This window comes from Pseudomonas sp. K8 (genome assembly GCF_014889455.1).
In the GTDB taxonomy this organism is placed as follows: Bacteria; Pseudomonadota; Gammaproteobacteria; order Pseudomonadales; family Pseudomonadaceae; genus Aquipseudomonas; species Aquipseudomonas veronii.
The window spans coordinates 55,918-112,323 of sequence record NZ_VJWO01000008.1 but is presented as its reverse complement, the minus strand read 5'-3'; the positions used below and the strand labels follow the sequence as shown (position 1 = coordinate 112,323).

The window sequence follows — 56,406 nt, the reverse complement described above, 5'->3', positions numbered from 1 at the left end:
TTTCATCATGCTGTATCTGCTGTTTTTCCTGCTGCGTGACGGCCCGGAGCTGGTGCGAAAAGTCCGCACGGCGGTGCCGCTGGCCGAGCCGCAAAAGCGCCGCCTGCAACTCAAGTTCAACCGCGTGGTGCGCGCCACGGTCAAGGGCAACGTGTTGGTTGCCGTGACCCAAGGGGCGTTGGGCGGTTTGATCTTCTGGTTTCTGGACATTCCCAGCGCGTTGCTCTGGGCGGTGCTGATGGCGTTTTTGTCGCTGCTGCCGGCGGTGGGCGCGGGGATCGTGTGGGGGCCGGTGGCGGCGTACTTCCTGTTGAGCGGGGCGATCTGGCAAGGCGTGGTGCTGAGCCTGTTCGGTGTGTTCGTCATCGGCCTGGTGGATAACGTGCTGCGCCCGATTCTGGTGGGCAAGGACACCAAGATGCCGGACTACCTGATTCTGATCTCGACCCTGGGCGGCTTGTCGGTGTTCGGCCTCAACGGCTTTGTGATCGGGCCGCTGGTGGCGGCGTTGTTCATGTCCAGCTGGGCGTTGTTTGTCGAAAGCAAGCCGCGGCTCAAGTTGCCGTTGCCCTAGGCATCAGGCGCGCAGCCTGAAGGTTGCCGCTTGTTGCTCGGCAGCCGATAACGAGGTGAGCGGGCCGCTGACGGGTTCGCCATCGTGCATCAGGTACCAGCAGGCGAGTACACCCAGCTTGCGCAGGGGGGCAGGAACGGCGCTGCCGATGACGGACATGATCTGAATAGTGGGCATATGGACCTCCAATCGCTATGAGGGTCACCTTACGGGGTGCCAGCGTCGAGGAAAAATCACCCGGCTTGATAGTCGACATCAACGCCAGGCGTCACTCCACCACTTGATCGAGCATGTGTACCACTTCTTGCTCATTGAGCAGGCCTTTGCGCACCAGGCTTTCGGTCAGCAGCGCGAGGAATTTTGCGCTGCGGTGGCCTTCCAGGTGCTTGAGTTCGGTCAGTGCGCTGTAGACCTTGCTGGACGTACAGAGTCCGGCTACGTGGTGTGGGTTTTGCGTGGGCATGGTCAGCCGTCCTTGTTGTTATCGGGTTCAGAGGTGGGATAGTGAAAGTGAGTCGTGACACAAACATGACAGCGCGAGACCCGGTCGGGCAAGTAGACTTTCGGCTTCGATGATGTGGGATTACGACTCGGCCATTGTCCTTATAACGACCTTGGTACGATCAATCCGCACGATGTGCAATAAAACGCCATGCAAAAAAAGGCCCCGCGGGTGGGCGAGGCCGGTTCAGGCAGATCGGTTCAAGCTTACCAACCGCGGCCATAGTAGCCGTGGGGGTGGCCGTAATAGCCACGCGGTGGCCCGTAATACACCGGCGCCGGGCGGTAATAGACTTCTTGTTGCACATACACCGGCGGCGGTGGTGCGTAGTACACAGGCGGCGGTGCGGCGTAAACCGGTTGTGGTTGCACATACACCGGCTGCTGCACATAGACTTCACGGGGTTGGCTGGCAACCACGGAGCCTACGACGGCGGCGCCGACTAACGCACCCAAGACGGCCGGACCACCCCATCCACCACCGTGGGCGGAGGCTTGGCCTGCCATAGCGAGTGCACCGATAAGCAAGGCGATCTTGGGGATTTTACGAATCATGGTCATTCCTCGGTTAGCCCCTGCGCTTGTGGCCTGCAATCAATTGGCTCAAGTAATGTCGCGGGATACTTTTAAGACAACGTATTTCTGAAAAACAGCACGGCCGATTGGTAAAGGTTGTGTAAGGTCTGTACCGATTTGCTTACTTCAAGGAGTTACCCATGCAGATGCACCCCAACAAGGATACCCAACTGTGCATGTCACTGTCGGCGCGTCCCGGGAATTTCGGCCTGCGATTTCATAACCATTTGTATGAACAACTGGGTCTGAATTTCTACTATAAAGCCTTCAGCAGCCAGGATTTAGCCGGCGCGATCGGCGGTATCCGGGCGTTGGGGATTCGCGGTTGCGGGGTGTCGATGCCGTTCAAGGAGGCCAGTATTGCCCTGGTGGACGAACTGGACAGTTCGGTCAAAGCCATCGCGTCCCTGAACACCATCGTCAACACGGCCGGCCATCTCAAGGCCTACAACACCGACTACATCGCCATCGCGCAACTGTTGAAAAAGCATGCAGTGCCGACAGATTCGACCTTTGCCCTGCGCGGCAGCGGCGGCATGGCCAAAGCCGTGGCCAGTGCCCTGCGCGACGGCGGGTATGCCAATGGCGTGATCGTGGCGCGTAACGAAGCGGCGGGCAGGGCGCTGGCGCAGAGCCTGGGTTATCAATGGCAGGCGCAATTGGGCGATCTGCGCCCGCAGATGTTGATCAACGTCACGCCGATCGGCATGACCGGCGGGGCCGAGGCCGATCAGTTGGCTTTCGAGGCTGACGCGGTGGACCAGGCGCAGACTGTGTTCGATGTGGTGGCGATCCCGGCGGAAACACCGTTGATCGTGCGCGCACGTGCCCAAGGCAAGCGCGTGATCACCGGGCTGGAAGTGATCGCGATCCAGGCGCTGGAGCAGTTTGTGTTGTACACCGGGGTGCGGCCGACCCAGGAGCAGTTCGAAAGCGCCGTCGCGTTTGCGCGAGGCTGAACAGCGCGGCCAATCAACTGTAGGAGCAGGCAAGCCGGCTCCTACAGGGGGTTGAGCGTGTCAGGCCTGTTCCAGCTGTGCCAGCCGTTCTTCGAGCGCGGCAATCCGCGCTTCCAGCTCTTCGATGCGCTCGACTGAGACCCCGCCGGCCCCGCGTTCCACCGGGTTGCCGCGCGCCGCGATAATCGCCTCGATATCCGCCGGGTCGCCCAGCGCGTGGGTATAGCGATCCTCGCGTTGCCCCGCCTGGCGCGGCACCAGCACGGCCAGCCCCCGCGCAATCAGACGTTCCAACTGGTGTACGACCTGGTCGGCGTCTTCGAAGTCATGCATGCGCCCGCTGCGGGTCAGCAGTTCGTTGACCGTCTGCGGCCCACGCAGAAACAGCAGCCCGGTCAGGATCACCTGGGCCGGCACCAATTCCAGCGCCTTGTCGACCCGGTGTTCCCAGCGGTCGGCGCGGCTGCCCATGACCAGGCGGGTGAAACCCTGGCCTTCCAGCACGCGCAGGCTTTGGCCGACCTGGCCTTGACTGAGGTTCATCACCGGCTCGCGGCTGGTCTTCTGGTTGCACGCCAGCACCAGCGCGTTGAGGGTCAGGGGGTAGGTTTCCGGGTTGGTCGCCTGTTTTTCGATCAGGCAGCCCAGGATGCGGATTTCCGTGCTGTTCAGGCGCGGCTCAGGGGTGTCGGTATCGTGCTCAGCGGTCATCGCGCTTTCCCTATGCAGTGAACGCACTAGCCTAATCCTGAAAAAATAAAAGACAAGCGGCCGGCATGGCTATAATCGCTGCTGGTTCCAACCCAGCCCTTACCGATGAGACTGTCATGACTATTTCCCTGTACGCCGCTTCCGTCCCAGTCTTCAAGCAAATGCTCACCGCCCTGAGCGGTGTGCTGGACAAAGCCGAAGCCCACGCCACCGCGAAGAACATCGAACCCAACGCCTTGCTGCAAGCGCGCCTGTTCCCGGACATGTTCCAACTGGTGCGCCAGGTGCAGATCGCCGTCGACTTCGCCAAGGGCGTTTCCGCGCGCCTGGCCGAGATCGAAGTGCCGAAATATGAAGACAACGAAGTGACCTTCGCCGACCTGCAAGCGCTGATCGCCAAGGTCTTGGCGTTTATGGACAGCATCAAGCCCGAGCAAATCGACGGCAAAGAAGGCATCGAGATCATCACTCGCCCAGGCACGCCGAAAGAGAAGCGCTTCAGCGGCCAGTCCTACCTGCTGACCTACGGCCTGCCGCAGTTCTTCTTCCACGTCACCACCGCCTACGCGCTGTTGCGTCACAACGGTGTGGAAGTGGGCAAGCGTGATTACATGGGCGCTTTCTAAGCGCTTGAGCCTCCAGGGTCATTGTTTAAACAATGACCCTGGGTGTTTTGAGGGTGATATCTCATGTGTGTTCAAACAGCCCGGCGATTTTCTCCGGAAGCGGTGTTGACGAGATCAGCACCAGGCGTTGGCCTGCGCGAGTCATTGCCATGTAGAGCTTGCGAGCGTTTTGCTCAAGCTCGCTTTCGGTAACGCTGTGGCTTTGCACAGTGTTTCGCAGCAGCTTTTCCAGCCCGACCAGAAACACGGCATTAGCTTCCAGTCCGGTCGCGCTTTCTACCGTGGCGATCCGCAGACTTTCATCATGACCGGGCGCCGCGCGCTTATCGTTCATGTCCCAGATTCGGTCTACACCAAAACGCGTCTTCAGCGTTTTAACCAATAGCGCCTTGTCGATCCCTTTGCCGTACAGCAACAACATACCCGACAAAGACCATTCAGCGCTTTTCTGGTGAGCAGCAATTTCATTGCAGGTCTGTGCGATCGCATCCTGTGGGGAGTGCGACAAAACAAACAGCGGCGGCGTGCCCGTTGCCATTCCTTCGAAGTCCGGTTGCAGATAATCGTCCGGATCGGTTTGGGTGATTCCTGCCAGCATCTGATTGGCCGCGCTCAGGATTGCCTGGGTTGTGCGATACGATTTGCGCAGTTTTTTAGTCTTACCTGCCACATCAAGGCCGACGCGTTTCCAACTGAGGCGACTTTTCAGAAAGCCCTGATTCGGATCGGCACATAGAAACAACGTCCCCTCGGTTTTTTCCAGAGTGAGTTTGATCAATTGGAACCAAGAAGGTGCGAAGAACTGGGCCTCGTCCACCAGAATGTGCTGATAGACGTCTAGCGTGTCGTGGCAATTGGCCAGGCATAGATCACGGGACAGGGAGCTCCACAAGCGCAGGCCGGATTGTTTCAGCAGAGCGGTGGTTACGCGCTCGTAAAGTGCCCAGACCTGCTGTCGTTCCTCTTTTCGCAACGCAAAGCCCTGGCCAGCGCGTTCGACCTTGAAGTAATCAACCTCGTTGATGATCACTGTGTCGTTTATAAAATTGAATTCGTCGAGCAGTTGCTCGTTACCCGGCTTCAGGTCAGGGTATTCTATGTTCCGAAAGTGCTGGATAAGATCCAGGGTTTCTTTGTTGTAGCTGGGCATTTTCGGGGTTTCTTTGAACAGCGTCCTCCATTGCTTTGAGATCCAGCTCAGCGCTGTGATGATGGTGAGGTTGGCCGGTATTTCCCCATATACGCGTTGCAGGCGGTGCTTGAGATCTTTCACTACTGGGACGTTGTGGATCAGCATAAGCACCCGTTGGTCAGGAAACTTCCTGGCCAGGATAAGGGCGCGGTTGGCAGCGATGAGCGTTTTGCCACTGCCCGCTACACCATTGACCAGCCTTACAGAAAAGTCACCTGCCATTTCTGTCTGCTCATCCGGTAGCTCCAGATCAAGCTTGCTGGCCCACTCCTGCTGAACGTCCAGAAAGTAGCGTTGCGTCCGGGCACTATTGTCGCGGACGAACTGACGGCGCGTAGTACGGATTCCGGCTATTTCCGCCTCTGGGAAGTAATGGCCCATGATGGTCTGTCTGGCGTCCGTAGATAGGCCTTTAAGCAGTTTGGGCAGTTGCTCCGCGCCGGAGTCAATGAATGTCTTCTTTGACATCAACCATATGCCACGGCCTTCGCAATGCCTCGACCACAAAGCTTTACACTGATCCGAGTCGCAGCCCCACATCACTACCAGCTTGCGCATGGCAGGGATATCCGTCAGTGACTCGAATGTCGACAGCTTCTCCAACATCTGGCTGAATGCTGTTTGCTCTGCGGTTATAAACAACTGACTCGGATCTAGCGTGTCGAACTGCAGCTCGCATACCATCAGCGCCAGCCACTCAAGCTCATCGCGTTGCAGGAAGAAGTCTGGCGACCAGATGCCCTGCGTAATGCATTGGCGTACGACGTAATCACCCTCAAGCTTCTTGAGTACGCGCTTGCATTGCAATCGTGAGCCACTGCTGCGCTGCCATTCAGGTATGAACAGGGTCATCGCGCAAACTCGACTTTATGGCATTGGCTGATCAACTGGCGGTATTGCTCGGCCCAGACCTGTACGACATCGTTGGAGCAGGCAATCCCGCGAGTCAGTTCCGGGCCGATGATTATCAACTTGGTCATCGCACGAGTGATGGAAACGTTCAGGCGTTCGGGCTGGAAGAAAAACTCCCCTATTGCGCTGATAAAGGCCTCGTCGCCACTGGCCAGCGACAGAATGACCAACTCGCGCTCCTGACCTTGCATGCGCTCGACGGTATCGGCCACGACTGTATTGGCGGCATCACGACCGAACTGTTTCGCGAGTGCCTGGCGGATCGCGCGACCTTGAGCACGATAGGGTGTGACAATACCGATTTCGTGCAGTGGTAGTCCCAGTTCGTGCGCTTCTTTGCACAACTGGACGACGTACTTTGCGTCCGTCGGGTTTCGGTTCCTGGCCTTTACGTCTTGCGTAGCGATGAAAACTGCACAGGCTTGCGGATTGAGCGCTTCGCTGACGGCCTTCTGATGACCGACCATCAGCCGTCGGTTTTTGTTATGCCCCGCAGACTGTAATTGTCCGCTGTAGTACATCTGACTGGGCCACTCTGTCAGCCAGCGATTCATTCGGTAGGTTTCTTCCAGCATCACCGTGTGATCGGCGTCTTGGGCTGTCAGGCGCGCGAACACCGACATGGACTCCTTGGACAGAATCGAGCATGAAAGCAGCACAGGAGGTAGTTGTTTTTGGTCACCGATGAAAATGAATCGTTTGCCCTTGCGCATTGCCATCAAGGCGAGAGGCAGGGTGATCTGGCTGGCTTCGTCGAAGATGATGGTGTCGAAACTGTAATTGGCCAATGAGCTGCAAGTCGCAAAGGGTGTTGCGCCAATCACATAGCCTTGGCCTGCGTCAGGCATATGCTCCCAATTGGCTGGTTCGGCTTCCCAATCCACGCTCTTGTCGAGGTCTTCCCGGCGGCCGCCAACCTTGAGGGTCGGCACATTGCGCGCAGCGATCTTACTAAGGGCGTTGTTGATTGCCATATGCGTATGTGAAGTGATGAGCACGTGTTCGCCGCGTGCTACCAGCAGTTGAGCGATCAGGGCCAGCGCTCGGGTCTTTCCGGTACCCGGTGGGCCTTGAATGCAGGCAATCTGTTCCGCGCCCAAGGCAAGGCCCACGGCATACGCCTGTTTCTCGTTACAACCTTCTTCGAGCGCAGTTTGCTCGCCGTATTCAACGTCAGCGTCATTGAAGCTAATGTCCGGCGTATTGCCGAGCAGTGGCAAAATTGCGTTGTTGCCCAGTGAGTCATTTTCTATGTCTTGTAGGGCTTGAATGTACCTAGGGGTCAGATCAATGCCATCCGGGTCGGCGTAGCAGTGACCTTCCTGATAGTCATCCCAGACAAACATTGCCTGATCTGAGCTGAGCAGCCAGCGGTCATCCTCTTCCTTTGCGAACTTCATGCCCTGACACAATACTTGCCCCCGGGCATCGCCAAGGTGCAACCGCAGCAGGTCACCTGTGCGAAAGCGCGATTCGTTGTCGTCTAGGTGGGCCCACAGTTGTTTGGGATTTTCGCTGCGTTCAAGGCGAATAAAGCCCTGTGTCCACCCTTGCAACAGCTTGTCCTGCAAGGCACGTTCCCATATATCACCCAGTTTTTGCAGGTTGGCAGCCTGCTCTGCGTAAACGAATTCGTACAGTTTTTGAATCAGTGGATGCTGTCCAGGCATGGCGGTGAACAATCCTTATCGACCGAGGCTCATGCTGGCAGTGTTACATAATGTTTGTAGTGCGTGCGAGCCAGGGATTGCTCATCTGCACCGCTGATGAAGTTGCTACGAATACCGGCGATGTAACCTGGCTGAGCACCTGACTTCGTTTCGAGAGGGTGAGGCCCGGCCGTTACAGTGATGCATTTCAAAAAAGCCCGAGGTCGTTCTGCAGGGAACGGCCACGGGCGTTTTTTGTCATTTGTTTAAGTAGGCTGCTCTTCCTTGCCCAGGCACGCCGCCGCAGTAAACAGCACATCGGTGGACGAGTTGAGCGCGGTTTCCGCTGAGTCCTGCAACACACCGATGATGAAACCTACGGCCACCACCTGCATGGCGATATCGCTGGAGATGCCGAACAGGCTGCACGCCAGCGGGATCAGCAGCAGCGAACCGCCGGCCACGCCCGACGCACCGCACGCGCAAATGGCGGCGACCACGCTGAGCAGCACGGCGGTGGGCAGGTCTACGACGATGCCCAGGGTGTGTACGGCGGCCAGGGTCAACACGGTGATGGTGATCGCCGCCCCCGCCATGTTGATGGTGGCGCCCAGCGGGATCGACACCGAGTAGGTGTCTTCATGCAGGCCCAGGCGTTTGCTCAACGCCAGGTTCACCGGAATGTTCGCTGCCGAACTGCGGGTGAAGAATGCCGTGATGCCGCTTTCGCGCAGGCACAGCAATACCAGCGGGTAGGGGTTGCGGCGCAGTTTCCAGAATACGATGGCCGGGTTGACCACCAGCGCCACGAACAGCATGCAGCCGATCAGCACCACCAACAGGTGGGCGTAACCGAGCAGGGCGCCGAAGCCGGAGGTGGCCAGGGTCGAGGCCACCAGGCCGAAAATCCCCAGGGGCGCGAAGCGGATCACCACGCGCACGATCAAGGTCACGCCGTTGGACAGGTCATCGAGCACCGTGCGAGTGGTTTCGCCGGCATGGCGAATCGCGATGCCCATGCCGATGGCCCAGGCCAGAATGCCGATAAAGTTGGCGTTCATCAGCGCGCTCACCGGGTTGTCCACCACGCTCAGCAACAGGCTCTGCAACACCTCGCCGATGCCGCCGGGGGCGCTCACGGTGGCGTCGTGGGTGGCGAGCACCAGCGGCGAGGGAAACAGCGTGCTGGCGATCACTGCAACCACGGCGGCCGCGAAGGTGCCTAGCAGGTAGAGGAACAGGATCGGCTTGATGTGGGTTTCCTGGCCGTGTTTGTGGTTGGCGATCGACGCCATCACCAGCACGAACACGAGGATCGGCGCCACGGCCTTCAGCGCGGTGACAAACACTTTGCCAATGAAACCGGTGGCCCTGGCGGCGTCGGGCGACACGAAGGCGAGCAGAATGCCGGCGATCAGGCCGATGACGATTTGCGTGACCAGGCTGGCGCGCGTGAGTCGTTGGAAAAGGGAAGGGGCAGCAGTCATAAACGGTTGTCTCTGGTTTTTTTAGTAGGACGCAGCATTGCAGGTGGAGCGCGCTGTAGGAAGCGGGCGCGGAGTCTATCATGCTGTAGGAAATGTCCCTGTTGATGCGGCATTCCGTCACCCATTTGCGGCCAATTCGCACAGATCCTGTTAATATCGCCGTCTCTCATCTTTCTTCTTCGTCAGCGGGCCTCCGGGCTTTCGTTGATGTCGTCGTTTCTGGAGTTTTCATGCTGTTTCCCATCCTGCTGCTGTCGGCCGCCGGTTTTACCGTGCTGACCACAGAATTCATTATCGTCGGCCTGTTGCCGTCGATTGCCCGGGACCTGAATGTCAGCGTGTCCCAGGCCGGCCTGCTGGTGACCCTGTTTGCGTTCACCGTGGCGGCGTTCGGCCCGTTTCTCACGGCCTACTGCGCGCGGTTCCAGCGCAAGCGCCTGTTCATCACGATTTTGATCATGTTCGCCGTGGCCAATGGCGTGGCGGCGCTGGCGCCGAATATCTGGGTGATGTCCCTGGCGCGCTTGATTCCGGCGTTGGGTTTGCCGGTGTTCTGGGCGCTGGCCAGTGAAACGGCGGTGGACATCGTCGGCCCGTCATACGCCGGTCGCGCCATCGAGAAGATCGGCTTCGGGATCGTCTGCGCCACCGTCTTCGGCATTCCGGTGGGCACGTTGATTTCCGATATGTTCGGCTGGCGCAGCGCGTTTGCGGTCCTCGCGGTGATTGCCTTGGCCAAGGCGCTGCTGCTGTTTGTCTACCTGCCGGTGACACAGGCGAAGAACGCGCAGGTGACGTTGCGCTCGCAATTCAAGCTGCTGCGCAGTCCATTGATGCAGGGGCATATCCTGCTGTCGATCCTGGTCTTCAGCGGCATGTTCACCGCCTACACCTACCTTGCCGACATCCTTGAGCGCCTGGCCGGCTTCGACGGCACGCTGGTCGGCTGGTGCCTGATGGGCTTTGGCGCGGTCGGGTTGATCGGCAACTCCCTGGGCGGCCGTGCGGTGGATCGCCACCCCTTGATTGCGTCGATGGTGTTCTGCGGGTTCATGATCGGCGGCATGGTCGCGTTGGTGCCGGCGATTCACTCCACCATCGGCCTGGCGGCGGCGATGGCCGTGTGGGGCGTGACCCAGGCGGCGATGTTCCTGGTCAGCCATGTGCGGCTGATGAAGGCCGCGCCGCATGCGCCGGCGTTTGCCGCGTCGCTGAATATTGCCGGTGGAAACCTCGGTATCGGTCTCGGCGCCTTGGTCGGTGGGCATGTGATCGACACCCTCGGCCTGGCCAGCCTGGGCCTGGCCGCGTCCGGGTTCATCCTGGTGTCGATGCTGCTGGCGCTGTGGCTGATGAGCGCCAAACCGCTGCCGACTGGCGCTTGAACCCTCAGGGCAGGGCGGTGAACAGTTCTCGCCTGGCGCCTTCGGTAATCGCCACGATGCCGGGGTGCTTGACCTTGCGTTCCACCGAAATCGCATAGAACGATTCGGTCACCGCCTCGGTCTGGCCAATCAGCGCGACGCCGTACTGGCGCACCACCTCATCGGCGATCACGCTGGGGGCGATAAAGATCCCGCTGCCGGATTGGCCGAATGCCTGCATCAAGGCACTGTCGTCGAACTCGCCGATGATCTTCGGTTGGATCTGTTGCTCGGCAAACCAGCGCAGCAAGCGGCTGCGCACCACGGTCTCTGCCCCCGGAATCAATAGCGGCGCGCCCTGTAAACACTGTGGGAAAACGCCGCGGTGTCGGTCAGCCAATGCTTGGGTAGCGAAAAAACTGATGCCGCATTCGCCCAACTTCTGGCTGTAGCCTTTGATGTCCAGATGCGTGGGCATGGGGCTGTCGGAAATCACCAGGTCGAGGCGCTGGATCGCCAGGTCGGCGAGCAGGCGTTCGAGTTTGTCTTCGCGGCAGGTGATGCGGATCGGCTCGCTGAGCTCCATGGTCGGCGCGATCAGCCGGTAGACGATGGATTTGGGCACCACATCCGCCACCCCGACGCGAAACAGAATCTGCTGCTCGTTCGGCTGGGCGCGCAACATCGCCTCCAACTCGTTGCCGGTCTGGAACATCTGCTCGGCATAGGGCAACGCCTGGCGCCCGGCTTCGGTCAGCTCCAACTGACGGCCGACCCGCTGAAACAGGGCGATACCGAAGGTTTGCTCGAGCAGACTGATCTGCCCGCTGATGGTCTGGGGTGTGAGGTTCAGTTGCTCACAGGCGCGCACGATGCTGCCGGTCTTGGCCACCACCCAGAAGTAATGCAATTGTCGGTAATTGAGCATGCCGGCCTACACTTCGTTAAAACCGAAGTATACGCGAGAAAAATACGAATTTTCCTGAAGTGTTCCCCTGCATAGAATGCATCGCTATCGAGGGGTCACTGTTTGGACCCAATGGTTCTAATGAGGAAAACATCATGAAACTCAATTCCCTGGGCGCGGCATCGTTGCTTGCGCTTTCATTAGTAGTGGTCAGCGGTTGTGATCAGGTCGAAAAAAGCGCACAGCAGGTGATGGGCAAGGCCAGCGAATCGGCCAAGCAAGTGATCGATGACACTCACAAGGCCGCCGAGCAGGCATTGAGTGAAGCGACCCAAGGCCTGATCAGTCCGCAGAAAAAAGACGATCAGCCGCAAAACGAGTCTGAATCGACGCGTAAAGAAGCCTAATTTCCCAGCACAACGTCAGGATTGATCTATGGACTACCTTGTACAACTGGCCGCCAGCCCTACCGCCTGGGTCGCACTGGCGACCTTGATCGTGATGGAAATCGTGCTGGGCATCGATAACCTGATCTTTATCTCGATCCTCACCAACAAATTACCCGAGCAGCACCGGGCCAAGGCGCGGCGCATCGGCATCAGCATGGCGTTGGTGTTGCGCCTGGGCCTGTTGAGCACCATTGCGTTCATCGTGCAGTTGACCACGCCGGTGTTTGAGATCCTCGGCCAGGCGTTTTCGTGGAAGGACATGATCCTCATCGCCGGCGGCCTGTTCCTAGTCTGGAAGGCAACCACCGAGATCCATCAAAGCATGGACCCGGAGCCTGAAGAGAAGGCCAGCAGCGGCAATGCCGTGTCCATAGGCTTTGCTGCGGCCATCGGCCAGATCCTGATGCTCGACCTGGTGTTCTCCATCGACAGCATCATCACCGCCGTGGGCATGACCGAGCATTTGCCGATCATGATCGTTGCCGTGGTGACCTCGGTCATCGTGATGCTGGTGGCGGCTGAACCGCTGGCCAAGTTCATCCACGACAACCCAACCGTGGTGATGCTGGCCCTGGGCTTCCTGATCATGATCGGCATGACCCTGATCGCCGAAGGCTTCGGCGCCCATGTGCCAAAAGGCTACGTGTATGCGGCCATGGCGTTCTCGGCGGCAATCGAGTGCTTGAACATCGCCCGGCGCAACCGCCACAAGCGGTTGCTGGCCGCCCGCCAGTAATCGCAGCACCCCAAAAAGGCCGGCTGTGCTCGTAAGAGCCCCGCCGGCTTTTTGCCGTCTGTTAGAATCCGCGCACTTGATAGCTTGAGGTCCACCATGAACGAGCCGATTCGCCTTACCCAGTACAGCCATGGCGCGGGGTGTGGCTGCAAGATTTCGCCCCAGGTATTGGAAGTGATCCTCGCCGGCAGCGGCGCACAGAACCTTGACCCCAACCTGTGGGTGGGCAACGCCTCGCGGGACGATGCGGCGGTGTACGCCATCGACGACGAGCGCGGCGTGGTCTCCACCACTGATTTTTTCATGCCGATTGTCGATGACCCGTTCGACTTCGGCCGGATCGCCGCCACCAACGCGATCAGCGACATCTACGCCATGGGCGGCGACCCGTTGATGGCCATCGCCATTCTGGGCTGGCCGGTGAATGTCCTGGCGCCTGAGGTTGCCCGCGAAGTGATCCGTGGCGGCCGCTCCGTGTGCGACGAGGCCGGCATTCCCCTGGCCGGTGGCCACTCCATCGATGCGCCGGAGCCCATCTTCGGCCTGGCCGTGACCGGCATCGTGCAAAAGCGCCATATGAAGCGCAACGACACCGCCACCGTCGGCTGCCGTTTGTACCTGACCAAGCCCCTGGGCATCGGCATCCTGACCACTGCCGAAAAGAAGGGCAAATTGCGCGAGGCGGATATCGGCCTGGCTCGTGACTGGATGTGTACCCTCAACAAGCCTGGCAGCCGCTTCGGCAAACTGGCCGGCGTCACGGCAATGACCGACGTCACCGGCTTCGGGCTTTTGGGCCACTTGGTGGAAATGGCTGACGGCAGCGGCGTGACGGCACGCATCGAATACGACAAAGTCCCACGCCTGCCCGGGATCGAGGACTACCTGGACCAGGGCTGCATGCCGGGCGGCACCTTGCGCAACTTCGACAGCTACGCGAGCAAGCTCGGGCGCCTGCAGGAGCTGCACAAGCGCGTGCTGTGTGACCCGCAGACCAGCGGCGGCCTGCTGATCGCCGTTACGCCCGCGGGCGACGCCGAGTTTCATGCGGTCGCCGGCGAACTGGGCCTGACCCTTGAGGCCATCGGTGAATTGGTTGAGCGACAGACCCACGCGGTAGAGGTGTTTTGATGGCGACTGACATCACCGACTACCGCGACATCTTCCTCAACGACCGGCCGATGATGGATACCCGCGCGCCGGTCGAGTTCGCCAAGGGCGCGTTCCCGGGCGTGGTCAACCTGCCACTGATGACCGATGACGAGCGTCAGCGGGTCGGCACTTGTTACAAACAGCAGGGCCAGCAAGCGGCTATCGTGCTCGGACACGAACTGGTGTCCGGGGCGATCAAGGCCGGGCGTATCGAGCAATGGGCGCGGTTCGCCCAGGCCAATCCCGACGGCTACCTGTACTGCTTTCGTGGCGGGCTGCGCTCGCAGATCGTGCAGCAATGGCTAAAAACCGAAGCCGGTATCGAGTACCCCCGCGTCGGCGGCGGCTACAAAGCCATGCGTGGATTTTTGCTGGAGACCGTCGAACAGGCGGTCGCCGAGTGTGATTTCGTGTTGCTGGGCGGCATGACCGGTACTGGCAAGACCGAAGTTCTCGGCCAGCTGCGCAACTCCCTGGACCTGGAGGGCCACGCCAACCATCGCGGTTCCAGCTTCGGCAAGCGGGCCACGGTGCAACCGTCCAACATCGACTTCGAGAACCGCCTGGCGGTGGACCTGCTGAAAAAACGCGCGGGCGGCGTCGAGCAGTTTGTGGTCGAGGATGAGAGCCGCATGATCGGCAGTTGTGCGCTGCCGTTGCCGTTGCACAAGGGCATGCAGACCTTTGCGATGGTGTGGCTGGAAGACACTGTCGAAGGCCGGGTTGAACGTATCCTGCGCGATTACGTGGTCGACCTTTGCGCCGAATTCATCGCGGTATTTGGCGAAACCGGCTACGTCCTGTTTGGCGAGCGCCTGACCCAGAGCCTGGCCAATATCCACAAGCGCCTGGGCGGCGAGCGTTTCCAGCGGTTGCAGGCGATTCTGCAGGACGCCCTGGCGGAACAGACCCGCAGCGGCGCTGTGGACCTGCACCGGGTGTGGATCGAAGGGTTGCTGCGCGAGTACTACGACCCGATGTACGCCTTCCAGCGTGAAAGCAAAGGCGCGCGCATCGAGTTTGTCGGGGAGCAGGCAGCGGTGGTGGAGTATTTGCGCGAGCGTGGTGCGTTGCGAGGTTGATGCTTGCCTGCAATAAGGCCCTCAACCCCGCCTGCCACTTACAGAATCGCCGCTCCAATCAAGCCGCAGACCACGCCTACCAGCATGGTCAAGCCGGCCACGGTGACCAGCACCCGCGCGTCGAAATCCTTGCGCAACATCAGCAGCGACGGCAGGCTCACGCTCGGCAGGGTCATCAACAGGGCCACTGCCGGGCCGCTGCCCATGCCCAGCGTCATCATGGTTTGTACGATAGGAATCTCCGCGGCGGTCGGAATCACGAACAGCGTGCCGACAATCGCCAGCGGCACCAGCCACAGCAGGCTGTCGGCCATCGCCCCATCCACATGAGGAAACAGCCAGACCCGCGCCGCGCCCAATACCAGCACTGCCAGGATATACACCGGGATCGTGCTCCAGAACAGTTGCCACAGGGTGCGCAACCAGCGGCTGAAAAACGGTTGCGACTCGATCACACTGGCCTCGGCCACCGCGCCCAGCGCTGCTTCCGGCACTTGTTCCGGGCGCGCGATGCGCTGGGCCACCAGGGACACGCCCACCACCAGCACAATCCCCGCCACCAGCCTTAACGCCGTGAAGCCCCAGCCCAGCACAAACCCCATGAATACCAGGGTGGCCGGGTTCAGCACCGGGTTGGCGATCCAGAACGCCAGCGCCGCGCCCACTGACACTTGCTGCCGGCGCATGCCTGCCGCCACCGGTGCCGCGCAGCAACTGCACATCATTCCGGGCAGCGCGAACAGCCCGCCGCGCAGGGTCGAACCCAGCCCGGCACGCCCGAACAGGCGCAACAGCCAGTCGCGGGGGATCAACACTTGCAGCAACGAGCCCAAGATCACCGCCAAAACGGCGGCTTTCCAGATCGCCAGGAAATACACCTGGGCGTAGGCCAGCGCCGCGGCCAGTGGCGAGGTTTGCTGGTCATTGAGAATCGACGCGCCGATGCTGTGGTTGTCGGCGGCGACAAATGCCTTGAAGTAGTAGGGCGACCACTTCACGTAGTAGAGGCCGATGCAGGCGACCAGCAGGAACAGCGCTGGTTTCCACCAGAACGACCAGCCCCGGTTGGGCTGGGTGGAGACGAGGTTGGACATGGTGTTGATCCGCAGATGAGTCAATAGCCGCGCATCATACGCCGCTATCGCCCATCCTTCAGATATCTGCGCTGATCTGCGTCGCCGGTGGGCAGGTTTGTTCGCCGTTGTTCAGGCCCTGCTTGTAGTTGCGGCTCAGCAGCGAGGCCTTGCCGTTATGCCAGGTGAGCGTCAGCACATACAACGTGTCGTAGTCATTGCCGGACCAGTCTTGGGTGATGGTGTGCTTTTCGCCCACCGCTTCGCTGGCCACCTTGTTGATCAATTCCGGCAAATAGCCGTGGGACCAGGCGGTGTAGATGATGGCGTTGTGGTACTTGTTTTCCACCAGTTCGTCGGCGAGGGCGCTGGTGTCATTCGCCGAAAACGTGATGTTCACCGGCAAGCCGAGCTTGATCGCGCTGGGGCTGATGGTCATCAGTGGGCGAATGTAGCTGTAGGAATTATCTTTTTCGCCTTCCTCGACATTGCGCGTCGGGTTGGCGGCGAAGACGAAGTTGGCCTTGCCGAACTTTTCCGGCAGTACGGTGGCCAGGTTCATCGCACGGTTCAGGCCCTGGCAATTGAGTTGGCCCAGGCCGCCGACGGGTTTTTCGCCGTGGCGCAGGAACACCAGGGTTTGCACGCCGTCCACCGATTCGGCGCGGCTGATGCGCGATTGCAGGGTCAGGTCGAGGGCGCCGCCAACCAGCAACAGCGGTAATATGATGTATGAATATCGTTTGAGGCGTTGCGCAAGGCACAGAGGCTTTATTGTCATTGGGTTTGAGTCTTCAGTGCATCGGATTAAGGCGGACAAGCCCGGCCCCAGTGACACACGCGGCGTCCTGCGGGTTCCGTGTCTTATTAACAGGGTGCCTCCATTCACCGTTCAGCGCACTTAAGAGTCCACTTGGCCACTTTGGTTCGCTCGTGGGGGAGAGTAGCGAGGGCATGTTGCGCAATGATGACCCATGCAGGATGCCGGGCAGATGATTATCATGGGTGTTTTCGCCGAGGGATATCCCGATGAATTCACTCGCCGCTTTCCCGATCAACCGTAAATGGCCCGCCCAGCATCCGGAGCGTCTGCAACTGTATTCGCTGCCCACGCCCAACGGGGTAAAAGTCTCGATCATGCTCGAAGAGCTGGGCCTGCCCTACGAGGCGCACAAAGTCAGCTTCGAGACCCAGGACCAGCTGTCGCCCGAGTTCCTGTCGCTGAACCCCAACAACAAGATTCCCGCGATCATCGACCCCAACGGCCCCGGCGGTCAGCCGTTGGCGCTGTTCGAGTCCGGTGCGATCCTGCTGTACCTGGCGGAAAAAACCAGCCAGTTGCTTTCCGAAGACCCGGCGACACGTTATGAAACCATTCAGTGGCTGATGTTCCAGATGTCCGGCATCGGCCCGATGTTTGGCCAGGTGGGGTTCTTCAACAAGTTCGCCGGCAAGGCCTACGAAGACAAGCGCCCGCGTGACCGCTACGTCGCCGAGTCGCGGCGCTTGCTGGAAGTCTTGGAAAAACGCCTGCTGGGCCGCACCTGGATCATGGGCGACGACTACAGCATCGCGGACATCGCGACGTTTCCGTGGATCCGTAACCTGATCGGTTTCTACGAATCCGGTGACCTGGTCGGCATCGCCGATTTCCCCAATGTGCTGCGCGCGCTGGACGGCTTTGTCGCACGTCCGGCAGTGATCCGTGGCCTGAACATTCCGAGCTGAGCCCATGCCGACTTTCGATTTCAAACAACTGGATGTCTTCAGCAGTGTGTCGCTCAAAGGCAACCCGCTGGCAGTAGTGCTGGGGGCCGACAGCCTCAGCGAGCAACAGATGGCCGACTTCGCCAAATGGACCAACCTCAGCGAAACCACGTTTTTACTCACGCCCCGCGATCCACGGGCTGACTACCGGGTAAGAATCTTCACCACCTTGCAGGAACTGCCGTTCGCCGGGCACCCGACGCTGGGCAGTTGTCATGCATGGTTGCAGGCGGGGGGCATTGCGCGAGGGGAGGAAATTATCCAGGAGTGCGAAATCGGCCTGGTGCGTATCCGTCGCCAAGGCGATGAGCTGGCGTTCATCGCGCCGCCGTTGTTGCGCTCGGGCCCGCTGGAGGCGGCGTTGCTGGAGCGCGTGCGGCTGGGGTTGGGCCTGGCGCCGGAGGCTATTGTGCGCAGTCAGTGGGTGGACAACGGCGCGGGTTGGCTGGCGGTGATGCTGGCCGACCGCCAGGCGGTGCTCGATCTGCAGCCCGATTACTCGCAGTTGCTCGGTCTGGCGGTGGGCGTGATTGCCCCCTGCGATCCCGAACGCGACGCTGTAGATACGCACTTTGAAGTGCGCGCGTTCATCGCCGGCGACGGGTCCCCGGAAGACCCGGCCACCGGCAGCTTGAATGCCGGAGTGGCCCAATGGCTGTTGGACGAAGGCCTGGCACCGAACTGTTACCTGGTCAGCCAGGGCACGGCCATGGGGCGCGCGGGGCGTATCCGCATCGAGCGCCAGGGCGATGAGATCTGGGTCGGCGGTGCCGTGGCGGTGTGCATCGAAGGGCGTCTACAGCTCTAGATCAATGCAATTGTTGTGGGCCTTGCCATAAACTATTGCCTGCCTGGCATTTGCGCTGCCGGGGTCGGGGGGCATACGCTTTCGCCCCAACGTTTTTAGCCTTATTCAGGACAGCCATGACCAGCCAGTTCCCTCAAGCCCGCCCACGCCGTCTGCGCCGCTCCCCGGAGTTGCGTAGCTTGTTCCAGGAAACCGAGTTCACGCTCAACGATCTGGTGCTGCCGATTTTCGTCGAAGAAGAAATCGACGACTTCGTACCGATCACCAGCATGCCGGGTGTGTTGCGCATCCCTGAGAAAAAGCTGGCCGGGGAAATCGAGCGCTATGCCCGCGCCGGGATCAAATCGGTGATGACCTTTGGCGTGTCCCACCACCTGGACGCCAGTGGCAGCGACACCTGGAAGGAGCGCGGCCTGGTCTCGCGCATGTCCTCGATCATCAAGGACGCCGTGCCGGAAATGATCGTGATGTCCGACACCTGTTTCTGCGAATACACCGATCATGGCCATTGCGGTGTGATGCATGGCGCCCATGTCGACAACGACGCGACCTTGGTCAACCTCGGCAAGCAAGCCGTGGCGGCGGCTCGTGCCGGTGCCGATGTGATCGCGCCGTCGGCGGCGATGGACGGCCAGGTTCAGGCGATTCGCCGGGCGTTGGATGACGCCGGTTTTACCCATATTCCGATCATGGCCTACTCCACCAAATTCGCTTCGGCCCTCTACGGCCCGTTCCGTGAAGCGGGTGGCAGCGCGCTCAAGGGCGACCGCAAAAGCTACCAGATGAACCCGATGAACCGCCGCGAAGCCGTGCGTGAATCGCTGCTGGACGAGCAGGAAGGCGCGGATGCGCTGATGGTCAAACCGGCCGGTGCCTACCTCGACATCATCCGCGACATCCGCGAAGCCTCGCGCCTGCCGGTGGCGGCGTATCAGGTCAGCGGCGAGTACGCGATGATCAAATTCGGTGCCCAGGCAGGCGCGATCGATGAGGACCGCGTGGTGCGGGAAACCCTGGGTTCGATCAAGCGCGCCGGCGCGGACCTGATCTTCACTTACTTCGCCATGGACCTGGCGCTGGCAGGGATCTAAAGCGCCCAACCTGTGGGGCGGGTAAGCCCGTCCCCACAGTGGGTTGCAGTGTTTTTCAGCGCTGGGCGAGCGCCAGGTTCAAGCCCAACCCCGCAAAGGCCGCCGCAAAACTGCGCCGCAGCCAGTTCTGTACCCGTGGTGACTCGATCACTGCGCGGCGAAACACATTGGCCAGCAGGCCATACACCACAAACACCGCAAACGTCATGGCCATGAACACGCCGCTCAGCACCAGCATTTGCAAGGCCGGCGCCGTGCTGGCCGGTGTGACGAACTGAGGCAGGAAGGCCAGGAAGAAAATCGTCAGCTTGGGGTTGAGAATATTCAGCAAAAAACCGCGCAGCATCAGGCCACGGGCCGTGGTTGCCGTTGGCGTGTCATTCACCGCGAAGGCCGAACGATCGCGCCAAGTGGCGTAGGCCAGGTACAGCAAGTAGGCGGCTCCGGCGAATTTCAGCGCTTCGAATGCCAATGCGCTGGTGTGCAGCAGGGCGGAAAGGCCGAGTATGGATGCCAATAAGTGCGGGATGATCCCAGCGGTACAGCCCAGCGCGGCGAACACGCTGGCGCGCTTGCCGGCCATGAGGCCCGTGGACACGGTAAAGATCACGCCGGTGCCGGGAATCAGTACAACGATCAGGCAGGTGATGAAAAAGTTCATGCTGAGCATGGCATTCAAACGCCTTGTACGAATGGTCGATGAAAGATCCTGTCATATTCGCATCGCGTAGGCGAGGGGGCACAGGGCGAACCCGCGTTAGACTTATCGGTCGATATCTGCACTGTCCGACCCATCGCCCTTCAAGGAAGCTCCATGCACCTACGCCGCCTGATCCTGTGTCTCACGCCCTTGCTGGTGCTGGCCGGTTGCTCGACCGCACGCGGCCCGCAACAGCCGGAGCGCAGTGAAGCCGAGGTCAAGGCGCAGATCGTGCGTTTGCTGCCCGCCAAGGTCGCCGATCGCAACGGTTGGGCCCAGGATATCTACACCGCTTTCGACACCCAGCACATCTACCCGAGTACCGAAAACATCTGCGCCGTGCTGGCGGTGACTGAGCAAGAGTCCACTTTCCAGGTCGACCCACCCGTGCCGAACATGGGCAAGATCGCCCAGGATGAAATCCTGCGCCGTGCCGGCAAGGTGCATGTGCCGGCGGTGTTGGTCCGCACGGCACTGCAACTGCGTTCGCCCACTGGTAAGTCCTACGCCGATCGCTTGAATGCCGCCCGCACGGAGAAAGACTTGAGCGGGATCTTCGATGACTTCATCAGCATGGTGCCCTTGGGTAATACGCTGTTTGGCGGCTTCAACCCGGTACACACCGCCGGCCCGATGCAAGTCAGCATCGACTTTGCGCAGAAGCAGGCGCGGGGTTATCCCTACACGGTAGACGGCACGATCCGTCGGGAAGTGTTCACGCGACGTGGCGGCATGTACTTTGGCATCGCCCATTTGCTTGGTTACCCAGTGAGTTATGACCGGCCGCTGTACCGGTTTGCCGACTTCAACGCCGGTTGGTACGCCAGCCGCAACGCCGCGTTCCAGGCCGCCGTCAGCCGCGTCTCAGGCACCGAGTTGGCGCTGGACGGGGATTTGATCCGCTACGGCTCGCTGCTGCCCGGCAGCACCGAATTGGCAGTGCGTTCCCTCGGCGCCCGGCTGGGCATGCGCAACCCCAGCATCCGCAGTCAGCTGGAGCAGGGCGAGCAATTGGATTTTGAGCAGACCACGCTCTACACCCGCGTGTTTGCCCTGGCCGACACGGCGGCCGGCAAACCGCTGCCGCGCGCGATCCTGCCGGGCATCGTGCTCAAGAGCCCGAAGATCACTCGCAACCTGACCACTGCCTGGTTCGCCCAGCGGGTGGATGAGCGTTATCAGCGCTGTATGAAGCGCTGAGGCCGGTCCTGAGCGGGATTGGCGAATCAGCTCCAGGCATTGCAGAGGATATGTGCGGCTGATGGTAATGGTCGCCGTGTGGGGCCTGGGGTACACCTCATGCCTGACTCCAAGGAAGACTCCGCGATGATCGCTCACGCCGTGCCCGAAGGTTTTGTCTCACTGCCGCGCAGCAGCCCGCTGCTCGACTTGTTGGGCCCGGCGTATTGCCGGGGTGAAGGTCTGCAACTGGAAATCGGCCTGCGCGCCGACAACCGTCATGCCAATGGCCGCGGCACGGTGCATGGCGGGGTGTTGGCGACCCTGGCGGATATCGGCATGGGCTACGCGATGGCGTTTTCCAGTGAGCCGCCATTGCCGTTGATTACCGCGAGCATGACTGTCGATTACCTGGGCGCGGTGCAAGTGGGGGAGTGGATCGTGGTACGACTGGAGCATCACAAGCGTGGCCGGCAAATGGCGTTTGCCACGGTGAGTCTGCAGGTGGGGGAGAAAGTCGTGGCGCGGGCGAACGCGGTGTTTGCGGTGCCGCGTGCGGACTGACAGGCGAAAAAAAGCCCGGTTTTTCGTGGAACCGGGCCTTTTCGTGTGTTGCTCTTGAATCAGCTGCGCTCGAGGGCCAGGGCTACGCCTTGGCCGCCACCGATGCACAGTGTCGCCAGGCCTTTTTTGGCGTCGCGCTTGATCATTTCGTGCAGCAGGGTCACCAGTATGCGGCAGCCTGATGCGCCGATCGGGTGGCCAATGGCAATCGCGCCGCCGTTGACGTTGACTTTGTCGGCGTCCCATTCCAGCTCTTTGGCCACCGCCAGGGATTGCGCGGCAAAGGCTTCGTTGGCTTCGACCAGGTCCAGGTCGCCGACGCTCCAGCCGGCTTTGTCCAGGCAGCGGCGGGTGGCCGCGACCGGGCCGATGCCCATGATGGCCGGGTCGACGCCGGCATTGGCGTAGCTGGCGATACGCGCCAGAACGGGCAGGCCAAGGGCCTTGGCCTTGTCGGCGCTCATCAGCAGCACCGCGGCGGCGCCGTCGTTGAGGCTGGATGCGTTGCCCGCGGTGACGCTGCCGTCTTTCTTGAACGCGGGTTTGAGTTTGGCCAACGACTCGGCGGTGGTGCCGGCGCGCGGTTGTTCATCCACGGCGAAGGCCACCGGGTCGCCCTTGCGCTGCGGGATCAGAATCGGCGTGATCTCATCGGCAAAGCGGCCGGCTTCGATGGCGGCGGCGGCTTTTTGCTGGGACGCGGCGGCGAAGGCGTCCTGGGCTTCACGGCTGATGCCGTACTTGTCCACCAGGTTCTCGGCGGTGATGCCCATGTGGTAGTCGTTGAATGCATCCCACAGGCCGTCGGTGATCATGCTGTCGATCATCTTGGCGTGGCCCATGCGCAAACCGGTGCGCGCACCAGGTAATACGTAGGGGGACAGGCTCATGTTCTCCATGCCGCCGGCGATGATCACGTCGGCATCGCCACAACGGATGGCCTGGGCGCCCAGGTGCAGGGCCTTGAGGCCCGAACCGCAGACCTTGTTCAAGGTCATCGCGGGTACGGCATGGGGCAAGCCGGCGAGGATCGACGCCTGGCGCGCCGGGTTCTGGCCTGAGCCTGCGGTGAGTACGTGGCCGAGGATCACTTCATCCACCTGGGCCGGGTCGAGGCCGGTCTGCTCCAACAGGCGACGGATTACGGCAGCGCCCAACTCCGGTGCCGGGATGCTCGCGAGCGATCCTTGAAAACTGCCTACGGCGGTACGTGTGGCAGCAACAATCACAACGTCTTGCATGGAATGTGTCCTCACTGGAATTGCATTTCTGGAACGTGGTCGGGGACGATTAGTTTACCGGCTGTCTTGCTGACAATCTCTTCAATACTGACCCCTGGGGCACGCTCCTTTAGGATAAAGGCGCCGTTGTCGATTTCCAGGTATGCAAGGTCCGTCAGCACACGCTTGATGCAGTGGGCACCGGTCAGCGGCAGGGTGCATTGGCTGAGCAATTTGGACTCACCGTCCTTGGAGGCGTGGGTCATGATCACGATGATGTTTTCCGCGCCGGCCACCAGGTCCATGGCGCCGCCCATGCCCTTGACCAGCTTGCCCGGGATCATCCACGAGGCGATGTTGCCCTGTACGTCCACTTCAAACGCGCCGAGCACGGTGAGGTCGACATGGCCGCCGCGAATCATTGCGAAGGACTCGGCGGAGGAGAAGATCGAGGCGCCGATGCGCGCGGTCACGGTTTGTTTGCCGGCGTTGATCATGTCGGCATCGATGGTGTCTTCGGTGGGAAACGGGCCCATGCCGAGCAGGCCGTTTTCCGATTGCAACATCACTTCCATGCCTTCCGGGATGTAGTTGGCCACCAGGGTCGGAATGCCGATGCCCAGGTTGACGTAGAAACCGTCCTGCATTTCGCGGGCGACGCGTTGAGCCATTTGTTCGCGGGTGAGAGCCATTGTGCTGTTCCTCTTGTTCTCTTCGGGCTGGAGGGATTATTTGCGGACGGTGCGCTGTTCGATGCGCTTCTCGAAGGTGCCGCAGATGATCCGGTCGACGTAGATGCCAGGGGTGTGGATCTGCGACGGTTCCAGCTCGCCCGGTTCGACGATTTCCTCGACTTCGACCACGGTGATCTTGCCGGCGGTGGCGGCCAGCGGGTTGAAGTTCTGGGCGGTGTGGCGGTAGATGACGTTGCCGAAGTGGTCGGCTTTCCAGCCTTTGACGATGGCGAAGTCGCCGGTGATGGATTCTTCCATCAGGTACGGGCGACCGTTGAATTCACGGGTTTCCTTGCCTTCGGCCACCGGGGTACCGACGCCGGTGGCGGTGAAGAAGGCCGGAATGCCAGCACCGCCGGCGCGCATTTTTTCCGCCAGGGTGCCTTGGGGGGTGAGCACCACTTCGATTTCGCCGCTGAGCAGTTGCTTCTCGAACAGGGCGTTTTCGCCCACATAAGACGCGATCACTTTGCGGATCTGCTTTTGTTCCAGCAGCACGCCCAGACCAAAGCCGTCGACGCCGCAGTTATTGGAAACCACGGTCAGGTCGCGGGTGCCTTTGCGCTTGATCTCGGCGATGAGGTTTTCCGGAATGCCGCACAGGCCAAAGCCGCCAGCGAGTACGGTCATGCCATCTTCCAGGCCTGCGAGGGCTTCTTCATAGGACGCCACGCGTTTATCGAAACCTGCCATATGCACCTCTTTTATTGTTAGTGGGCCAGCCAATGCCTCGAGTGTTGCGCCGACGGATTGATTTGTTAAGTTGTTTTTTAAGGTTGATTGATTTAAAAAACTGCATAGTCGAACCGTCGTCCGGAGTAATGTCATGACCGTCAAACAGATTCGTGCCTTTTTGGCCGTGGCGCAGAGCCTGAGTTTTGCCGCCGCCTGCGAGCGCCTGCACCTCTCTCAGTCGGCGCTGAGCCTGACCATCAAAGGCCTGGAAGAAGGGCTGGGCGGGCGCTTGTTCAGCCGCAATACACGGAATGTCGCGCTGACCCCTGAAGGGGAATCCTTATTGCCGCTGGCGCGTCGGCTGATTGCCGATTGGGACAACGCCGAGGATGAACTGCGCCAGCGCTTCACCCTGCAGCGCGGGCGCGTAACGGTGGCGGCGATGCCGTCGTTTGCGGGTAACCTGCTGCCGCCGATCCTGAAGATATTCCGCGCGCGTTACCCCCATGTGAACGTGACGGTGCATGACCTGATCAACGAACAGGTGCTGGAAATGGTCCGCGATCGCCAGGTCGAGTTGGGCGTGGCGTTCGAACCGTCCGAGGGGTCGTCGCTGGCGTTTACGCCGTTATACCTGGACCGCTTCATTGCCGTGGTGCCCATGGATTCACCCTTGGCACTGCGCGCTGAAATCGACTGGAAAAGCCTGTTGGAGCAACCGTTCATTGCCCTGCAACGACCCTCGACGGTACGGGTGATGCTGGAGGAGCATCTGGGTGCCTTGCAGATGAAATTGCCGGTGGCGCTGGAGAGTCATCAATTGGCGACGGTGGGCAAGATGGTTGCCAGTGGGCTGGGGGTCAGCGCCGTACCGGCATTATGTGCGCAGCAGATGCAGGAGGCGGGCGCCCATTGCATCACCTTGACCGATCCGGTGATCGAGCGGCCGATTGGTGTGTTGACCAAACCGGGGCATGAACTGTCGGCGGCGGCACAGGTGTTGTTTGATATTTTCCGCGATGAAGCGGGGAAAGGGCGTTACCCCAACTTTTGAAGTTGCATAAAAAATGTGGGAACTGGCAAGCCAGTTCCCACATTAGTTGAGAAGTACTTAGTAGTAGCGGTCGATTACTTTAACTTGCGAGTTGTCTTTGAAAGACTCCCACGCGTGGTTAAGTGTGTCGAACACTTGCTCGATGAAATTGCGATCGGCCGCCGCTTTCTTGCCGACATAACCCTGGCCACGGCGGTACATCTTCAGGCGCGCCGCCAGTTCACGGTTGTTTTTGTCGAACTCGGCTTCTTCGGTGTGGGGCGCCAGGCAGTCAATTTGGACTTTGCCCGATTTGCCAATCCACAGGATATGGTCGTCGAGTGTGTCTTTCTGCGCTGCGAACATCTCAGCCAATTCTTCGATAGTTGGTTGGTTGTTCAGATTCATGTGTAAGCCCCTTGACCAGTTGGCGATCTATCAATTGATTCGTTAAAACTGCTTAGTTGTCTCCGGTTCCGAAAACCGGGCGTCAGTGACGGTCTGCCGAATACGGGCAGGGTCTTGAACCTGATGCATGTAGTCTTGCTGATGAACTGCTACGCAATGGTTTCATAACGAAGACAAGCAGCGTTTGAGCTCCTTGTACCGAACCCTTCGGGTCGGTCAGCTTCATCAATCTGCCTTGTGGGCAGTGCACATCCGGAAGAAACAGCTCGGCGGTCAGACGAGCTTGTTCAAAACGCTTGTTACCAACGCTCCCGATCCGGGAGACGTCTAGATCATGCAAGGACAAAAAGGTTACGTCAACGGTTATGTAGTGATTATTTTTGATCACTACATAAATCGCCGTGGGGACGGGGGCATGCGAGGCGGTGTGACTCAGGCGTCATTTTTTGTGCGGTGGGTCGCTGCAGTTCATTGGCCTGCCCGGGTCTCCCGCTGATTTTTGAGGGGCGGTGCCCTGGCTATCCCAGGCGCTCTGCCAATAGCGGCAATAACCGCTCGCAGGATGCCGCGATCTTCAACTGCAACAACTCATCCCCACGGGTCTTGCCCAGATTGATGGCAATCACCGGTTTGCCTTGCTCGACCATCGCCTTGCACAGGCGAAACGCCGAATAGGCCATCAGCGACGACCCCACCACTAACAGCCCCTCGGCGTGTTCCACCGCCGCCATCGCCCTGGCGGCGGTGGCTTGGGCAACGTTTTCGCCGAAGAACACGACGTCCGGTTTGAGCCGTTCACCGTCGCAATGGGGGCAGCGGGGCACGCGAAAACGTTGTTCAAACGCTACGTCGAGCAGCGTATCGCCGTCGGGTGCCTGCACGGCGTCGACGCCTGCCAGGTATGGGTTCTCGGCCTCCATCAACCGTTGGATCACATCGCGTGCGCTGGGCCGATGGCAATCCAGGCATAGCACGCGATGCAAGCTGCCATGCAGCTCGATCACATCCTCACTACCGGCCTGGTCATGCAGCGTGTCGACGTTTTGTGTGATCAGCCCGCTGATACGCTGGCGATGTTGCAAGGCGGCCAGCGCCAGGTGGGCCTGGTTCGGCTGCGCAATCCGTACCCGTGGCCAGCCCAGCATCGCCCGTGCCCAATAACGGCGCCGCGCTTGCGGGGTGGCCAGGAACTCCTGGTACATCATCGGCGCCTTGCCTCGGCGCACGCCTTCGCTGTCCCGATAATCCGGGATACCTGATGACGTGCTGATCCCCGCCCCGGTCAGCACCAGAAAACGCCGTGCGGCCATGGCCCGGTGCAGGGTGTCGAGGTGGTCTTCTTGATGTTCGAGCATGTCGAGCATGGGCTCTCCTATTCGCCGCGAATGTATTGCTCCAGTTGCTTGATCAGGTTGGCTTGTTCGGCAATGGCTTCCTTGACCAGGTCACCGATGGAGAGCAGGCCCAGCAGTTTTCCGTCGACGACCACCGGCAGGTGGCGCAGGTGACTGTCGGTCATGATGTTCATGCAGGCTTCGACTGTCTTGTGGGCATCGACCGTGATGACTGGAGAGCTCATGACCTCGTGGACTTTGGTGGTGACGGAAGAAAGGCCTTTGAGTATCAGCTTCCGTGCGTAATCGCGCTCGCTGATGATGCCAACCACCTCACCCTGCTTGACGACCGGCAGGGCCCCGACATTTTTCGATGACATCACCACCAACGCTTCGAATACGGTGTGGTCCCATTCAATGGTGTGGACTTCCTGGTTTTGCTTGTCTTTGGCTTTGAGTACTTCTGAGACGGTTTTCATGGTGGCCACTCCGGTGTTGTTGTTAGGAAGTCAGCAATCCCCTACAGAATCCTAGACGGCCGGCGCCGGAGCAAGGACCAAAGCGGCGTTAAAGCTGTCGAAAAACGTCATCCGCCGGATTTATTCATGGTTTACCCGGTACTTGTCGGCTTTTTCGCCCGCTTTGGGCTGGCCGCCGTCTTGCGGGGCGCGGCCGTGCGTTTCTTCTTCCACGGGGTGGCGCCGCGGCCTGCCGGGCTGGCGGGGCCGGTGATGGTCATACGCATACCGTTGCAGCGGGCCACTTGCTTGCTCATCCAGGCCGCTTGCTTGGCGACGAATTCTTCCAGGCTCATTTCGCCGCTTTGCACCATGTCCAGCGCCTGTTCCCAGATCGCCGTGGTGCCCGGGTCGGCGATGGCGCGCGGCACCGCATCGATCAGGCTGAACGCCGCCGGGGTGGCCGAGAGGGCCTTGCCGTTCTTCACCAGGTAGCCTCGGTCCAGCAGGCCCTGGATGATCCCGGCGCGGGTGGCTTCGGTGCCGATGCCGGTGGTGTCCTTGAGCTTTTGCTTGAGCAACGGGTCTTCCACCAGCTTGGCGACGTTTTTCATCGCCTTGATCAGGTCGCCCTCGGTGAAGGGTTTGGGCGGCTGGGTCCACAGGTCCTTGAGGTTGACCTTGGCAACGGCGTAATCCTGGCCCTGCACCAACGCCGGCAGGGCTTGCGGTGCCGGCGCCTCACGGCCTTTGGCGGGTGCAAGGGCTTCGGGCAGCGCGCGTTTCCAGCCCGGCTCGATGACGACTTTGCCCACCGCGCGCAGCGCTTGGCCGGCGCAGTCGAAATCCGCCTGGGTGCGGTCGTATTCATGGTTGGGCAGAAACTGCGCCAGGTAGCGCGCGCGAATCAGTGTATAGACCGCCCGATGCTTGCCGGTGAGCTGCCCGGCATCCTTGCCGGCGCCGGTGGGAATGATGCCGTGGTGGGCGCTGACCTTGGCGTCGTTCCACGCCCGCGAGCGGCGCCGGGGATCGAGATGCGGCATCAGTTCGTTGACGGCCGCGTCGGCACGGCCCAGGGCGGCAAGGATCTTCGCCGCGTCGCCATGCTGACTCAATGGCAGGTAGCCGCAATCGCTGCGCGGGTAGGTGATGGCCTTGTGGGTTTCGTACAGCGATTGGGCGATGTCCAGGGTTTCCTGGGCGCCGAGACCGAGCTTCTTCGAGCAGATTTCCTGCAACGTCCCCAGGTCGAAGGGCAGGGGCGCGACCTCGCGCATGCGTTCGGTGCGCAACTTCACCAGCCGCGCACTGGCGGCGTGGGTCATGGCGTCGGCGGCGTCCCGGGCGAGTTGCGGGTTGAGGCAGCGGCCTTGGTCGTCACAGGCATCGTCGACGGCGCGCCATTGGGTGGTGAAGGTCATGTGCGCGTGGCGCAGGTCGACGTCGATGGCCCAGTAGGCCACCGGTACGAAATCGGCGATGCTGCGGTCACGGTCGACCACCAGGCGCAGGGTCGGGGTCTGCACCCGGCCCACCGGCAGTACGCCTTGGTAACCGGATTGGCGGCCGAGCAAGGTAAACAGGCGGCTCATGTTCATGCCGATCAGCCAGTCGGCGCGGGAACGGCCGAGGGCCGAGTGGTACAGGCTGAAGGTCTCGGCGCCGGGTTTGAGCGCGGCCAGGGCCTTGCGGATGGAGGCGTCGTCCAGCGCCGACAGCCACAGGCGTTGGATCGGCCCGCGATAGCGGCAATGTTCCACCAGCTCGCGGGCGATCATTTCGCCCTCGCGGTCGGCGTCGGTGGCGATCACCAGTTCCAAGGCTTCCCCCAGCAGGCGCTTGACCGCCTTGAACTGGGCGGCGGTCTTGGGCTTGACCCGCATCTTCCATTTGTCCGGGATGATCGGCAGGTCGGCGAGCACCCAGCGCTTGTACTTGGCGTCGTAGGCGTCGGGTGGGGCGGTTTCCAGCAGGTGGCCGATGCACCAGGTGACGGTCACCCCGTTGCCCAGCCAGCAACCGTCGCCACGGCGCGTGGCGCCGAGCACCGCCGCAATATCCTTGGCCTGGGAGGGTTTTTCACAGAGGAACAGCCGCATGGTCATCACATCAGATCGGGTTGATGCCTTGCAGGATGCGTAGTCCGAGGGATTTGGGCAACCATTATCTGTATGGATGTACAGCAATTTGTGTGGCGCCGCAGAGCAGATGTGGGAGGGGGCTTGCTCCCTCCCACAGGGGACCTGCGGTGTTCAGGTGGTCGGGTCAGTTGTTGTCGATATCCACATGCCGCGTTTCCTTGAGGCAGAACATCCCGACAACCAGGCTCACCCCGGTCACGACCACCGGATACCACAAGCCATAGAAGATATCGCCGGTGTACACCACCAGGGCAAACGACACGGTCGGCAGGAAGCCGCCAAACCAGCCGTTGCCGATGTGATAGGGCAGGGACATCGAGGTGTAGCGGATGCGTGTCGGGAACAGTTCCACCATCAACGCCGCCAGCGGGCCGTAGCACATGGCCGCGATCAGGATCAGCACCACGATCAGCACCACCACCATCACCTTGTTGACCTGCGCCACATCCGCCGATGTCGGGTAGCCGGCGAGGGTCACGGCGGCGCGCAGGGCCGACTCGTCAAAGCCATCGATGCGCACGTCGCCCACGCTCACCTGCACCGGGCTGCCCGCAGGGGCGGCGGCGCTGCTGTAGGGCAGGCCTTGCTTGACCAGGAAGGTCTTGACCTTGTCGCAGGGGCTGTCAAAACGCGCCTTGCCCACCGGGTCGAACTGGAAGGTGCAGGTGGCCGGGTCGGCCAGCACGGTGATCGGCGCCTGGCGACTGGCCTGGTCCATCGCCGGGTTGGTGTAGTGCGCCAGGCCCTTGAAGATCGGGAAGTACAGCGCGGTCGCCAGCAGCAGGCCGAGCATCAGCACCGGTTTGCGCCCGATCTTGTCCGACAGCCAGCCGAAGAAGATAAAGAACGGTGCGCCAATCACCACGCTGATGATCAGCAGCATATTGGCCAGGGCCGGGTCCATCTTCAGGAACTGCGTAAGGAAGAACAGCACATAGAACTGCGCCGCGTAAAAGGTCACCGCTTGCCCGCCGTTGATGCTGAACAGCGCAATCAGCACCACCTTGAGGTTTTCCCACTTGCCGAAGGACTCGCGGATCGGCGCCTTGCTGGCCTTGCCTTCCTCCTTCATTTTCAGGAACGCCGGCGATTCATGCAGGCTCATGCGGATCCAGGTGGAAATGCCCAGCAGCACGATGGAAAACAGGAACGGAATGCGCCAGCCCCACACTTCGAACTGATCGCCAGTGAAGTAGCGGCAGGCCAGCACCACCAGCAGTGACAACAGTAACCCCAGGGTGGCGGTGGATTGAATCCAGCTGGTGTGCAGGCCGCGCTTGCCGGCGGGGGCATGTTCGGCGACATAGGTCGCCGCGCCGCCATACTCGCCGCCCAACGCCAGGCCTTGCAGCATGCGCAGGGCGATCAGGATGATCGGCGCGGCAATGCCGATGCTGGCCTACGTGGGCAACAGGCCGACGCAGAACGTCGCCACACCCATCAGGATAATGGTCACGAGGAAGGTATACTTGCGCCCGATCATGTCGCCCAGGCGGCCAAACACCAGCGCGCCGAACGGGCGCACCACAAAGCCGGCCGCGAAGGCCATCAAGGCAAAGATAAACGCCGTGGTGTCGTTGACCCCGGCAAAGAACTGTTTGCTGATCACCGCCGCGAGGGCGCCATAGAGGAAGAAGTCATACCACTCGAATACCGTCCCCAGGGACGAGGCGAAGATGACTTTTCTCGATTCGCTGACGGTGCTCGTGCTGACCGCCGAGCCCAGGGTTTGAGCATGTTCTGACATCGGGTATCCCTCACAGTGATTATTTATTGTTGTTCCACTGTCGGTGCCAACCTCAGCACCGGTCTGTTTTCCGTTCCTCTGTAGGCGCGCGCTTGCTCGCGAAAATCGCCAACGATTACGCGGGAAATCTGGATGAACGCGGCGCCTTTGCGTTTTTCGCGGGCAAGCTCGCTCCTACAGTGTTCGGTGAAAGGATCAGTTGCGCGGCTTTTTCCGCGATCATCAGCGTCGGTGAGCAGGTATTGCCGGATGTGATGCGGGGCATGATCGAGGCATCGGCGATGCGCAGCCCCGGCACGCCATGCACCCGCAACTGCGCGTCGACCACCGCGTCCTGGTCACTGCCCATGCGGCAGGTGCCCACCGGATGGAAGATCGTCGTGCCGATGCGCGCCGCGGCTTCGTGCAGTTGCTCTTCGGTTTGCAGCGCATCGCCGGGCAAGTATTCCACCGGTTTGAACGGGCTCAGGGCCGGCGCGGCGACGATCCGTCGAGTCAGGCGAATCGCGTCGGCGGCCACCCGCAGGTCTTGCGGATGGCTGAGGTAATTGGGCTGGATCAACGGCGCATCCGCCGGGTTGGCCGAGCGAATATCGATACGCCCGCGGCTTTGCGGGCGCAGGTCGCAGACCGACGCGGTAAACGCCGGGAACGCGTGCAACGGCTCGCCGAAGCGCTCCAGGGACAGCGGCTGCACATGGTATTCAAGGTTGGCCGAGGTTTGTTCCGGGCCCGAGCGGGCAAACGCACCGAGCTGGCTGGGCGCCATCGACAGCGGGCCGCTGCGGTCATACAGGTAACGCAGGCCCATGCCCATTTTGCCCCACACGCTGCCCGCGATCTGGTTCAGGGTGCGCGCGTTTTCCAGCTTGTAGATCAGCCGCAGTTGCAGGTGGTCCTGCAGGTTGCCGCCAACCCCCGGCAGTTCATGCAACACATTGATGCCGAGCGGCTTGAGCACGTTGGCGGGGCCAATCCCTGAACGCTGCAAAATGCCGGGCGAACCCACGGCGCCAGCACACAACACGATTTCCTTACGGGCCTTCCAACGGAGCGACTGGCCGTGCTGACGCCCGACCACTGCCGATGCGCGGCCGTTTTCCAGCAACACGCGGTCGACTTCGACTTCGGTCAATACCGTCAGGTTCGGCCGTTGGCGGATCGGCTTGAGGAACGCCTTGGCCGCATTCCAGCGGACGCCGGCCTTCTGGTTGACCTGGAAGTAACCGCAGCCTTCGTTATCGCCCTGGTTGAAGTCGCTGACGTTGGCGATGCCGCTTTGCGCCGCGGCCTCGCGAAAGGCATCCAGGATCGGCCAATGCAATCGCTGTTGCTCGACGCGCCACTCACCGCCGTCGCCGTGAAATGCCGAACCGCCGGCAAAATGGTTCTCGCTGTGCTTGAACAGCGGCAGCACGTCTTCCCACGCCCAGCCCGGGTTGCCTGCCGCCGCCCAGCCGTCGTAGTCCTGAGCCTGGCCGCGCATGTAGATCATGCCGTTGATCGACGAACAACCGCCGAGCACCTTGCCCCGCGGGTAACTCAGGGCGCGGCCTTGCAGGCCGGCCTGGGCTTCGGTCTTGAAGCACCAGTCGGTGCGTGGGTTGCCGATGCAGAACAGGTAGCCGACGGGGATGTGAATCCAGGGGTAATTGTCGCGACCACCGGCTTCAAGCAACAGCACACGGTGGGCGGGGTTGGCGGACAGTCGATTGGCCAGCAGGCAGCCTGCGGGGCCGGCGCCTACGACGATGTAATCGTATTCAGCAGTTGCAGTGGGCATCTGAGGTCTCGCTTGTTTTTCTTATTGGCTCCATCCTAGTTGTTAGTTTTCGTCTTAAAAATGTTAGTTTTTACCCAGTGGCTGTGCGTTTTTAAACAGTGCGGTCCAGGCTCACGGATTGGAGGCGCTATGTTCGACTGGAATGACCTGCGGTTTTTTCTTGAGTTGCAGCGCAGCGGCCGCCTGCTCACCGCCGCGCAACGCCTGAAAACCACCCACGCCACCGTGGCGCGGCATATCGAGGCGATCGAGAAAAGCCTCGGCACCGCGTTGTTCGTGCAGCACGCCCACGGCTATGAGTTGACGCCGTCCGGCGAGGCCCTGCTCAAACACGCCGAAGCCATGGAAAACGTCGCGCTGCTGGCCGAAGACGAACTGACCCACACCGCCGCGCCCCTGGGCAAGATCCGCCTGGGCGTGGCCGAAGGGCTGGGAGTGATGTTCCTCGCCAGCCGCATGGGCGGGCTGTTCGAGCGCTATCCGGGGTTGGAAGTGGAGCTGGTGGCCGTGCCGCGTTTCGTCAGCATCCTCAACCGCGAAGCCGAAATCAGCATCCACCTCGAACGTCCCAGCGTCGATCAACTGGTCACGCGCAAACTCACCGACTACCGCCTGGCGCTCTATGCCAGCCGCGCGTATCTGGCGCGCACCCCGCCGATTGAAAAACGCGAAGACCTCGCCGCCCATGCCTGGATCGATTACGTCGACGATCTGCTGTTCAGCCAGGAACTGAAACTGCTCAGCAGCTTCTGCCGCAACCCCAAAGTGGTGTTCCACAGCACCAGCGTGATCGCCCAGCACCAGGCGGCGCGTTCCGGGCTGGGGATTGCGGTGTTGCCGTGCTTCATGGCGGCCGGTGATCCGGACCTGGTGGCGTTGTTGCCGGGGGAGGGGATTCAGCGCAGCTATTGGATCAGCTCGCGCCGGGAACTGCACAAGTCAGTGCGGCTGCGGGTGTTGTGGGATTACGTGGTGGAGTTGTGCGCGCGGGAGCAGGCACTGTTGCTCGGCGGGTCCACCTGAAGAACCTGGATCAAAAATGTGGGAGGGGGCTTGCTCCCGATAGCAGTGTGTCAGCCCAAACATGCATGACTGAAGCACCGCTATCGGGGGCAAGCCCCCTCCCACACTTTTGACCGGATTCAGCTTCCAAGATCAGGTTGGCTATAAGGCCAAGCAAGAGCAGAGCAAAAGCAGATCAGGGTCTATCTGATCTATGGAGATCCAAATGTGGGAGGGGGCTTGCCCCCGATAGCAGTGTGTCAGCCAAAACATGCATGACTGAAGCAGCGCTATCGGGGGCAAGCCCCCTCCCACACGTTTGACCGGATTCAGCTTCCAAGATCAGGTCGGCTATAAGGCCAAGCAAGAGCAAGAGCAGATCAGGGTCTATCTGATCTATGGAGATCCAAATGTGGGAGGGGGCTTGCCCCCGATAGCAGTGTGTCAGCCAAAACATGCATGACTGAAGCAGCGCTATCGGGAGCAAGCCCCCTCCCACACGTTTGACCGGATTCAGCTTCCAAGATCAGGTCGGCTATAAGGCCAAGCAAGAGCAGAGCAAAAGCAGATCAGGGTCTATCTGATCTATGGAGATCCAAATGTGGGAGAGGGCTTGCCCCCGATAGCAGTGTGTCAGCCAAAACATGCATGACTGAAGCCCCGCTATCGGGGGCAAGCCCCCTCCCACATTAGACCTGTGGTGTTGCTTGAACTGAGTCAATCGCGCAAGACGAATTCCGCGCTGCCCAGCCGTTCTCCATTCACCAGCACATGCACCGCGTGCTTGCCCGGGTAGTGCTTGCGCGTGGTCAGTTCACGGATATGTTGTTCGCGGCTGATGTGCTGCTGCTCGCCTGCGCCAAGGGTAAAGGCCTTGAGCTTGAACACTTTGGCCGCACGGTGGCCGGCGCTTTTTACGTAGTCGATGGCGTAGTCCACCACCAGTTTTTGTGGTGCGGCGGCGGTGGATTCGAGGCTGAAGGTCAGGTTGATCCGCTCCCCCAGTGTGATCACCGCCGGCGTGACGCGCAGGTGATGAATCTTGACCTCGGCCTTGGCTCCCGCGCCGATGATCGTCAGCGCGCGGGTGTTGCCCTGCTTGATCAGGCTGCGCAGTGCATGGCGGGCGATCCAGGCGGTGTGCGGGTTATCCAGCGACCAGCCTTCGATCAGGCTGAGGACCCAATCGGGGTGGTCCTTGGTGATGTCGTTGAGGTGGTTGGCCACGGACTTGCGCACGTAGAGGCTGCTGTCGGCCTTGAGGTTGTCGAGGATCGACGCGCACAGCCCGGGGTTGGCCTGCACGTCGGCCAGGCGGAATGACCACGGCAGGCGCGGTCGCGAGCCTTCGCTGGCGAGGCGGCGCACGTGTTCGTTGTCATCCAGCGACCACTGTTGCATCACCGCCAGGGTGCGTTGGAAGTCGTGCAGCAAGAAGTGCCGGATCGCGAATTCGGCGGAGCCAAAGGTGGTGAAATATTTGAGCGCGGCCATGGAGCGCTCGAAGTCATCCCGGCCATGACTCGCCACGTAGTGCGGCAGGAACAGGCTGACAAACCCGCTGTTCAAGCGCGGCGCGAGGGCATAGAGCCGCGTGAGAGTCTGTGGGTAATCCAGCGGGATCACCGCATGCAGGCTGTCGCTGACCCGTGCCACGCGCTGCATCACCGACAACTCGGCCAGCCCGGCCTTGGCGTGCTGGAGAAAGCCCTTGGCGTCGAACGCCGGGTACACCGCCGTCATCTCGGTGGCGATGTGTTGCAGGCGTTCGGCGTTGAAGATTTCCTTGAGGGCCGGGGCGCTTTGGTCGGTCATCGGTGATTCCATGGGGGGTTAGAGAAACCAGCGGTATTCCCGCGTGTTGATCTCCTGCTGAAACGCCAAGTGGTCCTGGCGTTTGTTCTCGCAGTACACGTCGACAAATTCCGCGCCCAGCTTATCGCGCAATACCGCTTGATGTTGCATGGCGCGCACGGCCTCGAGCATTTCCAGGGGGAAGTCGGTGCCGCTGTTGCGGTCGTCGTTCAGTGGGGCGATGGGTTCGCGCTTGGCGTCAAGCCCATGCTCCAACCCAACCAGAATCGCCGCCAACACCAGGTACGGGTTGGCATCGGCGCTGGCCAGGCGGTGTTCGATACGCAGGTTGCGCGGGTCGGACTCGGGGATGCGTACGCACGCATCGCGGTCTTCGAAGCCCCAGCTGGCACGGGTGGCGGCGTTGACCGTACCGCCCAGGCGGCGGAAGGCGTTGTGGTTCGGCGAGAAGATCGGCATGCAGTGCGGCAGCAACTCCAGGCAGCCGGCCACGGCGTGGCGCAGGGGTTGCTGTTGATGGGCCGCGAGTATGTTGTTGCCGGCGCCGTCGTACAGGCTGACATGCACATGCATGCCGCTGCCGGGGAATTGCAGGTAGGGCTTGGCCATGAAGCTGGCGCGGTAGCCGTGCTTGAGCGCCACGCCACGGGTGCTGCGGCAGAACAGGGCGGCCCAGTCGGCAGCGCGCAGGCCATCGTCCAAGTGGCCGAAGTTGATCTCGAACTGGCCAGGGCCGAGTTCCGCGGTGATCACCGTGATGTCGATGCCTTGGTCCTTGGCGGTTTGCGCCATATCGTCGAGCACCTCGCTGAAGCGCGACAGTCGCTCGATATGCAGGTTGGGCTGGTCGTCGGCGTCGTCACTCAGCGGGTCGCGGGCGAATTGCGGCAGGCCGTTGTCGAGCTGCTTGTCGAACAGGTACAACTCCAGTTCAAAGGCCACCACCGGGTGAATGCCTTTGTGGTGCAGGCGTTCCAGGACCTTGGCCAATACTTCCCGCGGCTCGAATTCGATCGGCGCTTGCGTACCGTCTGAGGTGATCAGCATCTGGCCCAGCGGCTGCGACTCCCAGCTCACCGGCTTGAGCGTGCCCGGCACCAGGCGGCGGTTGGCGTCGGGGTCGCCGTCGTTGAAGCAGTAATCACCGATCTTGAACAAACCGCCCTGAACCCCCAGCAGCACGGCGTTCTGCGGCAGCTTCAAGGGGCCGCCGGCGGCGACTTTTTCCAGCATCTCCACCGGGTAGCGCTTGCCGTAGAAATGCCCGGGGATGTCCAGGGCGATCAGGTCGACATAACGCACGTCGGGGTGGTTCTGGCGAAAGCTCCGTACTTCGGCCAGCAGCGTGGAGGAATGGCTTTTCACGGGTGTAGCTCCTAGTTGTAAACCCACAGCACGCGGGCGGGCAGTTCGGTCAGGTTGGCGTAGCGGCAGCGGGCGAAACTGGCCAGGTGGAAGCTGTCGCCTTGGTGCAGGGTGACCGAGTCGGCTTCCCCTTCCACCCACAGCGTCAACTCACCCTCCAGCACAAACCCGGCCTGCTCGGCGCGGTCGCTCATGGTCTGCTCACCGCTATTGGCTCCGGGGGCCAGCAGGCTGTCGAGCATCGAAAACGCACCGTTCATGTTGGGGGAGACCAGGATGTCGGTGATGCCATTGGCGTAATACACCGTGCGCCGCTCGTTGGGGCGCGTCACCCAGTTGATGGCCTTGGGTTTGCTCAGGCTGTAGAAATAGGTGGTGGGCACGTCAAGGGCGTGGCTGATCGCGGTCAGGTCCGCCACGGTCGGGCGTGACAGGCCTCGTTCGACCTGAGACAGGAAACCCACCGAACGCTCGATCTTTTGCGCCAATTGCGCGAGGGTGAGTTTCTTGTACTTGCGCAGATCGTGGATCAGGATTGCCAGGGCTTCGAGTTCTTCTTGTTGGTTCATGAAATTTATTTCGTTAAATTTCATGAAAAATTACAGGATAAATTTCACGAGAGCAATAGGTTTGTGCTGCTCAAAACCACTAACGGCACCATCCTCGAGATCACTCCGGTCAAGCAATAATCCGCTGGCAACGCCTGCTTTTTTTCGGGTTCCTGAGGTAAGGTGACCGGCTGCAATGGCCGCGTTACCTTCATGGAATGAGAGCAGGATGCTTGCCACCCTAAGACACTACCCCCGCACAGTGAAGCTGTTGCTGTCCGCCACGTTGATGCTGACGCTGGCCAAGGCGATCACCTTTCCGTACCTGGTTATCTACCTCACCCGGCACTTTGCCCTGGACATCACTCAGGTCGGCCTGGTGATCGGCAGTTCGCTGATCGTCGGTTCGTTGCTCAGCGTGTATGGCGGGTTTCTCGTCGATCGCATCAGCAGCTATCGGTTACTGCTGGGCTTGAGTGCGCTGTTTGTCGTGGGCTTTATCGGTACGGTGCTCGCGCAGACTATCTGGGCGTTCTATGGCTGCCTGATCCTGATCAACCTGGCTTACGCGGTCATCGATATTGCGATCAAAGCCGGCTTTGCCAGCCTGTTGCCGGAAGATGCGCGCAGTGAGGTGTTTTCCATCAAGTACACCCTGACCAATATCGGCTATGCGGTGGGGCCGTTCTTTGGTGCGATGGTGGCTAGGCTGGATATCAGCTTGCCGTTTATGCTGTCGGCGCTGTTGGGGGCGGGGTTTTTCCTGCTGTACTGGCGCTGGGGCGATCGTGCGCTGGCCACTGTCGATGCCACGCAAAAGCCGGTGTCGTTCCTGGCTGTCGGCCGCGTGCTGTTAAAGGATCGGCGCCTGGTGTGCTTCACCGTTGGCGGCGTGCTCAGTGCGGTGGTGTTCGGCCAGTTCACGGCTTACCTGTCGCAATACCTGGTGACCACCACCACTGCTGAATACACCTACAAGGTCATCAGCGCGGTGCTTACGACGAACGCCGTGTTGGTGATTGCCCTGCAATACGTGATCGGCCGGCGCATCTCGCACCGTTACCTGAGCCAGTGGCTGATCTTCGGCTTGAGCATGTTCATGCTGGGGTTGATCGGCTTTGCGCTGTCCACCAGCGTGCTGTGGTGGGTGCTGGCGATGGCGGTGTTTACCGTGGGGGAAATCGTCGTGTTCCCGGCCGAGTACATGTTTATCGACCGTATTGCCCCGGACCACCTGCGCGGCATGTATTACGGCGCGCAAAACCTGTCCAACCTCGGCGCCGCGCTGGGGCCGGTGCTGTGCGGGTTGGTGTTGGCCAGCCTGCCGGCGCATTACATGTTCTACATGCTGGGGGCGTTTATCGTCGGTGGCGGGGTGTTCTATTTCATGGGTGCGAGGCTGAAGGAAAGTCATCCAGAGTGAGTTTGCCCAGGTGGTTGCTGTGCAGCTCGTAGCGTAATTCTTCGACCATCTTGTCCACTTCTTGCGGGGTCTGCAGCCGATTGGTGCTGATCCCGGTGACCACCAGGTCGACCCGGCCGGTTTCGGCGTCGAAGACTTTGAGGGTCAGCGACGCGTCCCGGCACAGGGTGAATTCGCACGTCAGCGGCGACAGGCCTTCTTCGATGCAATTTCGCAATTGAGACAGGGTAAACATGCTAATTCCTTCCGGGTGTGGAATACGACGACACAGGATCGAAAGCCTGTGCCCACCCCAGGAAGGTTAAGCATTACACCTAGGCGCAATAAGGCGAATTCGCACTAGCCGCACTAGTGCATTTGCACTTTCAGCGCTTGTTTTTCAGACGCAGTTCACCGGCGAACAGCCCGCGCTCACGGGCCCAGACGATCGCTGCACTACGGCTATGCACCCCCAGTTTGGAATACACCGTGGCCACATGGTTACGCACCGTGTTGGGCGCCAGCTTCAGGCGCGAGGCGATCTCTTTGTCGGCCAGGCCTTCGCAAATCAAACCCAGCACATCGCGCTCGCGGGTGGTGAGGTCAGTGAAGGCAATGCCCGGCACATTGGGTCGGTTGGCGCCTTTGGCGTTGGCCAGCTTTTCGATCAGGGTCTGGCTGAACCAGGAGGCGTCCTGCATCACTTCTTCGATGGCCGCCACCAGCTCCAGCTCCGAGCGTTTGCGTTCGGTGATGTTCATCAGCACCAGCAGGTAGCAGGGCACGTCCTGGATGCTCACGGTATCGGCGGACACCACGCAGTCGATCACCTCATCGCCTTTCTTGCGCACCTTCAGATCCAGCCCGTCGAGGTTGCCGGCTTTTTCCAGAGTGGCGAACAACTGCGCGCAGGCTTGGGCGCTGTCGATGAAGTCGATGTCTTCGATTGCTTTGCCGATCAGTTCCTCACTGGTGTAGCCGGTAATGCTCATGAAGGCTTCGTTGATATCCACCACCTGACGGTTGTCGGCGTTGCACACCAGGGTTGGCACCGGCGTCAGGCGGAACGACTTGGCGAAGCGCTCCTCACTCTGGCGCAGGGCGATTTCTGCCTTGCGCCGCGGTTCCAGGTCGGTGAAGGAAAACAACATGCAGTCTTCCTCGTTCATGTCCAACGGCTGGCCGGCCACGATCACCAACTTGCTGCCGCCCTCGGGCAATCTCAATTCGGCCTGCATCTGCGGGATGGTCGCGCCTTCGGCCAGGCGCTGGATGGCCAGGTCCTTGCGCTCGGCGTGTTCCAGCACGTCCAGTTCATACACCGAGCGGCCGATCACTTGGTCGCGGTTATAGCCAGTCATCTCCAGAAAGCCCTGGTTGACCTTGATATAGCGCAGGTCGCTGAGGCGGCAGATCACGGCGGGCGCGGGGTTGGCGGTGAAGGTTTTTTCGAAGCGCTGCTCGGCGCTCGCCCATTCGGTGGCGTCGCTGAGGATCAACACCAAAAGCTCCGGTTCGCCGCGTGAATCGGTCAGCACCAGGCTGCGCAGGCGATGGACCCAACTGCGCTCGTCGTCGCCGGTGGGGCTGACTTCCACGATCACGTCGCTGAACGCTTCGCCGGCCGCCACCCGGCTGAGCGGGTAAGTGTCCGGCAACAGCGGGTGGTTATTGCGATAGCGCAAGGCGAACCGCTCGGCATAGGCCTGATTGTTGGCGCCCAGGTGTTCGACCGCGCTGACCCCGTGCATGGTCAGTGCGGCCTCGTTGGCCCAGAGGATGGTCTGGTCGAGCTCGGCCAAAATCACCCCGTCGGACAACCCGGAGATGATCTGCTGCAATTGGCGGCGGTTGGTTTCTTTGGCGAGGACGTCCTGGCTCATGGTTTCTCCTGGGAATGGGCGCATGCGAGTTACGACACCCAGGCTGCGCGATAGTGCAGCGCAACTGCCCCGTGCGATCTGGCGCACGCTGCTGTTGCGCACGGCGCTGAGCGTTTCCTTTCTTCACCTGCCGCGTTGAATGGGTAAAATGCCGGCTTTTTACGCGTATCCCGCAAAGGTGCATCTTGAACGCAGGCAAATTCGTCGGCTTGTTATTACTCACTTCGCTGCTGGCGGCCTGCGGCACCTCGCCACCCCGCACGCCCAACGACCTCTGCGGCATCTTTCGCGAAAAGGCCGACTGGTACGACGCCGCCCAAGTCACCCAAAAGCGCTGGGGCGTGCCGATCCAGTTGCCGTTCGCCATCATGTACCAGGAATCGGCCTTCCGGCAGGACGCCAAGGCTCCGCGTAACTACCTGTTGTGGATCATCCCCTGGGGCCGCGTCTCCACCGCCGCCGGCTATGCCCAGGCCAAGGATGAAGTGTGGAACGACTACCGCAAAAGCACCGGCCGCAGCGGCGCCAGCCGTCAGGACTTCGACGACGCCATCGACTTCGTCGGTTGGTACATGGACAAGACCTACACCATCAACGGCGTTTACAAGTACGACGCCTACGGCCAATACCTGAACTACCACGAAGGCTGGGGCGGCTATCGCCAGCGCACCTACGCCAGCAAAGCCTGGCTACCCCCCGTGGCCAGCAAAGTGCAGGCTCGCTCGCAGCTGTATGCGCAGCAATATGCGGGTTGCAAGAATGATTTGGGGCGTGGGTTCTGGAGCCGGTTTTGGCATTGGTTGTGAGGCCGCTCGTGTTCAACGCGGCAATGCTCGATGCTGCATATAGCCCAGCATCTGATCGTACAGGTCAACCCGCCGATCCCTTTGCAGATCATTGAGGCTGTTCCAGATGGGCGCACTGCGCGCGCTGCTCAGGTCGATATCGGCGAACAGGATTTCCTGGCGATTGGCCGACGCCACCTTGCCGATAGGCCACCCATTGGTCCCGGCAATCAGCGAACACCCCAGGTAACGGGCATCGCGCTCTTCGCCGATTCGACTGGCGGCGGCAATAAACACGTTATTGACGTGTGCTGCCGTCATCGTCAGGTAGGACGCCATGCACCGCCCGGCGTCGTCGAACAGCGGGGGCGGCGTCCAGACCCAGTTGTTCAGGCTGCAAATGATATCGGCACCCTGCTGGCTGAGAATGCGCGGGACTTCGGGAAACCAGATGTCCCAACAGATCAGCATGCCGATCCGCCCGATCGGTGTCTCGAAGACTGGAAATCCCGTGTTTCCCGGGGTGAACCACAGCTTCTCCAGGTTCCATAGATGGGCCTTGCGGTACTTGCCGATAAAACCGTCCGGGCCGAGCAGCACCGCTGTATTGAATAATTGCGCTCCGTCGATTTCGTTCAGGCCCGCCACCAGATAGACCTGGTACCGGCCGGCAAAGTCGATCCATGCCCGCAGACTCGGACCGTCTGGCACCGCTTCGGCGTGATCGAACGCATCTTTGCGGCTGGAAAAAAAGTAACCGCAGTTGGAAAGCTCCGGCAGCACGATCAGATTGGCGCCGCCGTTCGCTGCTGCGGCTGCCAGCTCCAGGCTACGTCGCAGGTTTGCGGTACGGTGGTCCACACCGACCTGGGGATCGAATTGCACAACAGAAACACGTACAGGGCTTGTGGCTTGGTTCATTGTGGGTGATCTCTTTGGATGGTTACCGCCGAAGTGGCTGGCGCTCCATAAGAGGTGATCTGACGGGCGGGAGAAAATCGGGCGCTTCCGGTTGAGGTGTCAGTGGGCTCTTGATAGTTCGCTGCCCATATTCGTGGAGAGAGGTCAGGTCTTTTGGTCCCAGCGAAATTGGATCGACATGCACTAGCGTTGGTTGTGAGAACGACACCCGGCAACTGGTACAGACCTGTGAACTCTGACAGTAGGCAGGATGCAGTGAGCTTCTTAAGCTGCTGCGTCTGCCCTCACGCATTGTTGAAGAAGGAAACTGACAATGAAAAAGTCTGAATTTAACGCTTACCTTGATAAAGAGATTAATACTGCCCAGGGCCGTATCTCATCCAAGGACAGCAAGTCCGATAAGGTCGATTCGGGCCGGGTGGAGTTTTTGACAGCGTTGAAGGATGTTGTCGATGGGAAGCCCCAGCCTAAAAATGTGGGCGTTGTCGGCGCCGTCAATGACGTGTTGCAGACACTAGGTCTGCTCTCTCGCGACAAAACCTTACTATCCGGTCTTGAGCTTTGAGGCGGTGATTGCTTTTGTTGTGGTGAGGCAATCGTCCCTCATCACAACGCGTGCCGCCGGTTCAGCTCGGCAGCATGCACTCCAGCGACCAATTCACCGCCCCCCCTCCGATTATGTTCACCGAGTGCGATCTCGAAATAGCGCCTGTGCGCGAGGTGCCGCCCAGCCGGCGGAAACGCCCCGCAGGTTAAAGAGAAATGTCATTGAACCGACGCTTCCTCCACTTGCCAAACCCACCCAATTCTGGGAAAACCCCAGCCTTTGCGCAGTCAACGAGAGCCCCCCATGAGCGACGAACAACTCCAGATCACCGACATCCGCCCCGGCACCGGCAAGGCCGTGGTCAAGGGCGCGTTGATCACCACTCAATACACCGGCACCCTGGAAGATGGCACGGTGTTCGATTCGTCGTGGGAACGGGGCAAGCCGTTTCAGTGTGTGATTGGAACGGGCCGGGTGATCAAGGGCTGGGACCAGGGGTTGATGGGCATGCAAGTCGGCGGTGTACGCACATTGTTCGTACCGGCGCACCTGGCGTATGGCGAACGTTCGATGGGCGCGCATATCAAGCCGAACAGCCCTTTGCGCTTTGAAATTGAATTGCTGGAAGTACTGACGCGCGATGATTGAGGGCGGCGGTTACACGCCGACCTCGAAGCATGGGCCGTCACGCAGGGGGCCGAGTGGCTGCGCCTGACGGTGGTGGTCGGTAATCGCAAGGCCGAGCGTTTCTGGCCGAAACTGGGGTATGTGCCGGTGCGTATTCGCGAGGGGGTCAGGATGGGGCGACAGCTGAATACGGTGTCGATTCAGGTCAAGGCGCTGGTGGGTGGGCAGGTGGATGATTACCTGATACGGGTGCCGCGAGATCGACCTGTTGCACCTTAGCTGCGGATAGACACATTCAACCTGTGGGAGGGGCGGTGCGACGACTCGACTTGCTCCCGATGGCGGTGGGGCAGTTAGCTTATCTCTAGTTGCACCATCGCCATCGGGAGCAAGCTCCCTCCCACATTTAATCCTTGGAGGGCTTCAAGATAGGGGTTCCTGAACCCATCCTGAAGAATCCTCTTATTCATCATGCAGGTACTTTCCTACGGTTTACTCTCCTGTAATCGGGGCGTAAGCTTCGCGCGTTTTCATCAATAGCGGAGACCCTCAGTGGGTACTTGTTCAAGTGACAGTCGTCGGCCGGTTTCGGTAACCGGCACAGACTTGGCAAGGTAACGCGCATTCTTCCGATGCCGTTGTCTCGCCAAACAGCGAGAAGCGGCATCCCGGCAGCGACCAGTCCTGGCGCCTGCCTCGATCCACTCTCATCGACGCTGACCAGCACCTGATTCACCTCAGGTTGCTACGGACGCGCCTGCCTTTTTGCGGCGGGCGGGCCAGGCTGGCTGTGCCTTTTTGATCGGGCGCGGCGCAGTTGGTCGTACCTGCACGATGGTTTCCTCGCGCAGGAGTAACACCATGAACTTCACTCTGTTGAAAGAGTTCTTTGCCGGCTTCCTGCGGACCCGGCATATCGCTCGGCATTTCCGTCGCCTGGCACTGCTCGACAGCGTCACCGACGCCAGCGTCAGCCGCGAAGTCCCGCCGAGCCTGGCGCAAACCCTGGTGGCTGCGGCCAACAGCGGCGCGGAACAATTGCTGGGCACCCTGGGCAGTCACGCCGAAGGCTTGGACGCCCAGGAAGCCGACGCGTTGCGGGAGCAATACGGCCTCAATGAAGTCGAACACGAACAGCCGCTGCCCTGGTGGGTCCACCTGTGGCATTGCTACAAGAACCCCTTCAACCTGCTACTGACCTTGCTGGCGGTGATCTCCTGGCTGACCGAAGACATGAAGGCCGCCACGGTGATTTTTTCCATGGTGGTGCTGTCGACCCTGCTGCGTTTCTGGCAGGAGGCCAAGTCGAACAAGGCTGCCGACGCACTCAAGGACATGGTGAGCAATACCGCGACGGTGTTGCGCCGCGAGGCGGCCAAACCCATCGAGCTGCCGATCAAGCAACTGGTGCCGGGCGACCTGATCGTGCTGTCGGCCGGCGATATGATCCCCGCCGACTGCCGCGTGCTCAATGCCAAGGACCTGTTCGTCAGCCAGGCGGCGATGACCGGCGAATCGATGCCGGTGGAGAAGTTCGCCCAGCAGAAGGATGCCAAGACGCGCAACCCGCTGGACCTGGAAAACATCCTGTTCATGGGCACCAACGTGGTGTCCGGCGCGGCGACGGCGGTGATTCTGACCACTGGCAACAGCACCTATTTCGGCGCGTTGGCCCAGCGCGTCACCGCCACGGATCGCGCGACCACCTCGTTCCAGCAGGGCGTCAACAAAGTCAGTTGGCTGCTGATCCGCTTCATGTTCGTGATGGCGCCGCTGGTGTTGTTCATCAACGGTTTCACCAAGGGCGACTGGACCGAAGCGCTGCTGTTCGCGCTGTCGATTGCCGTGGGCCTGACCCCGGAAATGCTGCCGATGATCGTCACCTCGACGTTGGCCAAGGGCGCGGTGTTTCTGTCGCGCAAGAAGGTCATCGTCAAGCGCCTGGACGCGATCCAGAACTTCGGCGCCATGGACGTACTGTGTACGGACAAAACCGGCACGCTGACCCAGGACAAGATTTTCCTGGCGCGCCATGTGGACGTGTGGGGCGAAGAGTCCGACGACGTGCTGGAAATGGCCTACCTCAACAGTTACTACCAGACCGGTCTGAAAAACCTGCTGGACGTGGCGGTGCTGGAACACGTGGAAGTGCATCGCGAGCTGAAAGTCGCCACCGCGTTCCAGAAGGTCGATGAGATCCCGTTCGACTTCAACCGGCGCCGGATGTCGGTGGTGGTGGCCGAGCAAGGCCAGCCGCACCTGTTGATCTGCAAAGGCGCGGTGGAAGAGATTCTGTCGGTGTGCAACCGGGTGCGCCACGGCGACTCCAACGAAGCGCTGACCGATGAGTTGCTGGCGCGCATCCGCCAAGTGACCGCGGCATTCAACGAAGAAGGCTTGCGGGTGGTCGCGGTCGCCGCGCAGCCGATGTCAGCGGGGCGCGATACCTACAACCTGGCGGATGAAAAAAACCTGACGTTGATCGGTTATGTGGCCTTCCTCGATCCGCCCAAGGAAAGCACCGCGCCTGCCCTCAAGGCCCTTAAAGCCCACGGCGTGGCCGTCAAAGTGCTGACGGGCGATAACGAACTGGTCACCGCCAAGATCTGCCGCGAAGTGGGCCTGGAGCAGCAAGGCCTGCTGATGGGCAATGACATCGAGGACATGACCGACGCCGAACTGGCCAAGGCCGTGGAAACCACCAACGTATTCGCCAGGCTGACGCCGTCGCACAAGGAACGCATCGTGCGCCTGCTCAAGGCCAACGGCCATGTGGTGGGCTTCATGGGCGATGGGATCAACGACGCACCGGCGCTGCGCACGGCCGATATCGGTATTTCGGTGGACAGCGCGGTGGACATCGCCAAGGAAGCGGCTGACATCATCCTGCTGGAAAAGAGCCTGATGATCCTGGAGGAGGGCGTGCTCGAAGGCCGGCGCACCTTCGCCAACATGCTCAAGTACATCAAGATGACCGCCAGCTCCAACTTCGGCAACGTGTTTTCGGTGCTGGTCGCCAGTGCGTTCATTCCGTTCCTGCCGATGCTGCCCATGCATTTGCTGGTGCAGAACCTGCTGTACGACATTTCGCAGATCGCGATTCCATTCGATAACGTCGATGAAGAAATGCTCGCCAAGCCGCAACGCTGGCAACCGGGGGATGTGGGCCGTTTCATGCTGTTTTTCGGGCCGATCAGTTCGATCTTTGACATCACCACGTTCGCACTCATGTGGTATGTGTTCGATGCCAACACCCCGGACCACCAGACCCTGTTCCAGTCGGGTTGGTTCGTGGTGGGGTTGCTGACCCAGACGCTGATCGTACATATGATCCGCACCCCGAAAATCCCGTTTCTGCAAAGCCGTGCGGCAATGCCGCTGATGGTGATGACGGGGGTGATCATGGCCGTAGGGATTTTCCTGCCGATGGGGCCGTTGGCGCACTACTTCAAACTGCAGGCGTTGCCGTCGCTGTACTTTGTGTTCCTGCCCGTGATTCTGTTGGGGTACATGGCGTTGACCCAGGCGGTAAAGGGCTACTACATCCGTAAGTTTGGCTGGCAATAACAGTTGTATCGAACGCCCCTGGACCCGGTGGGAGCCAGGCTTGCCCGCGATGGCAGTGGGGCTGCCGCCGCATTCATGGAGTTTTTATGCAGGCAATCAACAACATCAACCTCGATTCCCTGATCGATACCGTGGTCAGCCTGACCGCCGCGTTTATCCTCGGCGGCTTGATCGGCTTCGAGCGCCAGTACCGCCAGCGCACGGCGGGCTTGCGCACCAACGTGCTGGTCGCAGTGGGCGCGGCGATTTTCGTCGACATGGCCAACCGCCTGGGCGGTGCAGACGGTGCTGTGCGGGTGGTCGCCTATGTGGTGTCGGGCATCGGCTTTCTGGGGGCCGGCGTGATCATGCGCGAAGAAGGCAACGTGCGCGGGCTCAACACCGCCGCCACCCTCTGGGCCTCGGCCGCGGTGGGCGCCTGTGCCGGTGCCGACCTGATCCTCGAAGCGCTGCTGGGCACGCTGTTCGTACTGGCGGCCAATACGCTGCTGCGGCCGATCGTCAATAACATCAACCGCCAGCCGCTGGATGTGGTGTCGGCGGAGGTGACCAACATCCTCTATGTGATTGCACGGCGTAGCCAGCAACAGGCGGTCATGGTGTTGCTGGAAGCCGAGCTGGCACGTTGCAACTACCCCGCCAGCGATGTCGATGTGCGCCCGTTTGGCAGCGAAGAAGTGGAGATCGAGGCGACCCTGGCGGCCACTTCCGTGGACGGTGATGAACTGGACGCCCTGGTGACGCGCATTTCCATGTCGAGCCTGGTGGTGCAGGCTTTCTGGAGCCCAAGTACCACCGACTGATCCATCCTGGTCAAGCCTAGGTAAACCCAGGATTGGCTATGCTTTTGTAAGGAAAAGTCCTACACGCAGTCAGGATTATCCCTTCGTAAGAAACATCACCCCATTGCTAAGGTTGATCGCTGCGGCTGGCCGGCAGCAATGATATGGCTTCATATGTTCGTGGTGATTTTCAAGGGAAGGGACCAGGCACCCGTCTGTTGGCGCTCTGAGGGACCGTACCGTTCGTCGGGACTGTCAATTCTCACAGGTGGCTGCGTCCCGTGTGATGTGTCAGCGTACTTTGTCCTCTCAGGGGTGTTTTATGAGCAAAGCGTTAGTAGTGGATGACCACCCGTTTATTCGTGCCACTGTCAAATTTCTGTTGAAACAGGAAGGTTTTACTGAAATTGATGAAGCGGGTAATGGCGCGGATGCCGTGCAGAAGGCCAGAGAAGGGCGTCCGGACCTGGTGATTCTCGACCTGGCGATGCCCAAGTTGGGTGGCCTGGAGGTCATCAGTCGGATCAAGGCCTTGGGCCTGCCGTGCAAGATCCTGGTGCTCACGTCCTACTTGGCGGTGTTTTTTTCGACCCGGTGCATGCGGGCCGGTGCCATGGGGTTTGTCGCCAAGACCGGCGAGTTGGACGAGCTGCAAAAAGCAATCAAGGCTGTGATGTGCAACTACAGCTGCTTTCCCAGCCTGCCCACCAGTTCGGTGCGCCGCGATGATTTGCAGACCTCCGAGCACGAGTTGGTGGAAGCTCTTTCGGACCGCGAGTTGACGGTGCTGCAGAAGCTGGCCCTGGGCCTGGGCAACAAGGAAATCGCCGAGGACATGCTGCTGAGCCACAAGACCATCAGCACGTACAAAACCCGCCTGAAGGAGAAGTTGCGCATGTCCTCCGTCGTGCATTTATCCAAGTTCGCCCAGCGCAATCATCTGATCTGAAATGACTGCCACTGTGTTTAAGCGGCTCGCCGCGATCTTGTTGATGGGCCTGTTGCCCATGATCGCAGTGGCCGTCGATCAGCCACATGCACTGTTCCTGTTGGGGCACTCTCAGCTCGAAAACCCCAGCCTGACGCTGGATGAAACCGACTGGCGCTGGCTACGTGAGCGGCGCACGTTGGTGATGGGGGTGTCGGCGCCGGATTACGCGCCATTCGACCTGAGCAACAACAACGACGAGCTTGAGGGCATTACCGCCGATTATGCGGCGCTGGTGGCGCAGGCGTTGAATATCATCATCGAGGTGCGACGCTACGATACCCGCGATGAAGTGATTGAAGCGCTCAAGCAGGGCGCGGTGGATTTCGTTGGCTCGGCCAACGGCTATGAAGCCGCAGACCCTGAGTTGGAGCTATCACGCTCTTACGCCAACGATCAACCCACCCTGGTCACCCGCATCGGAGACACCCAGGCCCTGAGCGCGGACTTGGCCGGCAAACGCGTGGCCATGCTGTATCACTACATGCAGCCCGATGCCGTGCAGCAGTTCTACCCCCACGCGCAGTTGCAACTGTTTGCCTCGACCTTCGAAGCCATCGGTGCGGTGGCGTTCGGCCGGGCCGATGCGTACCTGGGCGATGCCATCAGCACCCGGTACCTGATCAACAAGAACCACCTCAATAACGTGCGCGTGGCGGATTTTTCCGGCCTGGAGGTCAACCCTTTCGGGTTTGCGTTCACCAAGGACAATATTCGCCTGCGCAATATCATCAACGCCGCGTTGGCCATCGTGCCGGTCAACCAGCAGATGGATATTCTGCGCCGCTGGAGTGCTGGCGGCAGCGGTTTCATGGAAGCCGAACGGCTGCGCCTGAGTGACAGCGAGCAGCGCTGGCTGGAGAAACACCCGCGGGTGAAAGTGGCGGTGCGCGACAAGTTCGTGCCATTGTCGTTTTTCAATGAGCAAGGGCAATTCGAAGGGCTTAGCGCGGAGGTGCTGGCGCGGATCAGCTTGCGCACGGGCCTGAAGTTCGATGTGGTGAAGGGCAGTTCGTTGCCTCGACAAATCGATGAAGTCAATGCTGGCCAGGCGGACATGCTGGCGGTGATTACCCCCAGCGTCGAGCGGGCCGAGAAGTTGCGCTTCACCCGGCCTTACCTGTCCAACCCGTATGTGCTGGTGGTGCGCGCCGAAGACGAGCGGCTGGTTACCCTGGAAGACTTGCCCGGAAAGCGCCTGGCGTTCATTCGCAGCAACAGCCTGGGTGAGCAAATCACGCGGGATTACCCCGGTATTGAGTTTATCGACAGCGCAAACCCCGAAGCCGCCATGGAGTTGGTGGCCAATGGCGGGGCCGATGCGACCGTGATTTCGCTCATCAGTGCGCGCTACATGATTGCGCGTCATTACCGCGACCGCTTGCGTATGACCAGCACCGTCGGCACGGAGCCGGCGCGGATCACGTTTGGCGTCAACCGCAGCCAACTGGAGCTGTATTCGATCCTCGACAAGGCATTGTTGAGCATCACACCTGAGGAGCTGGATGAGCTGACCAATCACTGGCGCAGCGAGATCATCATTGAAGACAGCTACTGGCTGCGCCATCGCAACGCAATCATCCAGGGTTTCAGTCTCGCCGCGGTGCTGTTGTTGATCACCCTGTGCTGGGCCTTTTACCTGCGCAGCCTGATTCGCAAGCGCGCCCAGGCCGAGCGGGCGTTGAGCGATCAGATGCGCTTTATGAGCGTGTTGATCGACGGCACGCCTCACCCGATTTACGTGCGCGATCGCCAGGGGCGGTTGATGGCCTGCAACAATGCCTACCTCGACGTGTTCGGTTTCAAGCTCGAAGACGTGATCGGCAAGACCGTGGTGGAAACCGACACCGGTAACCCGCCGCAAGCCCAGTCGTACCATGACGACTACCTGAAGTTGATGGCGCGGGGCGAGCCGCAGATTCATGACCGGATCCTCAGGGTGCCGGGCGGTGAAGTCCTCACGATTTACCATTGGATGCTGCCGTACCGCGACGGCGACGAGAAGGTCGTGGGCATGATTGCCGGCTGGGTGGATGTGAGTGAGCGCCACCGCTTGCTGGGCCAGTTGCAGGAAGCCAAGGACGACGCCGACGCCGCCAACCGCGCCAAGACGACGTTCCTGGCCACCATGAGCCACGAGATCCGGACGCCGATGAACGCGGTGATCGGCATGATCGAGCTGGCGCTCAAAAGCGCCGAGCAAGGTCGAGCGGATCGCGATGCGCTGGAAGTGGCGTCGGTGGCCTCGCGCGGCATGCTGGAATTGATCGGCGACATCCTGGACATCGCCCGGATCGAATCCGGCCACCTGTCCCTGGCCCAGGAGCCCGCCAACCTGCGTGAGCTGCTGGCCTCGGTGGTGCGGGTTTTCGAAGGCCTCGCGCGGGCCAAAGGGCTGGCGCTGCGCGTGACGCTCGATCCGGCGCTCGATCGCCCGGTGCTGATCGACCCGCTGCGCTTCAAGCAGGTGGTTTCGAACCTGCTCAGCAATGCCATCAAGTTCACCAGCAAAGGCCAGGTGCAACTGGGTGCCCAGGGCGATGTCGCCGAGGATCAACTGCGGCTCAGGTTGTGGGTGCAAGACACCGGTATGGGCATCAGTGCTCAGGACCAGCAGCGGCTGTTCAACCCGTTCAGCCAGGGCAGCAACGCTGAACAATCGGCGCGCAGCGGTTCCGGCCTGGGGCTGGTGATCAGTCGCAGTCTGTGCGAAATGATGGGCGGTCAGTTGCACCTGAGCAGCGTGCTGGGGCAGGGCACCCGGGTGGACGTGAGTGTGGCGCTGAGCCTGGCGGCCGCGCTGCCGGTGCCGGCTTCGGCGCCTGCTCCGCACAGCCCACCGACACGCGCGTTGAGTATCCTGGTGGTGGATGACTACCCGGCCAACCGTTTGCTGCTGGCCCGGCAGTTGAGCTTCCTGGGGCATCGCATTACCACGGCCGAGGACGGTGTACAGGGGCTCGCGCTGTGGCAGGCCGGGCACTTCGATGGCGTGATCACCGATTGCAATATGCCTCTGAAGGACGGTTACACATTGGCGCGGGATATTCGTACTCAAGAGCACGAACGAGGCCTGGTGCCGTGCCTGCTGCTGGGGTTTACCGCCAATGCCCAACCCGAAGAAGCCGAGCGCTGTCGCCAGGCGGGCATGGACGGGTGCCTGTTCAAGCCCACCGGGCTCGAAGACTTGCGATCGGCCCTGGCGCCGCGCATGGCGAGCCTATGCGAGCCGCAAGCCGAACCGGCGTTCGATCTGGGAGCGCTGATCATGCTGACGGGGGACGATCATGCAGCGCTCAACGAATTGTTGATGCCGCTGCTCGACAGTCTGGAAGCCGCTCAACGGCTATTGCCGTCATTGCGACGTCAGGCCGACTTTGCCCAGTTGCATGACCTGGCACACCGCGCCAAAGGCGGCGCGCGGATGGTCAAGGCGCACGCGCTGATCGCTTGTTGCGAAACCTTGGAGGCCGTGTGCGAACGGCAGGACCTCCAGGCGTTGGGGGCAGCGGTTGAGGGCGTCGAGCAGGCGATCGATGATTTGCATCACAGCTTGAGCGTTTATTGCAATCAACCTTGACGCGGTTGGGTGGTTATTCGGTGGATTTGGGACAACTCCTACATGAAGGGGGAACATGCCTGATTTTGTCTGCGGGATATGTCTGGAAAATGGGCTGCTCTCACTCAACGAGCACAGCCTGCCAGGGGTTTGCCATGCCGAACAAAGCACTGACCATCCTGATTGCCGATGAACAGCACCTGCAACGGTTGTATATCGAAAAAATGCTCAACCGGTTGGGGTATCACCGGATTGTGCCGGTGCAAACCTTTGAAGAGGTCCAGATCCTCACGGCGATCCCGGCCGAACCCTTTGATGTGCTGATCGTCAATGCAGGCTTGGCGGCCCACGCCGGTGGGCCGCAGGCCCAGGTGCGCCACGTGCTGGTCTACGATCACTTGGACCTGGGCGTACCCGTCGGCTTGACACCGCAGGTACTGGTCCGCTTGCCCGGCGTACCGGATAACATCAACCTTGAGCACTTCATGGACATCATCGACCCACCCGAGGCCGCCGCGGGCTTGCGCGTATTGCCCTGGCTGCGGGAATTATCGCGCACGCCGGTGGCCGGGGTTTAGTTCCGCGTCGGCGCGATGCCATTGGGGCTGTCAGGCGCTGGCTCCGTCGCGGCCAGCAATCTGCAGCTTGTCGGCAGCGCTCAAGGTCAGTTGCAGGGCCTTGAGGTTGCTCTCCAGGTTGGCGGCCGTCCGGCTTGCCCGCGCTTTGCAGGCAAGCCGGTGTCCATTGCTCAGCCGATGGCGTGTTCGCGCAAGCGTTGAGCTGCGCTGCGCAACAGCTGCTCGGTGCTGTCCCAACCCAGGCAACCGTCGGTCACCGACACGCCGTATTTCATCGCCGGGCCCAATGGTTGGCAGCCTTCGAACACGTGGCTTTCGAGCATCATGCCGATCAGCGAAGTGTCGCCCTGCAGGCGTTGCTCCAGCACTTCATTGAACACTGCCGGCTGACGCAGCGGGTCTTTGCCACTGTTGGCATGGCTGCAATCGACCATGATCCGCGCGGTCACCTTGGACTTGGCCAGGTCCTGTTTCACCTGGGCCACGCTCTGCGCATCGTAGTTCGGCCCACGGTGACCGCCGCGCAACACCAGGTGGGTGTCGGGGTTGCCCGGGGTCTGGATGATCGCCGGGTGGCCCTGGCTGTCGACGCCGAAGTGCCGGTGCGGGTGGGACGCCGAGCGCATCGCATCGCAGGCAATGGCGACGCCGCCGTCGGTGCCGTTCTTGAAGCCGACGGGCATGCCCAGGCCGCTGGCCATTTCGCGGTGGATCTGCGACTCGGTGGTGCGTGCGCCGATGGCGACCCAACTGAGCAGGTCGTCGAAGTAGCCGGCGGCCATCGGTTGCAGCAACTCGGTGGCGACCGGCAGGCCCAGGCGCAGCATCTCACGCATCAGTTCGCGGGACAGGCTGAGGCCGGCGGCCATGTCATCGCTGCCATCCAGGTGCGGGTCGTAGGCCAGGCCTTTCCAGCCAATGGTGGTGCGCGGTTTTTCGACGTAGGCGCGGATTACCAGCAGCATCTGGTCGCTGACGTCCAACGCCAGTTTCTTCAGGTTGCGTGCGTATTCCATGGCCGATTCCGGGTCGTGGATCGAACACGGACCGACGATCACCAGCAAACGTGAATCTTCGCCATTGAGAATGGCGCGCACGGCTTGGCGATGGGCGTGGATTTGCTCATTGAGGAATGGGCTGAGAGGTAGCTGGTGCTTGAGTTCAAGGGAGCTGGGCAAGCGCAGGGTCAGCGCTTCATTGGCGCTGGTCAGGGTAGAGACGGGCAGAGCGGCGACGGAGGAGTTCATCTTCAAGGCTTCCTGGGCAAGCGGCGGGCGATTCCCGCACGCTCTGCCCTACTGGGGTGTTCGACAATTGGCCGTAGTGGCTACGTGTGTTGGCTTGCCACCGATAGGTGACCGATCGGAGGCGGCAGGCTGTCCCGAGCGGAGCTTGCTAAATCGCCATGCAGTGCTGGTGTCGTAGCGGTAATAGGTGGCGTAGTTCATGTCGTGATTCCTTTAAATGGTCTTGATCAAACAAAGTGTTCAGGGCTGAAAAAACAAAACCCCCGATCGGGGAGCCGACCGGGGGTTAGATTTCTCTGGTAGGCGACCCCTTGAGCAGTGGGCGCCGATTTCAGGTATCAGGCGCGCCAGTGGCTAAACCAATACCCAAAATAAAAGCTGACCAGTGCGCTCAAACCGTTCACACGGGTAGCCGATACCGAGCGCGAGGCGCTGGCAGCAGGGCAAACCTGGGTGTGGGTGAGTTGCAACATGGTGGCTCTCCAAATGATGGTGGCAGCTTACTAGAGGCGCACGGGTGGATTCAATCGGTAATTTCTATTGCGTGGAGGTACTTACGACTATGGGGTGAGTGTCGATATGCTGGTGGCCACTCAATAATGCTTGCCGGGACGCGACCATGACTGCCTTGACCCTTGCCGCTGCTCAATCCGTTTCCATCGCCGGCGACGTACCGGCCAATATCCAACGGCACCTGGCGTTCATGCGCGCCGCGGCTGAGCAGGGCGTGCAAGTGCTGGTGTTTCCGGAGCTGTCGTTGAGCGGGTATGAGCCGTCCTTGGCGGCTGAGCTGGCAATCGCCCCCGAGGACGCGCTGTTGACGCCGCTGCGCGAGATGGCGCGGGAGCTGCGCTTGACGGCGGTGGTGGGCATGCCGATCCGCTTGGCGCCAGGGGCGGGCGTGTCGATCGCCGCGTTGGTGCTGGGAGCAGACGGTTCGCTTGCGGTTTACACCAAGCAGCATCTGCATCCCGGCGAAGAGGTGGCGTTTGTCGCGGGGCAGGGCGGTGACGTGCTTGAGTGGCGGGATGATCGGATCGCGCTGGCGGTCTGCGCCGACTTTTCCCACGCCAGCCATGCACGTCAGGCTGCGCAAGCGGGTGCCACTGTATACGCCGCCGGCGTGCTGATCAGTGAAGGCGGCTACGCAACGGACAGTGCGTTGCTCCAGAGCTACGCCGCCGAGCATGGCCTG

The 56,406-nt window shown here is 60.9% G+C and carries 52 protein-coding genes and 2 pseudogenes (2 of these 54 cut by a window edge); 26 read left to right on the top strand and 28 right to left on the bottom strand.

Features of this window, described 5'->3' with window-relative positions:
• Window positions 1-574 carry the 3' portion of an AI-2E family transporter gene (locus tag INT12_RS08460; protein WP_193058818.1) on the top strand. Its footprint begins 494 nt before the window's first position, so the window shows 574 of its 1,068 coding nt (coding positions 495-1,068); its start codon lies beyond the left edge, outside the window; the stop codon is at window positions 572-574.
• Window positions 575-577: 3 nt separating this feature from the next.
• Here the strand turns inward: INT12_RS08460 and INT12_RS08455 are convergent, their stop codons facing one another.
• The 3 genes from INT12_RS08455 to INT12_RS08445 all read right to left on the bottom strand — a co-directional run bounded on the left by INT12_RS08455 (window position 578) and on the right by INT12_RS08445 (window position 1,636).
• Window positions 578-751 (bottom strand): hypothetical protein, encoded by a 174-nt coding sequence (locus INT12_RS08455; protein WP_017847020.1) that lies wholly within the window; start codon window positions 749-751, stop codon window positions 578-580.
• A 91-nt stretch (window positions 752-842) separates the two neighbouring features.
• Complete coding sequence (locus INT12_RS08450; protein ID WP_017847021.1) at window positions 843-1,037, bottom strand: hypothetical protein; 195 nt, start codon at window positions 1,035-1,037, stop codon at window positions 843-845.
• A 245-nt stretch (window positions 1,038-1,282) separates the two neighbouring features.
• Window positions 1,283-1,636, bottom strand: coding sequence for a hypothetical protein (locus INT12_RS08445; RefSeq protein ID WP_046384035.1), 354 nt, complete (start codon window positions 1,634-1,636; stop codon window positions 1,283-1,285).
• Between the two features lie 155 nt (window positions 1,637-1,791).
• On the opposite strand from INT12_RS08445, the gene INT12_RS08440 reads away from it, so the two are divergent.
• Window positions 1,792-2,610: a shikimate 5-dehydrogenase gene (locus INT12_RS08440; RefSeq protein ID WP_046384034.1), complete on the top strand. Its 819-nt coding sequence runs from the start codon at window positions 1,792-1,794 to the stop codon at window positions 2,608-2,610.
• Window positions 2,611-2,670: 60 nt separating this feature from the next.
• On the opposite strand, the gene INT12_RS08435 is transcribed toward INT12_RS08440, so the two are convergent.
• Window positions 2,671-3,321, bottom strand: a complete 651-nt coding sequence (locus tag INT12_RS08435) for a YceH family protein (protein ID WP_017847024.1) — start codon at window positions 3,319-3,321, stop codon at window positions 2,671-2,673.
• A 116-nt stretch (window positions 3,322-3,437) separates the two neighbouring features.
• Between INT12_RS08435 and INT12_RS08430 the strand changes: the two genes are divergently transcribed.
• On the top strand, window positions 3,438-3,947 hold the full coding sequence (locus tag INT12_RS08430; RefSeq protein ID WP_017847025.1) for a DUF1993 family protein: 510 nt from the start codon (window positions 3,438-3,440) through the stop codon (window positions 3,945-3,947).
• 61 nt (window positions 3,948-4,008) lie between these two features.
• Here INT12_RS08430 and INT12_RS08425 read toward each other — a convergent pair whose 3' ends face one another.
• The 3 genes from INT12_RS08425 to sstT form a co-directional block, all read right to left on the bottom strand.
• Window positions 4,009-5,991, bottom strand: a complete 1,983-nt coding sequence (locus INT12_RS08425) for a 3'-5' exonuclease (protein WP_193040591.1) — start codon at window positions 5,989-5,991, stop codon at window positions 4,009-4,011.
• A complete protein-coding gene (locus tag INT12_RS08420) occupies window positions 5,988-7,721 on the bottom strand; it encodes a DEAD/DEAH box helicase (RefSeq protein ID WP_193058817.1) in 1,734 nt (577 codons plus the stop codon). Before INT12_RS08420 ends, INT12_RS08425 begins: the two co-directional genes overlap by 4 nt.
• Window positions 7,722-7,966: 245 nt before the next feature.
• Window positions 7,967-9,187 (bottom strand): serine/threonine transporter SstT, encoded by a 1,221-nt coding sequence (gene sstT / locus INT12_RS08415; RefSeq protein ID WP_104903542.1) that lies wholly within the window; start codon window positions 9,185-9,187, stop codon window positions 7,967-7,969.
• A gap of 230 nt (window positions 9,188-9,417) precedes the next feature.
• On the opposite strand from sstT, the gene INT12_RS08410 reads away from it, so the two are divergent.
• Window positions 9,418-10,572, top strand: a complete 1,155-nt coding sequence (locus tag INT12_RS08410) for an MFS transporter (protein ID WP_193040593.1) — start codon at window positions 9,418-9,420, stop codon at window positions 10,570-10,572.
• A 4-nt stretch (window positions 10,573-10,576) separates the two neighbouring features.
• Here INT12_RS08410 and nhaR read toward each other — a convergent pair whose 3' ends face one another.
• Entirely contained in the window at window positions 10,577-11,479 is a 903-nt protein-coding gene (gene nhaR, locus INT12_RS08405; RefSeq protein ID WP_017847030.1) for a transcriptional activator NhaR, read from the bottom strand.
• Window positions 11,480-11,613: 134 nt separating this feature from the next.
• On the opposite strand from nhaR, the gene INT12_RS08400 reads away from it, so the two are divergent.
• The 4 genes from INT12_RS08400 to mnmH all read left to right on the top strand — a co-directional run bounded on the left by INT12_RS08400 (window position 11,614) and on the right by mnmH (window position 14,877).
• Entirely contained in the window at window positions 11,614-11,865 is a 252-nt protein-coding gene (locus INT12_RS08400) for a hypothetical protein (RefSeq protein ID WP_017847031.1), read from the top strand.
• Window positions 11,866-11,893: 28 nt separating this feature from the next.
• The gene (locus INT12_RS08395; protein ID WP_017847032.1) at window positions 11,894-12,643 is read left to right on the top strand and encodes a TerC family protein; all 750 of its coding nucleotides are present in this window, start codon (window positions 11,894-11,896) and stop codon (window positions 12,641-12,643) included.
• A gap of 96 nt (window positions 12,644-12,739) precedes the next feature.
• A complete protein-coding gene (gene selD, locus INT12_RS08390) occupies window positions 12,740-13,774 on the top strand; it encodes a selenide, water dikinase SelD (RefSeq protein WP_177033124.1) in 1,035 nt (344 codons plus the stop codon).
• Window positions 13,774-14,877: a tRNA 2-selenouridine(34) synthase MnmH gene (mnmH, locus tag INT12_RS08385; protein WP_193040594.1), complete on the top strand. Its 1,104-nt coding sequence runs from the start codon at window positions 13,774-13,776 to the stop codon at window positions 14,875-14,877. Before selD ends, mnmH begins: the two co-directional genes overlap by 1 nt.
• A gap of 38 nt (window positions 14,878-14,915) precedes the next feature.
• Here mnmH and INT12_RS08380 read toward each other — a convergent pair whose 3' ends face one another.
• On the bottom strand, window positions 14,916-15,971 hold the full coding sequence (locus tag INT12_RS08380) for a permease (RefSeq protein WP_026140034.1): 1,056 nt from the start codon (window positions 15,969-15,971) through the stop codon (window positions 14,916-14,918).
• A 58-nt stretch (window positions 15,972-16,029) separates the two neighbouring features.
• Window positions 16,030-16,731, bottom strand: coding sequence for a hypothetical protein (locus tag INT12_RS08375; RefSeq protein WP_026140035.1), 702 nt, complete (start codon window positions 16,729-16,731; stop codon window positions 16,030-16,032).
• A gap of 248 nt (window positions 16,732-16,979) precedes the next feature.
• Here INT12_RS08375 and INT12_RS08370 point away from each other — a divergent pair, with 248 nt between their 5' ends.
• From INT12_RS08370 to hemB, 3 genes are all read left to right on the top strand, one after another.
• Window positions 16,980-17,678: a glutathione S-transferase N-terminal domain-containing protein gene (locus INT12_RS08370; RefSeq protein WP_017847037.1), complete on the top strand. Its 699-nt coding sequence runs from the start codon at window positions 16,980-16,982 to the stop codon at window positions 17,676-17,678.
• Window positions 17,679-17,682: 4 nt separating this feature from the next.
• Complete coding sequence (locus INT12_RS08365) at window positions 17,683-18,525, top strand: PhzF family phenazine biosynthesis protein (protein ID WP_193040595.1); 843 nt, start codon at window positions 17,683-17,685, stop codon at window positions 18,523-18,525.
• 116 nt (window positions 18,526-18,641) lie between these two features.
• The gene (hemB, locus tag INT12_RS08360; protein ID WP_017847039.1) at window positions 18,642-19,616 is read left to right on the top strand and encodes a porphobilinogen synthase; all 975 of its coding nucleotides are present in this window, start codon (window positions 18,642-18,644) and stop codon (window positions 19,614-19,616) included.
• Between the two features lie 55 nt (window positions 19,617-19,671).
• On the opposite strand, the gene INT12_RS08355 is transcribed toward hemB, so the two are convergent.
• Window positions 19,672-20,286, bottom strand: a complete 615-nt coding sequence (locus tag INT12_RS08355; RefSeq protein WP_017847040.1) for a LysE family translocator — start codon at window positions 20,284-20,286, stop codon at window positions 19,672-19,674.
• 144 nt (window positions 20,287-20,430) lie between these two features.
• Between INT12_RS08355 and INT12_RS08350 the strand changes: the two genes are divergently transcribed.
• Entirely contained in the window at window positions 20,431-21,516 is a 1,086-nt protein-coding gene (locus INT12_RS08350; RefSeq protein ID WP_017847041.1) for a DUF1615 domain-containing protein, read from the top strand.
• A gap of 126 nt (window positions 21,517-21,642) precedes the next feature.
• Entirely contained in the window at window positions 21,643-22,059 is a 417-nt protein-coding gene (locus INT12_RS08345) for a PaaI family thioesterase (RefSeq protein WP_017847042.1), read from the top strand.
• A 59-nt stretch (window positions 22,060-22,118) separates the two neighbouring features.
• Here INT12_RS08345 and INT12_RS08340 read toward each other — a convergent pair whose 3' ends face one another.
• Genes INT12_RS08340 through INT12_RS08330 form a run of 3 tightly spaced genes read right to left on the bottom strand, consistent with a single transcriptional unit; the run spans window position 22,119 to window position 24,706 of the window.
• Window positions 22,119-23,300: an acetyl-CoA C-acetyltransferase gene (locus INT12_RS08340; protein WP_017847043.1), complete on the bottom strand. Its 1,182-nt coding sequence runs from the start codon at window positions 23,298-23,300 to the stop codon at window positions 22,119-22,121.
• 11 nt (window positions 23,301-23,311) lie between these two features.
• Window positions 23,312-23,971 (bottom strand): CoA transferase subunit B, encoded by a 660-nt coding sequence (locus INT12_RS08335; RefSeq protein WP_010566045.1) that lies wholly within the window; start codon window positions 23,969-23,971, stop codon window positions 23,312-23,314.
• 36 nt (window positions 23,972-24,007) lie between these two features.
• The gene (locus tag INT12_RS08330) at window positions 24,008-24,706 is read right to left on the bottom strand and encodes a CoA transferase subunit A (RefSeq protein WP_017847044.1); all 699 of its coding nucleotides are present in this window, start codon (window positions 24,704-24,706) and stop codon (window positions 24,008-24,010) included.
• A 133-nt stretch (window positions 24,707-24,839) separates the two neighbouring features.
• Here INT12_RS08330 and INT12_RS08325 point away from each other — a divergent pair, with 133 nt between their 5' ends.
• Complete coding sequence (locus INT12_RS08325) at window positions 24,840-25,742, top strand: LysR family transcriptional regulator (RefSeq protein WP_102617820.1); 903 nt, start codon at window positions 24,840-24,842, stop codon at window positions 25,740-25,742.
• Window positions 25,743-25,799: 57 nt separating this feature from the next.
• Here the strand turns inward: INT12_RS08325 and INT12_RS08320 are convergent, their stop codons facing one another.
• From INT12_RS08320 to INT12_RS08295, 6 genes and pseudogenes are all read right to left on the bottom strand, one after another.
• Window positions 25,800-26,129, bottom strand: a complete 330-nt coding sequence (locus tag INT12_RS08320) for a hypothetical protein (RefSeq protein ID WP_017847046.1) — start codon at window positions 26,127-26,129, stop codon at window positions 25,800-25,802.
• A 518-nt stretch (window positions 26,130-26,647) separates the two neighbouring features.
• Window positions 26,648-27,493, bottom strand: a complete 846-nt coding sequence (locus INT12_RS08315) for an NAD-dependent protein deacetylase (RefSeq protein WP_169883949.1) — start codon at window positions 27,491-27,493, stop codon at window positions 26,648-26,650.
• 8 nt (window positions 27,494-27,501) lie between these two features.
• On the bottom strand, window positions 27,502-27,942 hold the full coding sequence (locus INT12_RS08310) for a CBS domain-containing protein (RefSeq protein WP_017847048.1): 441 nt from the start codon (window positions 27,940-27,942) through the stop codon (window positions 27,502-27,504).
• Window positions 27,943-28,073: 131 nt separating this feature from the next.
• Entirely contained in the window at window positions 28,074-30,023 is a 1,950-nt protein-coding gene (locus INT12_RS08305) for a DNA topoisomerase III (RefSeq protein ID WP_193040869.1), read from the bottom strand.
• A 166-nt stretch (window positions 30,024-30,189) separates the two neighbouring features.
• Window positions 30,190-31,812: pseudogene (locus INT12_RS08300) on the bottom strand (MFS transporter).
• Window positions 31,813-31,927: 115 nt separating this feature from the next.
• Window positions 31,928-33,595 (bottom strand): GMC family oxidoreductase, encoded by a 1,668-nt coding sequence (locus tag INT12_RS08295; protein WP_126588460.1) that lies wholly within the window; start codon window positions 33,593-33,595, stop codon window positions 31,928-31,930.
• A 129-nt stretch (window positions 33,596-33,724) separates the two neighbouring features.
• Here INT12_RS08295 and INT12_RS08290 point away from each other — a divergent pair, with 129 nt between their 5' ends.
• On the top strand, window positions 33,725-34,618 hold the full coding sequence (locus tag INT12_RS08290) for a LysR family transcriptional regulator (protein WP_017847052.1): 894 nt from the start codon (window positions 33,725-33,727) through the stop codon (window positions 34,616-34,618).
• Between the two features lie 696 nt (window positions 34,619-35,314).
• Here INT12_RS08290 and INT12_RS08285 read toward each other — a convergent pair.
• The 3 genes from INT12_RS08285 to INT12_RS08275 are packed head-to-tail and all read right to left on the bottom strand — an operon-like array spanning window position 35,315 to window position 38,346.
• Window positions 35,315-36,412, bottom strand: coding sequence for a DNA alkylation repair protein (locus tag INT12_RS08285; protein ID WP_126585863.1), 1,098 nt, complete (start codon window positions 36,410-36,412; stop codon window positions 35,315-35,317).
• Between the two features lie 18 nt (window positions 36,413-36,430).
• Window positions 36,431-37,777 carry a glutamine synthetase family protein gene (locus tag INT12_RS08280; protein WP_193058816.1) on the bottom strand — a complete coding sequence of 449 codons (1,347 nt, stop codon included), beginning with the start codon at window positions 37,775-37,777 and terminating at the stop codon, window positions 36,431-36,433.
• Window positions 37,778-37,788: 11 nt separating this feature from the next.
• Window positions 37,789-38,346 carry a helix-turn-helix domain-containing protein gene (locus tag INT12_RS08275; RefSeq protein ID WP_017847055.1) on the bottom strand — a complete coding sequence of 186 codons (558 nt, stop codon included), beginning with the start codon at window positions 38,344-38,346 and terminating at the stop codon, window positions 37,789-37,791.
• A gap of 208 nt (window positions 38,347-38,554) precedes the next feature.
• Here INT12_RS08275 and INT12_RS08270 point away from each other — a divergent pair, with 208 nt between their 5' ends.
• Entirely contained in the window at window positions 38,555-39,748 is a 1,194-nt protein-coding gene (locus INT12_RS08270; RefSeq protein WP_193040360.1) for an MFS transporter, read from the top strand.
• On the opposite strand, the gene INT12_RS08265 is transcribed toward INT12_RS08270, so the two are convergent.
• The gene (locus INT12_RS08265; RefSeq protein WP_193040361.1) at window positions 39,711-39,983 is read right to left on the bottom strand and encodes a DUF1652 domain-containing protein; all 273 of its coding nucleotides are present in this window, start codon (window positions 39,981-39,983) and stop codon (window positions 39,711-39,713) included. The two genes, INT12_RS08270 and INT12_RS08265, sit on opposite strands and share 38 nt — an antisense overlap.
• 130 nt (window positions 39,984-40,113) lie before the next feature.
• Window positions 40,114-41,610: a helix-turn-helix transcriptional regulator gene (locus INT12_RS08260; protein WP_193058815.1), complete on the bottom strand. Its 1,497-nt coding sequence runs from the start codon at window positions 41,608-41,610 to the stop codon at window positions 40,114-40,116.
• 185 nt (window positions 41,611-41,795) lie between these two features.
• Here INT12_RS08260 and INT12_RS08255 point away from each other — a divergent pair, with 185 nt between their 5' ends.
• Window positions 41,796-42,416, top strand: coding sequence for a transglycosylase SLT domain-containing protein (locus INT12_RS08255; protein WP_057004912.1), 621 nt, complete (start codon window positions 41,796-41,798; stop codon window positions 42,414-42,416).
• A gap of 12 nt (window positions 42,417-42,428) precedes the next feature.
• Here the strand turns inward: INT12_RS08255 and INT12_RS08250 are convergent, their stop codons facing one another.
• A complete protein-coding gene (locus INT12_RS08250; RefSeq protein ID WP_104903524.1) occupies window positions 42,429-43,316 on the bottom strand; it encodes a nitrilase family protein in 888 nt (295 codons plus the stop codon).
• 313 nt (window positions 43,317-43,629) lie between these two features.
• Here INT12_RS08250 and INT12_RS08245 point away from each other — a divergent pair, with 313 nt between their 5' ends.
• The 8 genes and pseudogenes from INT12_RS08245 to INT12_RS08215 all read left to right on the top strand — a co-directional run bounded on the left by INT12_RS08245 (window position 43,630) and on the right by INT12_RS08215 (window position 53,964).
• A complete protein-coding gene (locus INT12_RS08245) occupies window positions 43,630-43,881 on the top strand; it encodes a hypothetical protein (RefSeq protein ID WP_104903523.1) in 252 nt (83 codons plus the stop codon).
• Between the two features lie 285 nt (window positions 43,882-44,166).
• On the top strand, window positions 44,167-44,511 hold the full coding sequence (locus INT12_RS08240) for an FKBP-type peptidyl-prolyl cis-trans isomerase (RefSeq protein ID WP_017847066.1): 345 nt from the start codon (window positions 44,167-44,169) through the stop codon (window positions 44,509-44,511).
• Between the two features lie 3 nt (window positions 44,512-44,514).
• Window positions 44,515-44,769 (top strand): annotated as a pseudogene (locus tag INT12_RS31210) (GNAT family N-acetyltransferase); the annotation flags it as partial.
• 582 nt (window positions 44,770-45,351) lie between these two features.
• On the top strand, window positions 45,352-48,057 hold the full coding sequence (mgtA, locus tag INT12_RS08235; protein ID WP_046485891.1) for a magnesium-translocating P-type ATPase: 2,706 nt from the start codon (window positions 45,352-45,354) through the stop codon (window positions 48,055-48,057).
• An 86-nt stretch (window positions 48,058-48,143) separates the two neighbouring features.
• Window positions 48,144-48,860: an MgtC/SapB family protein gene (locus INT12_RS08230; RefSeq protein ID WP_017847070.1), complete on the top strand. Its 717-nt coding sequence runs from the start codon at window positions 48,144-48,146 to the stop codon at window positions 48,858-48,860.
• Window positions 48,861-49,161: 301 nt separating this feature from the next.
• Complete coding sequence (locus tag INT12_RS08225; protein WP_017847071.1) at window positions 49,162-49,788, top strand: response regulator transcription factor; 627 nt, start codon at window positions 49,162-49,164, stop codon at window positions 49,786-49,788.
• Between the two features lies 1 nt (window position 49,789).
• Entirely contained in the window at window positions 49,790-53,407 is a 3,618-nt protein-coding gene (locus tag INT12_RS08220; RefSeq protein ID WP_193058814.1) for a transporter substrate-binding domain-containing protein, read from the top strand.
• 134 nt (window positions 53,408-53,541) lie between these two features.
• Window positions 53,542-53,964, top strand: a complete 423-nt coding sequence (locus INT12_RS08215) for a hypothetical protein (RefSeq protein ID WP_017847073.1) — start codon at window positions 53,542-53,544, stop codon at window positions 53,962-53,964.
• Window positions 53,965-54,134: 170 nt separating this feature from the next.
• Here the strand turns inward: INT12_RS08215 and INT12_RS08210 are convergent, their stop codons facing one another.
• Both INT12_RS08210 and INT12_RS31635 read right to left on the bottom strand, forming a co-directional pair.
• The gene (locus INT12_RS08210) at window positions 54,135-55,211 is read right to left on the bottom strand and encodes a 3-deoxy-7-phosphoheptulonate synthase (protein ID WP_046384006.1); all 1,077 of its coding nucleotides are present in this window, start codon (window positions 55,209-55,211) and stop codon (window positions 54,135-54,137) included.
• Window positions 55,212-55,549: 338 nt separating this feature from the next.
• Window positions 55,550-55,684, bottom strand: coding sequence for a hypothetical protein (locus tag INT12_RS31635; protein WP_256350929.1), 135 nt, complete (start codon window positions 55,682-55,684; stop codon window positions 55,550-55,552).
• Window positions 55,685-55,830: 146 nt separating this feature from the next.
• Between INT12_RS31635 and INT12_RS08205 the strand changes: the two genes are divergently transcribed.
• On the top strand, window positions 55,831-56,406 hold the 5' portion of the coding sequence (locus tag INT12_RS08205) for a carbon-nitrogen hydrolase family protein (protein WP_193040364.1). It continues 192 nt past the right edge of the window; only the first 576 of its 768 coding nucleotides appear in the window; it begins with the start codon at window positions 55,831-55,833; its stop codon lies beyond the right edge, outside the window.

Bases quoted from the DNA above. Each gene is read 5' to 3' on its own strand.
- INT12_RS08375 (WP_026140035.1), bottom strand. From the start codon at position 16,731: ATGACAATAAAGCCTCTGTGCCTTGCGCAACGCCTCAAACGATATTCA.
- INT12_RS08325 (WP_102617820.1), top strand. From the start codon at position 24,840: ATGACCGTCAAACAGATTCGTGCCTTTTTGGCCGTGGCGCAGAGCCTG.
- INT12_RS08340 (WP_017847043.1), bottom strand. From the start codon at position 23,300: ATGCAAGACGTTGTGATTGTTGCTGCCACACGTACCGCCGTAGGCAGT.
- INT12_RS08310 (WP_017847048.1), bottom strand. From the start codon at position 27,942: ATGAAAACCGTCTCAGAAGTACTCAAAGCCAAAGACAAGCAAAACCAG.
- selD (WP_177033124.1), top strand. From the start codon at position 12,740: ATGAACGAGCCGATTCGCCTTACCCAGTACAGCCATGGCGCGGGGTGT.
- INT12_RS08425 (WP_193040591.1), bottom strand. From the start codon at position 5,991: ATGACCCTGTTCATACCTGAATGGCAGCGCAGCAGTGGCTCACGATTG.
- INT12_RS08345 (WP_017847042.1), top strand. From the start codon at position 21,643: ATGATCGCTCACGCCGTGCCCGAAGGTTTTGTCTCACTGCCGCGCAGC.
- INT12_RS08395 (WP_017847032.1), top strand. From the start codon at position 11,894: ATGGACTACCTTGTACAACTGGCCGCCAGCCCTACCGCCTGGGTCGCA.
- INT12_RS08290 (WP_017847052.1), top strand. From the start codon at position 33,725: ATGTTCGACTGGAATGACCTGCGGTTTTTTCTTGAGTTGCAGCGCAGC.
- INT12_RS08380 (WP_026140034.1), bottom strand. From the start codon at position 15,971: ATGTCCAACCTCGTCTCCACCCAGCCCAACCGGGGCTGGTCGTTCTGG.
- INT12_RS08315 (WP_169883949.1), bottom strand. From the start codon at position 27,493: ATGCTCGACATGCTCGAACATCAAGAAGACCACCTCGACACCCTGCAC.
- INT12_RS08440 (WP_046384034.1), top strand. From the start codon at position 1,792: ATGCAGATGCACCCCAACAAGGATACCCAACTGTGCATGTCACTGTCG.
- INT12_RS08355 (WP_017847040.1), bottom strand. From the start codon at position 20,286: ATGCTCAGCATGAACTTTTTCATCACCTGCCTGATCGTTGTACTGATT.
- INT12_RS08320 (WP_017847046.1), bottom strand. From the start codon at position 26,129: ATGAATCTGAACAACCAACCAACTATCGAAGAATTGGCTGAGATGTTC.
- INT12_RS08450 (WP_017847021.1), bottom strand. From the start codon at position 1,037: ATGCCCACGCAAAACCCACACCACGTAGCCGGACTCTGTACGTCCAGC.
- INT12_RS08245 (WP_104903523.1), top strand. From the start codon at position 43,630: ATGAAAAAGTCTGAATTTAACGCTTACCTTGATAAAGAGATTAATACT.
- INT12_RS08210 (WP_046384006.1), bottom strand. From the start codon at position 55,211: ATGAACTCCTCCGTCGCCGCTCTGCCCGTCTCTACCCTGACCAGCGCC.
- INT12_RS08455 (WP_017847020.1), bottom strand. From the start codon at position 751: ATGCCCACTATTCAGATCATGTCCGTCATCGGCAGCGCCGTTCCTGCC.
- INT12_RS08220 (WP_193058814.1), top strand. From the start codon at position 49,790: ATGACTGCCACTGTGTTTAAGCGGCTCGCCGCGATCTTGTTGATGGGC.
- INT12_RS08400 (WP_017847031.1), top strand. From the start codon at position 11,614: ATGAAACTCAATTCCCTGGGCGCGGCATCGTTGCTTGCGCTTTCATTA.
- INT12_RS08230 (WP_017847070.1), top strand. From the start codon at position 48,144: ATGCAGGCAATCAACAACATCAACCTCGATTCCCTGATCGATACCGTG.
- mgtA (WP_046485891.1), top strand. From the start codon at position 45,352: ATGAACTTCACTCTGTTGAAAGAGTTCTTTGCCGGCTTCCTGCGGACC.
- INT12_RS31635 (WP_256350929.1), bottom strand. From the start codon at position 55,684: ATGTTGCAACTCACCCACACCCAGGTTTGCCCTGCTGCCAGCGCCTCG.
- INT12_RS08350 (WP_017847041.1), top strand. From the start codon at position 20,431: ATGCACCTACGCCGCCTGATCCTGTGTCTCACGCCCTTGCTGGTGCTG.
- INT12_RS08430 (WP_017847025.1), top strand. From the start codon at position 3,438: ATGACTATTTCCCTGTACGCCGCTTCCGTCCCAGTCTTCAAGCAAATG.
- sstT (WP_104903542.1), bottom strand. From the start codon at position 9,187: ATGACTGCTGCCCCTTCCCTTTTCCAACGACTCACGCGCGCCAGCCTG.
- INT12_RS08225 (WP_017847071.1), top strand. From the start codon at position 49,162: ATGAGCAAAGCGTTAGTAGTGGATGACCACCCGTTTATTCGTGCCACT.
- INT12_RS08240 (WP_017847066.1), top strand. From the start codon at position 44,167: ATGAGCGACGAACAACTCCAGATCACCGACATCCGCCCCGGCACCGGC.
- INT12_RS08215 (WP_017847073.1), top strand. From the start codon at position 53,542: ATGCCGAACAAAGCACTGACCATCCTGATTGCCGATGAACAGCACCTG.
- INT12_RS08250 (WP_104903524.1), bottom strand. From the start codon at position 43,316: ATGAACCAAGCCACAAGCCCTGTACGTGTTTCTGTTGTGCAATTCGAT.
- INT12_RS08420 (WP_193058817.1), bottom strand. From the start codon at position 7,721: ATGCCTGGACAGCATCCACTGATTCAAAAACTGTACGAATTCGTTTAC.
- INT12_RS08260 (WP_193058815.1), bottom strand. From the start codon at position 41,610: ATGAGCCAGGACGTCCTCGCCAAAGAAACCAACCGCCGCCAATTGCAG.
- INT12_RS08410 (WP_193040593.1), top strand. From the start codon at position 9,418: ATGCTGTTTCCCATCCTGCTGCTGTCGGCCGCCGGTTTTACCGTGCTG.
- INT12_RS08305 (WP_193040869.1), bottom strand. From the start codon at position 30,023: ATGCGGCTGTTCCTCTGTGAAAAACCCTCCCAGGCCAAGGATATTGCG.
- hemB (WP_017847039.1), top strand. From the start codon at position 18,642: ATGACCAGCCAGTTCCCTCAAGCCCGCCCACGCCGTCTGCGCCGCTCC.
- nhaR (WP_017847030.1), bottom strand. From the start codon at position 11,479: ATGCTCAATTACCGACAATTGCATTACTTCTGGGTGGTGGCCAAGACC.
- INT12_RS08445 (WP_046384035.1), bottom strand. From the start codon at position 1,636: ATGACCATGATTCGTAAAATCCCCAAGATCGCCTTGCTTATCGGTGCA.
- INT12_RS08365 (WP_193040595.1), top strand. From the start codon at position 17,683: ATGCCGACTTTCGATTTCAAACAACTGGATGTCTTCAGCAGTGTGTCG.
- INT12_RS08275 (WP_017847055.1), bottom strand. From the start codon at position 38,346: ATGAACCAACAAGAAGAACTCGAAGCCCTGGCAATCCTGATCCACGAT.
- INT12_RS08435 (WP_017847024.1), bottom strand. From the start codon at position 3,321: ATGACCGCTGAGCACGATACCGACACCCCTGAGCCGCGCCTGAACAGC.
- INT12_RS08370 (WP_017847037.1), top strand. From the start codon at position 16,980: ATGAATTCACTCGCCGCTTTCCCGATCAACCGTAAATGGCCCGCCCAG.
- INT12_RS08265 (WP_193040361.1), bottom strand. From the start codon at position 39,983: ATGTTTACCCTGTCTCAATTGCGAAATTGCATCGAAGAAGGCCTGTCG.
- INT12_RS08285 (WP_126585863.1), bottom strand. From the start codon at position 36,412: ATGACCGACCAAAGCGCCCCGGCCCTCAAGGAAATCTTCAACGCCGAA.
- mnmH (WP_193040594.1), top strand. From the start codon at position 13,774: ATGGCGACTGACATCACCGACTACCGCGACATCTTCCTCAACGACCGG.
- INT12_RS08270 (WP_193040360.1), top strand. From the start codon at position 38,555: ATGCTTGCCACCCTAAGACACTACCCCCGCACAGTGAAGCTGTTGCTG.
- INT12_RS08335 (WP_010566045.1), bottom strand. From the start codon at position 23,971: ATGGCTCTCACCCGCGAACAAATGGCTCAACGCGTCGCCCGCGAAATG.
- INT12_RS08330 (WP_017847044.1), bottom strand. From the start codon at position 24,706: ATGGCAGGTTTCGATAAACGCGTGGCGTCCTATGAAGAAGCCCTCGCA.
- INT12_RS08295 (WP_126588460.1), bottom strand. From the start codon at position 33,595: ATGCCCACTGCAACTGCTGAATACGATTACATCGTCGTAGGCGCCGGC.